The 57671-nt window shown below is 65.0% G+C and carries 45 protein-coding genes and 2 pseudogenes (2 of these 47 only partly in view); 36 read left to right on the top strand and 11 right to left on the bottom strand.

Annotated features, from left to right (window positions below):
- From XpruCFBP8353_RS08200 to hslU, 4 genes are all read left to right on the top strand, one after another.
- A protein-coding gene (locus tag XpruCFBP8353_RS08200; protein WP_162300983.1) for a DUF484 family protein crosses the window boundary here: on the top strand, positions 1-393 show its 3' portion. Its footprint begins 279 nt before the window's first position; only the last 393 of its 672 coding nucleotides appear in the window; the start codon falls outside the window, past its left edge; its stop codon occupies positions 391-393.
- Between the two features lie 193 nt (positions 394-586).
- The gene (xerC, locus tag XpruCFBP8353_RS08195) at positions 587-1504 is read left to right on the top strand and encodes a tyrosine recombinase XerC (protein ID WP_101362789.1); all 918 of its coding nucleotides are present in this window, start codon (positions 587-589) and stop codon (positions 1502-1504) included.
- A 381-nt stretch (positions 1505-1885) separates the two neighbouring features.
- Positions 1886-2437 carry an ATP-dependent protease subunit HslV gene (gene hslV / locus XpruCFBP8353_RS08185; RefSeq protein ID WP_101362787.1) on the top strand — a complete coding sequence of 184 codons (552 nt, stop codon included), beginning with the start codon at positions 1886-1888 and terminating at the stop codon, positions 2435-2437.
- 111 nt (positions 2438-2548) lie between these two features.
- Entirely contained in the window at positions 2549-3916 is a 1368-nt protein-coding gene (hslU, locus tag XpruCFBP8353_RS08180) for an ATP-dependent protease ATPase subunit HslU (RefSeq protein ID WP_101362786.1), read from the top strand.
- Positions 3917-4116: 200 nt separating this feature from the next.
- Here hslU and XpruCFBP8353_RS08175 read toward each other — a convergent pair whose 3' ends face one another.
- The 4 genes from XpruCFBP8353_RS08175 to XpruCFBP8353_RS08160 form a co-directional block, all read right to left on the bottom strand.
- A complete protein-coding gene (locus tag XpruCFBP8353_RS08175; protein ID WP_008571705.1) occupies positions 4117-4572 on the bottom strand; it encodes a nucleoside deaminase in 456 nt (151 codons plus the stop codon).
- The gene (locus tag XpruCFBP8353_RS08170; RefSeq protein WP_101362785.1) at positions 4569-5069 is read right to left on the bottom strand and encodes a GNAT family N-acetyltransferase; all 501 of its coding nucleotides are present in this window, start codon (positions 5067-5069) and stop codon (positions 4569-4571) included. Before XpruCFBP8353_RS08170 ends, XpruCFBP8353_RS08175 begins: the two co-directional genes overlap by 4 nt.
- Before the next feature lie 166 nt (positions 5070-5235).
- On the bottom strand, positions 5236-6327 hold the full coding sequence (locus XpruCFBP8353_RS08165) for an HlyD family secretion protein (protein WP_101362784.1): 1092 nt from the start codon (positions 6325-6327) through the stop codon (positions 5236-5238).
- A complete protein-coding gene (locus tag XpruCFBP8353_RS08160; RefSeq protein WP_101362783.1) occupies positions 6324-7973 on the bottom strand; it encodes an MFS transporter in 1650 nt (549 codons plus the stop codon). The genes XpruCFBP8353_RS08165 and XpruCFBP8353_RS08160 overlap by 4 nt, the downstream gene beginning before the upstream one ends.
- Before the next feature lie 87 nt (positions 7974-8060).
- Between XpruCFBP8353_RS08160 and ubiE the strand changes: the two genes are divergently transcribed.
- The 11 genes from ubiE (at position 8061) to XpruCFBP8353_RS08105 (ending at position 23513) form a co-directional block, all read left to right on the top strand.
- The gene (gene ubiE, locus XpruCFBP8353_RS08155) at positions 8061-8822 is read left to right on the top strand and encodes a bifunctional demethylmenaquinone methyltransferase/2-methoxy-6-polyprenyl-1,4-benzoquinol methylase UbiE (protein WP_046965330.1); all 762 of its coding nucleotides are present in this window, start codon (positions 8061-8063) and stop codon (positions 8820-8822) included.
- A gap of 194 nt (positions 8823-9016) precedes the next feature.
- The gene (locus XpruCFBP8353_RS08150; protein ID WP_162300982.1) at positions 9017-9907 is read left to right on the top strand and encodes a GGDEF domain-containing protein; all 891 of its coding nucleotides are present in this window, start codon (positions 9017-9019) and stop codon (positions 9905-9907) included.
- Between the two features lie 121 nt (positions 9908-10028).
- Positions 10029-12038: a M1 family metallopeptidase gene (locus XpruCFBP8353_RS08145; protein ID WP_101362782.1), complete on the top strand. Its 2010-nt coding sequence runs from the start codon at positions 10029-10031 to the stop codon at positions 12036-12038.
- Between the two features lie 171 nt (positions 12039-12209).
- Positions 12210-12929, top strand: coding sequence for a hypothetical protein (locus tag XpruCFBP8353_RS08140; protein WP_101362781.1), 720 nt, complete (start codon positions 12210-12212; stop codon positions 12927-12929).
- Between the two features lie 347 nt (positions 12930-13276).
- Positions 13277-13906: an HAD family hydrolase gene (locus XpruCFBP8353_RS08135; protein ID WP_101362780.1), complete on the top strand. Its 630-nt coding sequence runs from the start codon at positions 13277-13279 to the stop codon at positions 13904-13906.
- Between the two features lie 492 nt (positions 13907-14398).
- Entirely contained in the window at positions 14399-16426 is a 2028-nt protein-coding gene (locus tag XpruCFBP8353_RS08130; protein WP_341475800.1) for a methanol/ethanol family PQQ-dependent dehydrogenase, read from the top strand.
- Positions 16423-18198, top strand: a complete 1776-nt coding sequence (locus XpruCFBP8353_RS08125) for a quinoprotein dehydrogenase-associated putative ABC transporter substrate-binding protein (RefSeq protein WP_101362778.1) — start codon at positions 16423-16425, stop codon at positions 18196-18198. The genes XpruCFBP8353_RS08130 and XpruCFBP8353_RS08125 overlap by 4 nt, the downstream gene beginning before the upstream one ends.
- A 26-nt stretch (positions 18199-18224) precedes the next feature.
- On the top strand, positions 18225-18932 hold the full coding sequence (locus tag XpruCFBP8353_RS08120; protein WP_101362777.1) for a c-type cytochrome: 708 nt from the start codon (positions 18225-18227) through the stop codon (positions 18930-18932).
- Positions 18929-19975 (top strand): beta-propeller fold lactonase family protein, encoded by a 1047-nt coding sequence (locus XpruCFBP8353_RS08115; RefSeq protein ID WP_101362776.1) that lies wholly within the window; start codon positions 18929-18931, stop codon positions 19973-19975. The genes XpruCFBP8353_RS08120 and XpruCFBP8353_RS08115 overlap by 4 nt, the downstream gene beginning before the upstream one ends.
- 35 nt (positions 19976-20010) lie before the next feature.
- On the top strand, positions 20011-21117 hold the full coding sequence (locus XpruCFBP8353_RS08110; RefSeq protein WP_101362775.1) for an S-(hydroxymethyl)glutathione dehydrogenase/class III alcohol dehydrogenase: 1107 nt from the start codon (positions 20011-20013) through the stop codon (positions 21115-21117).
- Between the two features lie 11 nt (positions 21118-21128).
- Positions 21129-23513, top strand: coding sequence for a TonB-dependent receptor (locus tag XpruCFBP8353_RS08105; protein WP_101362774.1), 2385 nt, complete (start codon positions 21129-21131; stop codon positions 23511-23513).
- Between the two features lie 488 nt (positions 23514-24001).
- Here the strand turns inward: XpruCFBP8353_RS08105 and XpruCFBP8353_RS08100 are convergent, their stop codons facing one another.
- From XpruCFBP8353_RS08100 to XpruCFBP8353_RS08085, 4 genes and pseudogenes are all read right to left on the bottom strand, one after another.
- Positions 24002-25987 (bottom strand): sigma-54-dependent Fis family transcriptional regulator, encoded by a 1986-nt coding sequence (locus tag XpruCFBP8353_RS08100; RefSeq protein ID WP_101363078.1) that lies wholly within the window; start codon positions 25985-25987, stop codon positions 24002-24004.
- Positions 25988-26359: 372 nt separating this feature from the next.
- A pseudogene (locus XpruCFBP8353_RS08095) lies at positions 26360-26605 on the bottom strand (XVIPCD domain-containing protein); the annotation flags it as partial.
- Positions 26601-26999, bottom strand: a pseudogene (locus tag XpruCFBP8353_RS08090) (hypothetical protein); the annotation flags it as partial. The pseudogenes XpruCFBP8353_RS08095 and XpruCFBP8353_RS08090, both read right to left, overlap by 5 nt.
- Positions 27000-27446: 447 nt before the next feature.
- A complete protein-coding gene (locus XpruCFBP8353_RS08085; protein WP_101362773.1) occupies positions 27447-28379 on the bottom strand; it encodes a carbohydrate kinase family protein in 933 nt (310 codons plus the stop codon).
- A gap of 276 nt (positions 28380-28655) precedes the next feature.
- Between XpruCFBP8353_RS08085 and XpruCFBP8353_RS08080 the strand changes: the two genes are divergently transcribed.
- From XpruCFBP8353_RS08080 to XpruCFBP8353_RS08040, 9 genes are all read left to right on the top strand, one after another.
- Complete coding sequence (locus XpruCFBP8353_RS08080; protein ID WP_003482734.1) at positions 28656-29702, top strand: rod shape-determining protein; 1047 nt, start codon at positions 28656-28658, stop codon at positions 29700-29702.
- Between the two features lie 172 nt (positions 29703-29874).
- Positions 29875-31182, top strand: coding sequence for a rod shape-determining protein MreC (mreC, locus tag XpruCFBP8353_RS08075; RefSeq protein WP_101362772.1), 1308 nt, complete (start codon positions 29875-29877; stop codon positions 31180-31182).
- Positions 31179-31664, top strand: coding sequence for a rod shape-determining protein MreD (mreD, locus tag XpruCFBP8353_RS08070; RefSeq protein WP_101362771.1), 486 nt, complete (start codon positions 31179-31181; stop codon positions 31662-31664). Before mreC ends, mreD begins: the two co-directional genes overlap by 4 nt.
- A 3-nt stretch (positions 31665-31667) precedes the next feature.
- The gene (mrdA, locus tag XpruCFBP8353_RS08065; RefSeq protein WP_101362770.1) at positions 31668-33728 is read left to right on the top strand and encodes a penicillin-binding protein 2; all 2061 of its coding nucleotides are present in this window, start codon (positions 31668-31670) and stop codon (positions 33726-33728) included.
- A complete protein-coding gene (gene rodA / locus XpruCFBP8353_RS08060; RefSeq protein ID WP_101362769.1) occupies positions 33725-34843 on the top strand; it encodes a rod shape-determining protein RodA in 1119 nt (372 codons plus the stop codon). The genes mrdA and rodA overlap by 4 nt, the downstream gene beginning before the upstream one ends.
- A 315-nt stretch (positions 34844-35158) precedes the next feature.
- Positions 35159-36556 (top strand): glycoside hydrolase family 28 protein, encoded by a 1398-nt coding sequence (locus XpruCFBP8353_RS08055; protein ID WP_101362768.1) that lies wholly within the window; start codon positions 35159-35161, stop codon positions 36554-36556.
- Between the two features lie 428 nt (positions 36557-36984).
- A complete protein-coding gene (gene mltB, locus XpruCFBP8353_RS08050) occupies positions 36985-38124 on the top strand; it encodes a lytic murein transglycosylase B (RefSeq protein ID WP_101362767.1) in 1140 nt (379 codons plus the stop codon).
- Positions 38121-39524 (top strand): septal ring lytic transglycosylase RlpA family protein, encoded by a 1404-nt coding sequence (locus tag XpruCFBP8353_RS08045; RefSeq protein ID WP_101362766.1) that lies wholly within the window; start codon positions 38121-38123, stop codon positions 39522-39524. Before mltB ends, XpruCFBP8353_RS08045 begins: the two co-directional genes overlap by 4 nt.
- Positions 39525-39940: 416 nt before the next feature.
- On the top strand, positions 39941-41146 hold the full coding sequence (locus XpruCFBP8353_RS08040) for a D-alanyl-D-alanine carboxypeptidase family protein (protein ID WP_101362765.1): 1206 nt from the start codon (positions 39941-39943) through the stop codon (positions 41144-41146).
- A gap of 122 nt (positions 41147-41268) precedes the next feature.
- Here the strand turns inward: XpruCFBP8353_RS08040 and XpruCFBP8353_RS08035 are convergent, their stop codons facing one another.
- Entirely contained in the window at positions 41269-42330 is a 1062-nt protein-coding gene (locus XpruCFBP8353_RS08035; RefSeq protein ID WP_101362764.1) for a lipid A deacylase LpxR family protein, read from the bottom strand.
- A gap of 264 nt (positions 42331-42594) precedes the next feature.
- Here XpruCFBP8353_RS08035 and XpruCFBP8353_RS08030 point away from each other — a divergent pair, with 264 nt between their 5' ends.
- The 4 genes from XpruCFBP8353_RS08030 to XpruCFBP8353_RS08015 all read left to right on the top strand — a co-directional run bounded on the left by XpruCFBP8353_RS08030 (position 42595) and on the right by XpruCFBP8353_RS08015 (position 47163).
- Positions 42595-42873 carry a YbeD family protein gene (locus tag XpruCFBP8353_RS08030; RefSeq protein ID WP_101362763.1) on the top strand — a complete coding sequence of 93 codons (279 nt, stop codon included), beginning with the start codon at positions 42595-42597 and terminating at the stop codon, positions 42871-42873.
- Positions 42861-43559 carry a lipoyl(octanoyl) transferase LipB gene (gene lipB / locus XpruCFBP8353_RS08025; protein WP_101362762.1) on the top strand — a complete coding sequence of 233 codons (699 nt, stop codon included), beginning with the start codon at positions 42861-42863 and terminating at the stop codon, positions 43557-43559. The genes XpruCFBP8353_RS08030 and lipB overlap by 13 nt, the downstream gene beginning before the upstream one ends.
- A 15-nt stretch (positions 43560-43574) precedes the next feature.
- Complete coding sequence (gene lipA, locus XpruCFBP8353_RS08020; RefSeq protein WP_101362761.1) at positions 43575-44588, top strand: lipoyl synthase; 1014 nt, start codon at positions 43575-43577, stop codon at positions 44586-44588.
- Between the two features lie 415 nt (positions 44589-45003).
- Positions 45004-47163: a carboxy terminal-processing peptidase gene (locus tag XpruCFBP8353_RS08015; RefSeq protein WP_207759618.1), complete on the top strand. Its 2160-nt coding sequence runs from the start codon at positions 45004-45006 to the stop codon at positions 47161-47163.
- A gap of 171 nt (positions 47164-47334) precedes the next feature.
- Here the strand turns inward: XpruCFBP8353_RS08015 and XpruCFBP8353_RS08010 are convergent, their stop codons facing one another.
- Entirely contained in the window at positions 47335-48078 is a 744-nt protein-coding gene (locus XpruCFBP8353_RS08010; RefSeq protein ID WP_101362759.1) for a sulfite exporter TauE/SafE family protein, read from the bottom strand.
- 176 nt (positions 48079-48254) lie between these two features.
- Here XpruCFBP8353_RS08010 and XpruCFBP8353_RS08005 point away from each other — a divergent pair, with 176 nt between their 5' ends.
- Positions 48255-49139 (top strand): LysR substrate-binding domain-containing protein, encoded by an 885-nt coding sequence (locus XpruCFBP8353_RS08005; RefSeq protein WP_101362758.1) that lies wholly within the window; start codon positions 48255-48257, stop codon positions 49137-49139.
- Positions 49140-49193: 54 nt separating this feature from the next.
- Here XpruCFBP8353_RS08005 and XpruCFBP8353_RS08000 read toward each other — a convergent pair whose 3' ends face one another.
- On the bottom strand, positions 49194-50060 hold the full coding sequence (locus XpruCFBP8353_RS08000; protein WP_101362757.1) for an endonuclease/exonuclease/phosphatase family protein: 867 nt from the start codon (positions 50058-50060) through the stop codon (positions 49194-49196).
- Positions 50061-50218: 158 nt separating this feature from the next.
- Between XpruCFBP8353_RS08000 and XpruCFBP8353_RS07995 the strand changes: the two genes are divergently transcribed.
- The 7 genes from XpruCFBP8353_RS07995 to XpruCFBP8353_RS07965 all read left to right on the top strand — a co-directional run.
- Positions 50219-51274, top strand: coding sequence for a bifunctional nicotinamide-nucleotide adenylyltransferase/Nudix hydroxylase (locus tag XpruCFBP8353_RS07995; RefSeq protein ID WP_101362756.1), 1056 nt, complete (start codon positions 50219-50221; stop codon positions 51272-51274).
- A gap of 121 nt (positions 51275-51395) precedes the next feature.
- Positions 51396-52799 carry a nicotinate phosphoribosyltransferase gene (locus XpruCFBP8353_RS07990; RefSeq protein WP_101362755.1) on the top strand — a complete coding sequence of 468 codons (1404 nt, stop codon included), beginning with the start codon at positions 51396-51398 and terminating at the stop codon, positions 52797-52799.
- 22 nt (positions 52800-52821) lie between these two features.
- Entirely contained in the window at positions 52822-53922 is a 1101-nt protein-coding gene (locus XpruCFBP8353_RS07985) for a hypothetical protein (protein WP_101362754.1), read from the top strand.
- Positions 53915-54979, top strand: coding sequence for a DNA methyltransferase (locus XpruCFBP8353_RS07980; RefSeq protein ID WP_101362753.1), 1065 nt, complete (start codon positions 53915-53917; stop codon positions 54977-54979). Before XpruCFBP8353_RS07985 ends, XpruCFBP8353_RS07980 begins: the two co-directional genes overlap by 8 nt.
- 74 nt (positions 54980-55053) lie before the next feature.
- Positions 55054-55833 carry a DUF2242 domain-containing protein gene (locus XpruCFBP8353_RS07975; RefSeq protein ID WP_162300981.1) on the top strand — a complete coding sequence of 260 codons (780 nt, stop codon included), beginning with the start codon at positions 55054-55056 and terminating at the stop codon, positions 55831-55833.
- A 124-nt stretch (positions 55834-55957) separates the two neighbouring features.
- Complete coding sequence (locus tag XpruCFBP8353_RS07970; RefSeq protein ID WP_101362751.1) at positions 55958-56338, top strand: glycine zipper 2TM domain-containing protein; 381 nt, start codon at positions 55958-55960, stop codon at positions 56336-56338.
- 238 nt (positions 56339-56576) lie between these two features.
- A protein-coding gene (locus XpruCFBP8353_RS07965) for a hypothetical protein (protein WP_243391087.1) crosses the window boundary here: on the top strand, positions 56577-57671 show its 5' portion. Its footprint extends 183 nt past the window's final position; 1095 of the gene's 1278 nt are visible here — the first part of the coding sequence; its start codon is at positions 56577-56579; its stop codon lies off the right edge, out of view.

The following is a 57671-nucleotide window of genomic DNA, read 5'->3' as shown; positions in this document are numbered from 1 at the left end:
AGTGCGGCTGACACGCTCAAGGCCATGGCGGCTTCGTTGGCGGAAGATTTCAATGGCGAACTGGTGCGCTTGGTAGTGCTCAAACGGGTCGACGCACTGGATGCGGACTGGCTGCAGATCATCGCAACCGACGATGCGCGGCTGGCCCCGTTTCGCGATTGCCTGAGCGATGGCGAGCCCATTTGCGGCCGCCTGCAAGCTGACAAACATGCGCTGCTTTATGGTGCCCAGGCCAGCGACGTGCAATCCACCGCGCTGTTGCCGCTGCCGGGCATCGGCCTGATCGCGGTGGGGAGCAGCGACGCCAACCGGTTCTATCCGGGAATGGGCACGTTGTTCCTGCGCATGATGGGCGAATCGTTGAGCGTGGCATTGCAACGCTTCGACGTGTGAGGCTGGCTATTGCACGCCTCCGGGTCGGCAATACCGCGCCGATGGCGTCGCTGCTTCGGCGGCGAGGAGTGTGAGGTGTTGCCAGCTGTCGAAGAATTTCTGCAACTGCAAGGCGCAACGTCTGCATGCATGTTGCAAGGCTATCTGCGCAAGCGGATGACCGCATCCATGCCACGGTATCGAGAGCGCTGACGTGTCATCGGTCGACGAGTTCCTGACGTATCTGCAGGTCGAGAGGCAGGTGTCGGCGCACACGCTGGACGCGTATCGACGCGATCTTGCCGCGTTGGTGGCCTGGACGGCCGAACACACCACCGAAGACGGCGTACAGCACACTGTCATGCCTCTCGACAGTGCGCAGCTCGATAGCGCGCATTTGCGGCAGTTCGTCGCGGCAGAACACCGACGGGGTCTGTCGCCTAAAAGTCTGCAGCGTCGCTTGTCGGCTTGCCGCAGCTATTACGCCTGGCTGCTCAAGCATGGCCGTATCGCAGCCAGTCCAGCGGCGGCATTGCGCGCACCCAAGGCGCCGCGCAAGTTGCCGCAAGTGCTGGATGCCGACGAAGCCGTGCGTCTGGTGGAAGTTCCGACCGATGCGCCACTGGGTCTGCGCGATCGCTCGCTGCTGGAGTTGTTCTATTCCTCCGGGCTGCGCCTGAGCGAATTATGCGCGTTGCGCTGGCGCGATCTGGATCTGGATAGCGGCCTGGTGATGGTGCTTGGTAAAGGCAGCAAGCAGCGCCTGGTACCGGTGGGCTCGCACGCCATCGCCGCCTTGCGCGAGTGGCGTCGCGATAATGGTGCAAGCGCCGATACACACGTATTTCCGGGGCGCGCGGGCGGTGCGATTTCGCAACGCGCGGTGCAGATCCGCATCAAGCAACTGGCTGTGCGCCAGGGCATGTTCAAGGACGTGCATCCGCATATGCTGCGGCACAGTTTCGCCAGTCATATCCTGGAATCGTCCGGCGATCTGCGTGGCGTGCAGGAGCTGCTGGGCCACTCGGACATCGCAACCACCCAGATCTACACGCACCTGGATTTCCAGCATTTGGCGAAGGTCTACGACGCCGCGCATCCACGTGCAAAGCGCAGGAAAGCTGCCGAATAAGCGCCAAGCAGTAAGACGCAATGGGTAAGCAGAAAGCGTCGTCGTGCCATGCATCACCGAACGGCACGGACGCAGCAGATGATGCGCGCATCCAGCGCAAGAATCGATTTTTGCAAACGCGGACAGCCCCTCTCCCGCCGGAAGACGGGTCGGGTGGGGGGGGCAGGAGCAGCGCACGCGCCGCAGAAATTTTTGCTGGCGATGGCGCTGTATCGAAGCCAAACCCGCGGTTTGCTGCGGCCAGTCGAGCTGAGTGGCCGTGCGCCACAGCGATTGCGGTCTCGCAAGTGAGCGCGGCAGTACCGGCCTGCGGCGCTTGGCCGCAGCGCGCTTGAACCCGGCACGTGCGTCCCCACCTCCTTGGAAACCCCCGGAGGATCCATGGACCCTAGCCAGAACCCCAATATCGTTCACGCCACCACCATCATTTCGGTTCGACGTGGTGGGCATGTCGCCGTCGCTGGCGATGGCCAGGTCACCCTTGGCCATACGGTCATGAAGGGCAATGCGCGCAAGGTGCGCCGGCTCGGGCGCGATGGCCAGGTGCTTGCCGGTTTCGCCGGCGCTGCCGCCGATGCGTTTACCCTGTTCGAGTTGTTCGAAGCCAAGCTCGACAAACACGGGCAGTTGACTCGCGCCGCTGTGGAGCTGGCCAAGGATTGGCGCACCGAGCGCCGCCTGGGCAAGCTCGAAGCGCTGCTGGCCGTGGCCGATAAAGAGACCTCGCTGATCATCAGCGGTACCGGCGATGTGATCGAACCGGAAGACGGCGTCATCGCCATTGGTTCTGGCGGCTCGTACGCCTTGTCGGCCGCACGCGCACTGCTGGCGCATACCGAGCTGGATGCCAAGACCATTGCCACCGAAGCGATCAATATCGCCGGCGACATCTGCATCTATACCAATCGCAACGTGGTGGTTGAGGTGCTGTGAACCGGGAGTGGGGAATCGGGAATCGCAACAGCGGTTTTGTCCCCACTTCGACGACATAGGCTGTTGATCTTTGCTCCCCGCAATTCCCCTTTCCCAATTCTCGATTCCCCAATGCCAAATCCCGATACTTCAACCATGACTCCGCGCGAAATCGTGCAGGAGCTCGACCGTCATATCGTTGGCCAGCACGACGCCAAGCGCGCGGTTGCCATCGCGCTGCGTAATCGCTGGCGTCGGATGCAGTTGCCGGAAGAACTGCGCAACGAGGTGATGCCCAAGAACATCCTGATGATCGGCCCCACGGGTGTGGGCAAGACCGAGATCGCGCGACGCTTGGCCACGTTGGCCAATGCGCCGTTCGTCAAGGTGGAAGCCACGCGCTTTACCGAAGTGGGGTATGTCGGCAAGGACGTCGAGCAGATCATTCGTGATCTGGCTGACACCTCCGTCAAGCTGTATCGCGAGCAGGCCAAGGTGCGCGTGCGCAATCAGGCCGAAGAGCGTGCCGAAGATCGCATCCTGGATGCGCTGTTGCCGCGTCGCGCGGCCGGTATTGGGTTTGACCCGGAAGCGGCGCGCAACGAGCCGTCGTCCCAGGACAACGACACCCGCATCAAGTTCCGCCGCATGCTGCGCAACGGCGAGCTGGACGAGCGCGAGATCGAACTGGAAGTGGCGGTCAACGCCAGCATGGACATCATGACCCCGCCGGGCATGGAAGAAATGGGCCAGCAATTGCGGCAGATGTTTTCCAGTCTGGGCAGCGGCAAGTCGCAGAAGCGCAAGCTCACCATCAAGGCGGCGCGCCCACTGTTGATCGAAGAAGAGGCCGCTAAGCTGGTCAACGAAGACGACGTGCGTACCGCGGCGATCGAAGCGTGCGAGCAGCACGGCATCGTGTTCATCGATGAGATCGACAAGGTGGCCAAGCGCGGCGAAGCCGGCTCCAATGGCGGCGATGTCAGTCGCGAAGGCGTGCAGCGCGATCTGCTGCCGCTGGTGGAAGGCTCCAACGTCTCGACCAAGTACGGCACGGTCAAGACCGACCACATCCTGTTCATTGCCTCGGGCGCGTTTCACCTGGCCAAGCCCAGCGATCTAATCCCTGAATTGCAGGGCCGCTTCCCAATCCGCGTGGAATTGACCGCGCTGACCAAGGCCGATTTCGTGCGCATCCTCACCGAGCCAAAGGCCGCATTGATCAAACAGTACGAAGCCTTGCTGCAGACCGAAGGCGTGTCGTTGACGTTCGCGTCAGATGCGGTGGATCGGCTGGCCGAGATTGCAGCGCAGGTCAACGAGCGCCAGGAAAATATCGGTGCGCGTCGTCTGCACACGGTGCTGGAACGTTTGCTCGATGTGTTGAGCTACGAAGCGCCGGACCGCGATGGGCAGAGCGTTACCGTCGATGCTGCGTACGTGGATGCGCAGCTGGGTGAGCTGGTGCAGGATCCGGACCTGAGCCGCTACATCCTTTGACCGCGTTGCACGGCAACGTGCGCACGGATTGAAAAGACCCGCCATTGGCGGGTCTTTTTGTTTGCAGTGGCACGGCGGACACGGCAGGGTTTGATGCAGATCGGCACTGCGACGCGGGCCAAACAGCAGCGGCCACTGCGACGTGATATTGCCCGATGCCTGTCATCGCGTACGGCTGCCCGCCTGCATTCGTGCTGATCTCAATCCTCGCCAATATCCTCGTTCCACACATCCGGGTTGGCAGAAATATAGCCACCGAGCAGATCGATGCATTCCTGGCTCTGCAGATCGATCACGTTGACGCCATGCTCGCGCAGCCACGCAATACCGCCCTGGAAGGTGACCGATTCGCCGACCACCACCGTGCCGATATTGAACTGGCGCACCAGCCCGCTGCAGTACCAGCACGGCGCCAGCGTGGTGACCATGATGGTGTCCTTGTAGCGGCGCTGGCGGCCGGCCTTGCGGAACGCGTCGGTCTCGCCATGCACGGACGGGTCGTTCTCCTGCACGCGGCGGTTGTGGCCGCAACCGAGCAGGCGCCCGTCGTTGTGATACAGCGCCGCACCGATCGGGATGCCGCCTTCGGCCAGGCCCTGGCGGGCCTCGGTAATGGCGGTGTCGAGCAGTGCGCGGTAGTCGGGGGTAGTGATCATACGAACTCCAGAGGGGACGCGCCGGCAGGGCGCAGCATGTCGAGATGTGGAATGCCGTCTTCCAGATACTGTGCGGAGGCGGGCACAAATCCATGCGCAGCGTAGAACGATTGCAGATGTGCCTGCGCGCCAAGCTGGATTGCGCTACCGGGCCATTGCGTGTGCACCAACCGGACGCCTTCGTGCAGCAGTGCGTGTGCCAGTCCGGCGCCGCGATGTGCAGCAGCGATGACCACGCGGCCGATGCTCGGCTCGGGATAACTCAAGCCGGGCGGTAGCACGCGCAGGTAAGCCGCAAGCTCTGCGTTGGTGGTCATGCCCAGCACATGCAGCACAGCGGGATCGGTGTCTTTGCCATCCAGTTCCGGATAGGCGCATTGCTGCTCCACCACAAACACATCCGTGCGTAGTCGCAGCAGTGCATACAACTGCGCGGTGCTCAGCTGCGCAAACCGCAGGTGCTGCCAGTGCAGGGAAGGGAGGGGTGTGGTGGGCATCACCGCATGATAGCGGCTGCGCCGTCACTGAGCGGGAAGTGCACGCCTGTGGGCAGTGCTGGCCCAAACAACCTACCCCTGCAGGCCAAAGGCGAGCGTGCGCCATGCAACGCCGGCCGCAGTAGTCGCGCCGGCGCTGGTGACCTGCGTCAGGTGTCGGGTGTACTCAGTCGACTGCGCTGTCGGTGTCGACGGCCACCACCACCGACATGCCCGGCCGCAGCCGCGGCGCCAGCGGCTGGCTGGGGTCGACGCTGATGCGCAGCGGAATGCGCTGGGCGATCTTGACGAAGTTGCCGGTAGCGTTATCGGCCGGTAGCACGCTGAACTCCGAGCCTGCAGCCGGCGAGATTTCCTGCACGCGGCCATGCAGGCGTGCGTTGTCCAGCGCGTCTACGGTAAAGCTGGCGCGCTGACCGATGCGGATCTTCGCCATCTGGGTTTCCTTGAAATTGGCCACGACCCATAGCGTGTCCGGCACCAGCGACATCAACTGCGTGCCGTTGGTGACATAGGCGCCTTGGCGCACGCCAAGCTGACCGAGCTGGCCATCGCGCGGGGCCAGGATGTGCGTGTTGTCCAGGTTGATCTGCGCCAGTTGCACGGCCGCTTGCGCATTGGCCACTGTCGCTTCGAGCGCTGCGCGATTGACGGTGACGCTACGTGCATTCTCTTCGGCGGCCTGCACCGCCGCACGCGCCTGGGCGACGCCCGCAGCGGCCTGGGCGCGCGCGGCATAAGCGGTGTCGCGGTCCTGTTCGGACACCAGTTTCTGGTTGGCCAGCTGTTGCGCACGCGCATAGGCCGAGCGGGTGCGATCGCTCAGGGCCTGATTGCTGCTCAGCGCTGCACGCTGTTCGGCGATGGACGCCTGCGCGCTGTGGCGTTGCTGCTCCCAGTTGGCGAGATTGGCTTGCGCGGTCTGCACCTGCGCCTTGGCCTGTTCGAGCTGCTGGGCGTAAATGCGGTTGTCGATGGTGGCCAGCAGTTGGCCTCGTTTGACATGCGCAAAATCCTGCACCGTGACCTGGGTGACATAGCCGCTGACCTGTGGCGCAATGACGGTGATCTGGCCGTGCACCATGGCATTTTCGGTGCGCTCGATTGCGCTGACGAACGGTGGCAGCCGCCATGCGTACAGGACCAGCGCCATGCCGATCAGCGCCAGCCCGCCAAACCCGATCGCGCCGGCGATGCGACGACGGCGGCGACGGTGGGTGCGATCGGAATTGGCAGCGGGATCGGCAGTTGTCTTCATGGGCGCGCAGTGGAAGCGGAAGGGGAAGGTGACACGGGAGGCCGCAGATAGCGTCGCCACACCAGCACGGACAGGATCCACACCCCTGTGGCGATGGCGATACAGCCGATCAGCAGGAACACATCGTTATAGGCCAGCACGTTGGCTTCGCGCGTGGCCACCGTGCCCAGCGTGCGTACGCCCTGGGCCTGACGCAGCACCGGGTCGCCGATGCTGCGGCCATACAGGCTTGCATAGGCCTGCACGCGCGCGGCCACCTGCGGGTCGGTGAGCACAAGGTGTTCTACCAACTGGCTGGAGTGGTATTTCTCGCGCACCACCTGCACGGTGCCCAGTAGTGCACTGCCGAGCAAGCCGCCCATGTTCTGCGCCATGCCAAACAGCACGATGAAACTGATCAGATTGCTCGGCTGGGCGATCACCCGGCCGAGCCCGGCCACCATCGCCGGGCCGATGAAGAAAGTGCTGCCAAAGGCCAGCAGGAACTGGCTGACGTACATCTGCTCGGGGCGGGTGAGGCTGGTGGCATCGGCATCCATGAAGCTGCCGATGCAGATCGCCGCCACCGCAATGATCAGATGCTCGGCCACCCGCGCCGGATTGATCAGCCATGCGCTGGCGGCCACGCCCGCTACCGCTCCCAGCAGCATCAGCGTGAACAGGGTCTCCAGCTGCGTGTTGGCCAGGCCCAGGGTCTGGAAGAAGCCGATTGCGCCGGTGCTCTGTTCGGACAGCACCAGCCGGATCAACAGGATCGCCAGGCCCAGCCGCAGCATGTCTGCGCTGGCCAGCCAGCGTGTGTTGATCATCGGGTGGCGACGGTTGTGCTCGATCCAGGCTGCCGTGCACAGCAGCACGATGGACGCGGCCAGCGCCACGCCCAGCCACGGCGTGCTGGTCCACCACAGCAAGCGGCCGAGCGAAAGCACTGCGGCAAGACCTGCCGCACCTACCGCAAACAAGGGGAATGTGACGAAATCCAGCGGCTCGAACACCCGGTAGCGGTCGCTTGGTGGCAGCTTGAGCGCCAGCACGCAGGCCAGCGCGAAGATCGCCAGCCCGAATTCGAACAGGTACAGGCCTTGCCACTGCCCGAATTCCAGCAGGTCGGTGGAGAACACCCGCGCCAGCGGCAACGCCAGCTGGGTCACGCCCAGGCCCAGCACCACTGCCTTGAGCCGGTATTTCGTTGGAAATGCCTGGATCACGTAATACAGCCCCAGCGAGCTGAGCGCCGCGCCGACCAATCCATGCGCCGCGCGCACGGTGATCGCCGAACTCAGGCTGTGCACGAACAGGTGCGCCAGCGCGATGGCCGCATACAAGGCCAGAAAGATCTCGGTGAAGCGGCGCAGGCCGAATTGCTGGCGAAACTTCACCAGCAACAGGTTGGCCGACATATTGGTCATCACGTAGGCCGCCGGCAGCCAGGCCATTTCGGTGGCGTAGGCGCCCAGGCTGCCTTGCAGATACGGCAGGTTGGCGGTGACCAACGCGTTGCTCAGCCCGCCGGTCAGCGCCACCACCAGGCCGACCAGGCCATACTGAATGCGGCGCCGGGTCGGGTGCAGCGGCGTGGATGCCGACCCCGGCAGGGTCGGTTTTTCGTGGGGCTGCCAGTCGCGTGGGGCGTACTTGTCGGGCACGCAATACTCGCAGGGCCGGTTGCGGAAGAGTTCGCGATTGTGGTCCCGTTGCGGTCATGGTGGCGTCAGCAGTGCGATAATCCGGGCATGAGCGAATCCCCCTATACCTCCGGTACCACCCATTTCGGCTTTCGCGATGTCGCTGCCAAGGACAAGCAGAAGCTGGTCGGCGAAGTGTTCACCTCGGTCGCGCGCAACTACGACCTGATGAACGATCTGATGAGCCTGGGCGTCCACCGCGCATGGAAACGCTACTTCGTGGCGACCGCGCAGGTGAAGCCGGGCGACCGCGTGCTGGATCTGGCCGGCGGCACCGGCGACATAGCCGTGCTGCTCAAGGAGCGCGTGGGCGATGAGGGTGCCGTGGTGCTGGGCGACATCAACGCCGGCATGTTGTCGGTGGGCCGCGACCGGCTGACCAACCGCGGCCTGGTGGCGGGTTTCGACTACGTGCAATGCAACGCCGAAGCGCTGCCGTTCCCGGACCAGAGTTTCGATCTGGTGACCATTTCCTTTGGCCTGCGCAATGTCACCGACAAGGATGCCGCACTGCGCGAGATGTACCGCGTGTTGAAGGTGGGCGGGCAGGCGCGTGTGCTGGAATTTTCCGAAGTCACCGCCGAGTGGTTCAAGCCGATCTACGACTTCCACTCGTTCAAGATCCTGCCCAAGCTGGGCCAGTTGTTCGCACGCGATGCCGATAGCTACCAGTACCTGGCCGAAAGCATCCGCAAGCATCCGCCGCAGGATTCGCTCAAGGGCATGATGGGCGAGGCCGGATTTGCGCGCTGCCACTACAAGAATCTGACCGGCGGCATCGTGGCGATCCACTCCGGCTACAAGATCTGAATCCGATCCACGGTTGATTGCCGACGCGGCGCGTGCATCGCGCGCCGTGTGTCATATCGGGGTTCCCGCTTGTGTTCGCTTGACACGTCCCTGTTCTGGGCATGGGCGGACGCACCAACGAATTTCTGAGACGTTCGTCGCGTTGGCACCACCAATGGTCGGCGACACTAGGCGTTCTTTTGCCGGAGAGTTGGATGCGCTTGTACGCCGGGCTCTCGCGCGTGTTTCCCCGCTCCTTCAGCGCCAAGCTGCTGGCGGTGACCTTTGTTGGCATCCATCTGCCGTTGCTGCTGTTGATCGCATGGCTGGCATCGCAGAGCGAACTGGACGGGCGCCCGCTGTGGTCGGTGGTGATCGTGGCACTGCTGGCCACGCTGGCCGGCACTGCGCTGACATTGGTGGCGTTGTATCGCCTGCTGGCGCCGCTGCGCATCGCCGCCGATGCCCTGGATGCGTATTACGCCGATCAGCGCCTGCCCACGCTTCCGGAACATGGTGATGATGAATTGGGCCGGCTGTTGCGCGGCATCAACCGCAGCCTGCGCGGCATCGATGCCGGCATGCGCGACCTCAAGAAACATGCCTTGTTCGACCCGCTGACCGAAGCGCTGAACCGCCGTGGCTGCGAACAGGCGATGCGCGATTCGGTCATTGCTTCGCAGCGCGAAGGCTGGCCGTTCGTGCTGTTCGTGCTGGACATGGACAACCTCAAGCAGATCAACGACCGCTTGGGCCATCTGGCCGGCGACCGCGTGCTGGTGCGCCTGGTGGAATCGGCCTATGGCTGGCTGGGCGCGCAGGATTGGGTCGGGCGCTGGGGTGGCGACGAATTCCTGATCGGCATCCATGCCAGCGAGGACGACGCCACGCTCAAGCTCAATCAATGGCTGTCGATGCTTGAGCGCGAAGATGCCGACGACGCGCCGCTGCATGTGAGTGCCGGCAGTGCAGTATGCGAACAAGGGCTGGATGCCACCGAACTGTATCGCCGCGCCGATGCGGCGATGTACCGCGCCAAGTTCTCCGGCGGCCGGCGTCTGGTACGCGACGGGCACGACACCCCGCGCGGTCATCCGGTGACTTGATCACGGCAACCCGGTTGCGGCAACACGCGGCGGGCAATCCCGCGTATCGGCCGCCGATGGCACGGGCAGGCTGCGGCGCAGAGCGCTAAAATGCCCAATTCCCCTTGCTGCGGTGCCGTCGATGCGCTTCCCGTTCCTGTCGCTGTCCCTGGCCGTGTCCATCGCGCTGGCCGGCTGTTCCAATGACTCCACGCCGTCGGCATCCACCGCCGCGCCGGCCGCCACTGCCAAGGCCCCCGTGAAAGCAGACGCCCGCAACCACGATGAAAGTTCCTACGCCCAGCCGCAGCTGGTGGTCATCAAGGACCTGGCATTGGACCTGAAGCTGGATTTCGATGCCAAGCAGATCGGTGGCACCGCCACCTACACGCTGGAGTGGAAGGACAAGTCCGCCAAACAATTGGTGCTGGATACGCGCGAGCTCAGCATTGCGCAGGTCCAGGCCGACGATGGCAAGGGCGGCTTGTCGCCGCTGCAATTTGCCTTGGCGCCGGCCGACAAGACCTTCGGCAGCAAGTTCACCATCGAAGCGCCGAATCAGCCGCGCAAGGTGGTCATCACCTATCACACCGCAGCCACTGCCTCTGGCCTGCAGTGGTTGGAACCGTCGATGACCGAAGGCAAGCAACTGCCTTTCATGTTCAGCCAATCGCAGGCGATCCACGCGCGTAGCTGGGTGCCGCTGCAGGACACCCCGGGCGTGCGCTTCACCTATAGCGCGCATGTCACCTCGCGCCCGGACGTGATGGTGCTGATGAGCGCCGACAACGACCCCAAGGCCGTACGCGACGGCGATTACAGCTTCAAGATGCCGGAGCCGATTCCCTCCTATTTGCTGGCCATCGCCGCCGGCGATGTGGTGTTCAAGCCGATCTCTGCACGTTCTGGTGTCTGGGCCGAGCCGGCGATGGCCGACAAGGCCGCCAAGGAATTCGAAGACACCGAAAAGATGATCGGTGCCGCCGAGAAACTCTACGGGCCGTATCGCTGGGGCCGTTACGACATGCTGGTACTGCCGCCGTCGTTCCCGTTCGGTGGCATGGAAAACCCGCGCCTGACCTTCGCCACGCCCACGGTGATTGTCGGCGACAAGTCGCTGGTGTCGTTGGTGGCGCACGAGCTGGCGCATAGCTGGTCCGGCAACCTGGTGACCAATGCGAGCTGGAAGGACATCTGGCTCAACGAAGGCTTCACCACCTACGTGCAGGGCCGCATCACCGAGGCGTTGTACGGCACCGAGATGGCCGAGATGGAGCGCGAGATCGACCAGGGCGATCTGCTGGCCGAAGTGAAGGACATGCCGCCGGCCGACCAGGTGCTGGAGTTGCCGCCGCTGGCCCAGCGCGACCCAGATGACGCATTGAGCCAGGTCGCCTACGTCAAGGGTGCGTGGTTCCTGCAGTTCCTGGAGCAGCGCTTCGGTCGTGAGGTCTTCGACCCGTTCCTGCGCGGCTGGTTCGACGATCACGCGTTCCAGAGTGCGACCACCGACCAGTTCGTCGATTACCTCAACAAGAACCTGCTGGACAAACATCCCAACACGGTGAGCGCAGCCGAAGTGGATGCATGGCTGAAGCAGCCGGGCATTCCGGCGTTTGCGGCCAAGGCGCGCTCGCGCAGCTTCTCGATCGTGGACACCGCACGCATTGCCTGGAGCGGCAGCGGCACCTTGCCGAACAAGCAGGTCACCAGTGAGTGGGGCACGCAGGAATGGGTACACTTCCTCAGCGGCATGGGCGCCACGCTCAAGCCCGAGCAACTCAAGCAGCTGGATGATGCGTACCACTTCACCGGCACGCCCAATGGCGAGATCGCGATGCGCTGGTATCCGCTGGCGATCCGCAGCGGTTACACCGACGCGCGTGCAGCCGCAGGCGAGTTCATCGAACGCGTCGGCCGTCGCAAGCTGGTGCTGCCGATCTATGCCGAATTGTTGAAGACCCCGGACGGCATCGCGTTCGCCGAACAGGCCTTCGAAAAAGCCAAGCCCAGCTATCACCCCATCACCACCGCCTCGGTGGCCGAGATGTTGGCCAAGGCCAAGGCGGCCACGCCTGCTGCTCCTGCGCCCGCACCCGCACCCGCACCGGCACCCGCACCCGCAGAGAAACCGACGCCGACGCAGCAGTAGTTCGTCGCGCAACGCAGAGCCGTCAGTCCGGCGGAAAGTGCACCAAACGGGGAGCCTTGTGCTCCCCGTTTGGTGTCTGAGTATCTGGCGCGAATGCCGGCCGACGTGCATGCAGCCTGCAACGCGAGACTGCTATCTTGCTGCTGTTTCCCACGCCTTTCGGAGTCGACGATGAAGTATCTGCTGAGCGCGGCCTTGTGCGTCGCTGCCTTGAGTGCCTGCACCGACCGCGAGGCGCAACGTCAGGCGCAAGCAACCGCGCAGGCGCAGGCCAAGGAAACCCAGGCCGATGCGCTCGCCAAGCAATACGACGAAGCCGTCAAGGCGCAGAACTGGGACATGGCACGTGCGCACGGTGCGGCCTTGCTCGAAGGGTATGCGGGCACTGCGGCTGCCACGCGGATCGAACCCGGCTATGCCGATATCAAGGCCAAGGGCGAGCAGGCGCGCGAGCTGCGGCGCATGCAGGCGTTGTGGCAATACTCGCAAGTGCCGGCCAAGGGCGGCACGCAGCGCTCGGCGATGATCGATGCCAAACAACGTGTGGACGTGGATGGCAGCGGGCCCAAGCCGGTCAGCCTGGTGTTCCGCGATCACCCGCAGTGGAAGCGTCATAGCTACCTGGTGCTCAAGGCCGGCGATTTCAATTGCTACAGCGGTTGCAAGGTGCAGGTTGTGGCCGATGGCGGCGCACCGCGCGCGATGGCGGCGCACCGTCCGGATACCGACGAAGCCATCGCCATGTTCATCGATGACGACAAAGCGTTGTGGAAGGCGGTGCGCAACGCAACGCGCATCAGCATTACCTTCCCGGTCAAGGCCGGTGGAACGCGCACTGCAGAGTTCGAGGTCGGCGGTCTGGACACCACGCAGATGCCTGGATGGAAGTAGGCATGGCAGCGATGAAACGTTTGCTCAGGCCCACGGCGCGCGGGCAGGCCCAGGGTCGGTGCGCTTGATCGATGATGCAGTGCATCGGTGTGGTGGCGCAGCCATGCATCGGCACTTGGCGCGTAGGGCCGCCAACACAAGTCGCAGGCAGTCGCCAGGTGTGTGGGGACGCGGGCAAGGCGGGAGCGTTCGCGGAGGAGATGCTAGCCGAGCACCCGCCGCGCCCGCCTGGCGGTGCGCGCAGTAATTGTTTTAATCGCTCTTCAGGATTTTGCGGATTGTGCACCGTGTCTTTACCGCACTGCCGCCTGCAGCAGTGAATCGATCACTTTCATGGTTTCGCACGAATGGACAGCATGACAACCACAGCGCTCTCTCCCTCGTTGTCCGACTACGGCCATTGGGTCTTCGACATGGACGGCACGCTGACCGAGGCTGCGCACGACTTCGCCTTGATCCGCCGCGTGCTGGAGATCCCGCCAGAGGCCGACATCCTGCATCACCTGGCAGCGTTGCCGGCCGACGAAGCAGCGACCAAACATGCCTGGTTGCTCGAACACGAGCGCGCACTTGCGCAGGCCGCGCGCGCCGCGCCGGGCGCAGTGGCGCTGGTGCGTGCGTTGCGTGCCGCCGGGTGCCGGCTTGGCATGCTCACCCGCAATGCGCGCGAACTGGCAACCATCACCTTGCAGGCGATCGGCCTAGACGATGCGTTCGCGTGGGACGACATCGTCGGCCGCGACGAAGCTGCTCCCAAACCCGCGCCCGATGGGCTGCACTATTTCGTACAGCGCTGGTCGGTGCAGGGCAGCGCGCTGGTGATGGTCGGCGACCACCACAATGACCTCGCCTGCGGCCGTGCCGTCGGTGCCTGTACCGTCCTGGTCAACACGCCTGGCGACCCCTGGCCTGGCTTTGCCGACTGGCGCCTACACGATTGCACACAGTTGCTCGCGCAGTGGCAGGGCGAACGCTAGGCGCACGTCTTCTCGTTCTTCGCCGGGCTTTTTGCTGTTCGCACAGCACCAACGATCAATAACTCCCGGCATCGCCAGCCACCGCAGTCTTGCTCGCCATTCGCGCATGTCTCCGGCGAAGACAAGCAGCCTGCGTAGCCAGCTTGAGCGCTTGGATTCGCCATACGGCGCTGCGTTTGCTCCGTAACAGCAGCAAGAAAACGCCCTTGCACACCCATCCGACTGGCCGGCGGGTCATCGGCTGCACCACATGTGTCACAGCACGCCCGGCGCAAACTGTGCCAAAACCGTGACAGTGGCAAGTGCTCAGCTCGCCGTCATCACTTCAGACCCTTATTAACTCGACGTGGTGCAACGCACCAGTCCGCTGGCATGCCGTTTGCTCAGTCTCTTCCGACGTTTCCTACGTCTGCGTCGCCATTGGCAGTTACAGCGCCTGCGCCGCGGGATGTTTCAACCGACTGGTTGTTCAAACGAGAGGGGTAGACGCATATGCACCAATCTTCCTGTCGCGGCGTACGCAGCACTGCGCTGCTCATGCTTGCGCTGAGCGCAGTGCTGTCTGGCTGCAAGAAAGACACACCGGCCGAAACTGCAACGCCCGCACCCGCTGCAGCACCTGCCGCGACGCCTGCACCTGCAGCCACGGCCGTGGTCGACACCGACAGCGAGTTCACCGCCAACGCCGGCAACGCGGATAACTGGGGCGGCATTGGGCGCGACTTCGCGCTCACCCGGCATAGCCCGCTGGCCGAAATCAATCGCGACAACGTCAAGAATCTAAAGATGTCGTGGGAGATGAAAACCGACGCCACGCGCGGCCACGAAGGCCAGCCGCTGGTGATCGGCAGCATCATGTACATGGTCAGCGCGTATCCGAACAACGTGTTCGCCATCGACCTGGCGGCGCAGGACGACGGCGGTAAGGTGCTGTGGAAATACACCCCGCAACAGGACGAACGGGCGGTGGCGGTGGCGTGCTGCGACACGGTCAACCGCGGCGCCTCGTATGCCGACGGCAAGCTGGTGTTCGGTAGCCTCAGCGGCGATGTGATCGCACTCGATGCCAAGACCGGCAAGGAAGTGTGGAAGCAGAAACTCGCGCACCCGGACAAGGGTGAAACCATCACCATGGCGCCGATCATCGCTGATGGCAAAGTGGTCGCCGGCATCAGCGGCAACGAGTTCGGTGTGCTCGGGCGCGTGGCCGCCTACAACCTGTCCGATGGCAAGCAGGCGTGGTCCTGCGATGCGGCTGGTACCGACAAGGCGATCTGCCTGGGCCCGGATTTCAACAAGGCCAATCCACAGCATGGTCAGCTGGGCGATCTGGGCGTCAAGACCTTTCCCAACGAAGAATGGAAGCGTGGCGGCGGCTCTGCCTGGGGCTGGTACAGCTACGACCCGAAGTTGAAGCTGGTGTACTACGGCACCGGCAATCCCGGCCTGTGGAGCCCGTCGTATCGTTGCGGCAAGACTTCGCAGGAGGAATGCAACAACGGCGAGCATGACAACAAGTGGTCGATGACCTTGTTCGCCCGCAAGATCGATACCGGCGAGGCGGTGTGGGGTTACCAAAAGACCCCGTTCGACCAATGGGATTACGACGGCATCAACGAGCCGATCCTGGTCGACCTGACCATCGACGGCAAGCAAGTTCCCTCGGTGGTGCAGTTCGATCGTAACGGGTTTGCCTACGTGCTCGATCGTCGCGATGGCACGCTGCTGCGCGCGCACAAGTTCGTGCCGGCCAACTGGGCCGAACGCATCGACATGAAGACCGGTCGACCGGTGAAGGTGGCTGCGCATTCGCCGCTGGAACGTGGCAAGAAGGTGCAGGCATTCCCGTCGGCGATGGGGGGCAAGGACCAGCAGCCGTGTTCGGTGGATCCGGCCAATTCGGCAGTGTTCTTCTGCGGTACCAACAACTGGCACATGGAGCTGGAACCGCAGGAACGCGGCAACACCATGATGGGTCTGCCGTACGTCTTCGCCAACGTGATGATGAAGCCGAACGAGCCAGGCGCATTGGGCATCGTCAAGGCATTCGATGTGGTGGAAGGCAAGTCCAAGTGGGAGATCAAGGAGAAGTTCCCGGTGTGGAGCGGCACCCTGGTCACCGATGGCGGGCTGGTGTTCTACGGCACGCTCGATGGTTGGTTCCGTGCGGTGGACAAGGACACCGGCAAGAAGCTGTGGGAGACCAAGTTGCCGTCCGGCATCATCGGCAACCCGATCGCTTATAAGGCCAACGGCCACCAGTACGTGGCGGTGTTCTCCGGTATCGGCGGTTGGATCGGCTTGCCGGTGGCCGCAGGTCTGGATCCGTCCGATCCGTATGGCGCGCTGGGTGCGGCCGGGTTGGCCTTCGGTGCGGGCTTCGACAAAATCCCGCTCGGCGGCATGGTCCACACCTTCCGTATCGATGGCGCCGGCAAGACCGTGACCGCCAGTGCGACCCCCGCGACTGCGGCCGCAGGCGGCGGCACCGCCAACGCAGTAGCGAAGACGGCACGATGACATCCACGCAAGGCGTTGGACGCGCACCTCGGCAGCTTGCTGCCGGTGTGCGCGGCATCACCCGGCATCTGCATCAGGTGCTGGTGCTGTGTAGTCTCGGACTCGTCGCCGCAGGCTGCACACGCGAGCCGTCTTCACCGACGGCTCGCGCTTCTCATTCGGATGCGGCGTCCACTGCGGCGCCGGCATCCACCGCTTCGCCGGCAACCACGCCGGCAGCGGCATCCGCACCGCCGCCCGCTCCCGACCCGGGCGTGCTGCGTGTGTGCGCAGACCCGGGCAACATGCCGTTGTCCAACAAGGCGGGCGAAGGCTTTCAGAACAAGATTGCGCAGGTGGTGGCCGATGCCATGGGCCGTCGCCTGGAATACGAATGGCGCACCTACTACCAGCGCGGGCTGGCGCGCAGCACCATCACTGCCGGCCGCTGCGATCTGCTGATGGATCTCAACAGCGATTTCGAGCAGGGCCTGACCACGCGCCCGGTGTACCGCTCGACCTACGTGCTGGTCACGCGCAAGGGTCTGACTCTGGTGCCCACATCGCTGGACGATCCGGCGCTGAAAAAACTGCGGCTGGGCGTGTTTCAGAGCTCACCCGCCCGCCAGGCGCTCTACGAACACGGCATCAGTGGCCAGGTGCAGTACCTGTTCTACGACTCGGCCACCGCGCCGGAAGAACATCCAGGCAAGCTGGTGGAGCGTGTGGCCGCCAACGAACTGGATGCAGCCGAATCCTGGGGCCCAGTGGCCGGTTACTACGCCGCGCGCAGTAGCCTGGGCGTGGTGCCGTTGAACACCATCGACGATGCGGTGCTGGAATATTCGATGGCGTGGGCCGTATCGCGCAAGAACGCCGCACTGCGCGATGCATTTAACACCGCGCTGCAGGACAACGCCGCCAAGATCGCCGAGATCCTGCGCAGCTATCACGTGCCGCTGGTGCGCTGCAGCGACTGCATCGTGGCTGGCGATCTGGCATCGCACGGGCCGTATGTCACGCCGACGCCTACCTCCGCTGCGCCCAGCCCGGCGGCCTCGTCGCAAGAATTGGCGCAGCTGCAACTGCGCATCGCCGACGGTGCCGACCCGAACCAGGAACTGGCGCATGCGCTGGATGCCGGCGACGCCGTGCGTGCTGCATGGCTGCTGCGCCATGGCGCCGATGCCAATCACGCCAACCTGCTCGGCGAGCCGCCGTTGCATCAGGCCATCCGCAATCAGGAGCCGGATCTGGTCGGCCTATTGTTGGATGCCGGCGCAGGCCTGGACGCGCGCGACGCCAGCGGCTGGACTGCGCTGATGAAAGCCGCCTGGGCTAATGACGCGGACAGCGTCAGCAGGCTGCTTGCAAAGCGCGCCCCGGTAGACACCGTCGCCAGCGATGGCTGGAGCGCACTGGATCTTGCGGTGTCGTATGCCGACGTGGACGTGGTGCAGGCGCTGTTGGAGAAGGGCGCGAATGTGAGGCGTGCCAATCCCACTGGATTTACGCCGGTGATGTTTGCCGTCGCACGCGACGACCCGGCGATTCTGGATGCCGTGCTGGCACGCGGCGCCGAGGTCAACCACGCCAATCAGGCGGGCGTCACGGCGTTGATGTTGGCTGCAGCGGCCGGGCGCGAAGCGGTCGCCAAACGCCTGCTGGCTGCAGGTGCCGATCCGTCTGCGCGCAACCGCGACGGCAAGACCGCCGCAGAGCTGGCGCAGGCACGGGGCGATGCCGCACTGACGACGCTGCTCACCGAGGCCAGGCGCCCAGCCCGCAAATGATTGCGTCACCCGTCGCGTGCACAGGGGTGCGCGGCGTTCCCTCCGATCAAAAAGGTTCGTTCATGCGCACGCCCACCAAACGTTATCTCGATCATTCTGTCCGCGCACCGCTGTGCGCTTTGATGTTCAGCGTCGTACTGGCCGCCTGCGGCAAGGACGCGCCGCCTGCTCCGGCCGCCGATGCGCCGCCTGCTCCGGCCGCCGATGCGCCGCCTGCTCCGGCCGCCGATGCACCGCCTCCACCGGCCGCCAGCGCGCCTGCGTCTGCGCCAGCCGCCGACAACACAGCGCCTGCACCCGCACCTGCGGCCGCAGCGATGCCCAATGTGGCGGCCGGGCCTGCCCCGGATCCAGCGACTCCAGTCGCACCACCGGCCACGATCGTGCCGATTCCGAAAGGCCCCGAGGTCAAGGTCACGCCGGAGTTAGTGGCCGAAGGCAAGAAGATCTATTTTTCGGCCGGCTGCAATGCCTGCCACGGCGGTACTGGCGGCGGTGGCATGTGCCCGCCGCTGACCAACGACATCTGGGTGTATGGCAGCGACGACGACACCTTGCGCACGCTGATCAGCGAAGGCACCGCCGCCATGATTACCCATGGCAAGACCCGCATCGGGCATGAAAAGGTGGTCGGGCAGATGCCGCCGTTTGGACCGGTGCTCAAGCCCGGCGATACCGAAAAGTTGCTCGCCTTCATCCACTCGATCAACAAGACCGCAGGCAAGGCGCAATGAGGCCAGCGCCTGCTCGCTGGCCGTGCGTGCTTGCAGCAGCGATGTTGGGCACACTGTTGCTGTCAGGCTGCCAGCGCGACACTGCCACACCGACAGCGACCACCGTACCCGCGGCGACAGGCAGTGCAACACCGGCGCCGGCAACGCCGCCGGTGGTTGCGTATGTGCCCAATCAGCGCAGCGGCACGGTGTCGGTGATCGATACGCACACCGATACCGTGGTGCGCACGCTCAGCGCGCAGGGCCAGCTTGGCAAACGCCTGCAGCAGCTCTTGCCCGGCCCGCAGGGGCATCTGTACCTGATCGACGCCGAGCATCACCGGCTGGTCGAACTCGATACCGAAAAAGATGCGGTGTTGCGCAGCGTCGACATCGGCGAGAACGCCGAAGGCGTCGCGTTGTCGCCGGACGGCAAGCAGTTCGCGGTGTGCGTGGAAGGCCAGAATCAGGTGACCCTGATCGATGCGGCGCAATTCACCGTGCAGCAGGTGATCGCCACGCGCGGGCAGGCGCCGGAGCATTGCGCCTACACCCCGGATGGCAAGTGGTTGCTCACCAGCAACGAGGGCTCCAACGACATGGACATGATTGATTTGGCGGCCCGTCGATCGCGCGGCGTGGTGGCCACCAGCGGGCATCCGCGCGGCATGGCATTCGCACCTGATGGGCACAGCGTGTACATCGCGCAGGAAACCGCCAACGTGGTGGACGTGATCGACCTGCAAACGCGTCAGCGTCGCGCCAGTCTGCCGGCCGGCGTGCGTACTGCCGGTGTGGCCGTGTCGGCCGATGGCACGCGGCTATATGCCTCCAATGGCGGCGCCGGCACGGTCAGCGTGATCGACCTCAACACCGCGCGCAGCCTGGCGGACATTCCGGTCGGGCAGCGCCCGTGGAATCCGGCACTGACGCCGGCCGGCGACAAGCTCTATGTCGCCAACGGGCGCTCCAACACCGTGAGCGTGATCGATACAGCCAGTTTGCGCGAACTCAAACAGATCCCCGTCGGCGAACTGCCGTGGGGCGTGATCATCGCGCGCTAGGCGGCCGGCATGCCGACGCGCGTCAGGGAGGCCGGATGAAGACACGCGCTGCGGTGGCCTGGGGTCCGCACCAGCCGTTGACCATCGAAGAAGTGGACCTGCAGCCGCCGCGTCCCGGCGAGGTGCTGGTGCGCCTGGTTGCCACCGGCATCTGTCACGGCGATGCGCATGTGCTGGCGCATGGCCATGCCGTCAGCTTTCCGGCAATCCTGGGGCAGGAGGGCGCCGGTGTTGTCGAAGACGTCGGCATCGGCGTCACCAGCGTGCGGCCCGGCGATCATGTGATTCCGCTGTACATGCCCGAATGCGGCGTGTGCAAGTTCTGCCGTTCCGGTCGCACGAATTTGTGTCAAGCCATTCGCAGCAGTCAGGAGCGTGGCCTGATGCCCGATGGCAGCAGCCGGTTTTCGTTGCGCGGGCAGCCGATCCTGCATCACATGGGCACCAGCACGTTTTCCGAATACACCGTGCTTCCGGAGATCGCGGTCGCACGTATCCACCCGGATGCGCCGTTGGAGCAGGTCTGCCTGCTCGGCTGCACGGTCACTACCGGCGTCGGTGCGGTGCTCAACAGCACACATGTGCGGCCAGGCGATTGCGTGGCGGTGTTCGGGCTCGGCGGCATCGGTTTGTCGGTGGTGCAGGGCGCGGTGCTGGCACGGGCCGGCCGTATCATCGCGGTGGATATCGACCCCGCCAAGTTCGCACTGGCACGCACGCTGGGCGCCACCGATTGTCTGGATCCGCGCGACTACGGTGCGCCGATCCAGCAGGTGATCGTGGACCTGACCGACGGTGGCGCCGACCACAGTTTTGAATGCGTCGGCGATGTCGGCGCGATGCGGGCGGCGCTGGAGTGCTGCCACAAGGGCTGGGGCGAAAGCGTCATTCTGGGCGTGGCCGATGACGCGCAGGAAATCAGCACGCGCCCGTTTCAATTGGTGACCGGGCGGGTGTGGCGCGGCAGCGCCTTCGGCGGCGTCAAAGGGCGCAGCGAATTGCCCGGCTACGTCGAGCGTTATCTGCAGGGCGACATCCAACTGGCGCCGTTGATCACGCGCACCCTGGCTTTGGACGACATCAACCAGGCGTTGGCGGACCTGCGTGCGGCGCGTGGCATCAAATCAATCGTGGTGTACTGACGGAGGCGCAAATGGCAGCAGAAAGGGGCAGGACAGCAAGGCTGCACCGTCATGCGCTGGCAGGCGCATGCACCATCGCCTTGCTCGCACACAGCGCACTGGCTGCTGCAGCCGACGCACCGCAAATCACCTGGCTGGACCGTGTGGAGGTGACCGCCACGCCGATCCCCGGCACCACCATCGATGCGGCGCAATTGCCGTACATGGTGCAATCGGCGAGCAACGCCGAGCTATCACGCGGCCGCAGCAACAACCTGAGCGATCTACTGCAGCGGCGTTTCGTCGGCGTGGACGGCAATGATGTGCAAGGCAGCGCCTTCCAGAACGATCTCACCTTCCATGGCTTTCGCGCCTCTGCGCTGCCGGGCGCGTCGCAAGGCGTGTCGGTCTATCTGGATGGCGTGCGCGTCAACGAACCGTTCGCCGATATCGTCAGTTGGGACATGCTGCCCGAATCGGCCATCACCGCCGTGACGCTGATGCCTGGTTCCAACCCGCTGTTCGGGCCCAACACGTTGGGCGGGACAGTAGTGCTGTCCACCGCATCCGGACTGACCGCACCCGGAGTGCACGTCGAAGTAAGCATCGGCAGTGGCGCGCGCAGGCGGCTGGATGCCAGTTACGGCATCGCTGACGCGGACGGCTGGCATGGCTTTGTTGCGGTGACCGGGTTAGATGAAAACGGCTGGCGGGATGCCTCCGAAGGCCGGCTTGGCACCGTGTTTGGCAAAGTCGGTAAGCAAGGCGAGCAGACCGACTGGAGCCTGTCGTTGCTGCATGGGCGCAGCCGTCTGATCGGCAATGGTCTGCTGCCGGATACACGCTACACCGACGAAGGTCCGGAGCCAGGCCTGTATCGCGCCGATCGGCGTTCGGTGTACACCTCGCCCGATCTCACCCGCAATCGCAACACGTTGTTGACCGCCCAGTTGGATCATCGTTTCGATGAAGACACCGCGTTGCACGCCCTGGCTTACTCGCGCGTAGGGCGCCGCGACACCGTCAATGGCGATATCGGCGAAGAATACGAAGCGTTCGTCGAAGAATGCGCGTCCGGGTATGCCGCCGATGGCAGCGCGCTGGATGCCGATTGCGATGTCGCCCGCACCGATGCCGATGTGCTGCACACCGGCGCGCTCAACACCACCCAGATGCGTCAGCAAGCACAAGGCGTGGCGCTCAACCTGAGCAGGCAGTGGGGCGCGCATGCGCTCACGACCGGCGTCACCTTCGATCGCGGCCATGTGCGTTATCAGCAATTCACCGGCGACGGGTGGGTGCAGCCCGACCGCTCGGTCGTTGCCGATCCCGCTGTCGAACGCGCGTTCTTTTCCGGCGTGCGCGGGAGCACCGAGACGCTGGGCGTGTTCCTTGCCGATACCTGGGCGCTGGACGATGCCACCCATCTCACCGCGGCAGTGCGCTGGAATCACGTGGTGGTGGACAACGTGCTTTCCACGGCCGACGACGGCGATCGCCCGCGCGAGCGCTTTGTTTATGCCAAGGCCAACCCATCGCTGGGTTTGACTCATCGGCTCGCGTCTGGTGTGACGCTGTACGGCTCGGTCGCGCAGAACAGCCGTGCACCGACCGCCATCGAACTGGGCTGCGCCGACCCCACCCAGCCGTGCCGGTTGCCGACCGGCTTGCAGGCCGATCCGCGCCTTGAGCAGATCATCTCGCGGACCTACGAATTGGGTGCGCGCTGGACACCGTCTGCCGACAGCAATGCCACATTGTCGGTGTACCGCGCCGACAATCGTAACGACATTCTGTTCTTACGCGCACCGGACACGCAGCTGGGCTACTTCGACAATGTCGGCCGCACGCGCTATCAGGGCATGGATGCGGCACTGCATCTGCGCAGCGGCGACTGGCAATGGTCGGCCGGATATAGCTACCTGGATGCGACGTATCGCAGCGATGGCGAACTGCTCTCCGGCGAGCGGGTGATCGCACTACGGCCCGGGTTGCGTATTGCGGCGTTGCCGCGTCACAACCTCAAACTCGGTGCGCAATGGCAGCGCGATGCGCTGACCTTGGGCGCTGGCGTGCGCGCGGTATCTGGGCGCATCGCCAGCGGCAACGAAGACGGCCAGGTCGACAACGCCGAAGCCGGCGAGCCGGCACCTGAGCGGATCAACATCGGAACCGCTGGTTATGCACTCGTCGATTTGTATGGGCGCTGGACGCTCAGCGAGCGGTTGTCGTTGTTCGCGCGCGTCGACAACGTCTTCAACCGCCGCTATGCAACTTACGCGGCTGTGGCCGAAGACGTGTTTCCCGATGGCGAACTCGCACGCCCGCAGGACGCGCCAGTGGAGACCGGCCCCGCGCGGTTTCTCGCACCGGGCGCACCACGGCAGTATCTGATCGGGCTACGTTGGGCGCTTTGAGACCGGGATCAGGGATTCGGGATTTGGGTAGCAGCGAACCCTAGCCCCAGGACTTTGCCGCTCGTGGCGTTGTCGGGACGCTGGTAAGTCGCGCTGGTCTCGTGCGCGGTGTGCTCACCGCTCCGGGACAACGCCGCACATCCGCCCCTGGGGGGCGATGGCGGCATTCATGCCGTCATCGGTCCCACAAGCGGGGAGGGCACCGTACCAGAACCTTGGTCGGTGGTCTTATGGAAGCGGCTCGTGATGTGCAGGCGGCAAAGTAGCCGGCGCATGTCATCTGTTGCTCGCGCTGACACGTCGACCATCGCGACTTGTGCTTGCCCGCTCGCTATCGCTGCACGTACGAGTGGCACATGTGCGCCGCGCACAAGCGGCGACCGCATGAAGACAGAAAGTCGCTGTGTTATTGCTGCATGTACACCTGGCAAGAACTGCATTGGCTTGAAGGAATTCCCATTGCCCAGTCCCGCATCACTGCCCTCAGATCACCCAGTCTCCAAGCTGTGCTTGCGCAGCTTGCGGTACAGGGTGTTACGGCTGATGCCCAGGGCGTCGGCGGTGCGGCTGACATTCCAGCGGTGGCGTTCGAGTTGTTGCTGCAGCACCAGCCGCTCGGCCTGATCCAATGCGACGCGGCCAGGCATATCGTCGGCCGCGACCGCACGCCCATCGACCAGGCAGGGCGCGCTGCCGGCGTCGACGATTTCCTGCGGCAGATTCGATATGCGAATCACTCCGTCACTGCACAGCACGGCGGCCGTGCGCAGCACGTTGCGCAGTTGGCGCAGGTTGCCCGGCCAGGCGTAGCTGAGCAGCTTGTGCAGCGCGTCTTCGCTGATGCGCACGCTGTGCTCGCTGTTTTCCTCGCGCAGCAGGGTACGAATCAGTTCGGCCTTGTCGCTGCGCTCGCGTAGCGGCGGCAGGTGCAGCACCACGCCGTTGAGGCGGTAGTACAGATCTTCGCGGAACTCGCCAGCGGCCACCATTTGCATCAGGTCGCGATGGCTGGCGCTGATCACGTGCAGTTCCAGCGGCATCGCCCGGTCGCTGCCCAGCGGGGTCACGCTCTGTTCTTCCAGCACGCGCAGCAGCCGCGTCTGCAGCGGCAGCGGCATGTCGCCGATCTCGTCCAGGAACAAGTTGCCGCCGCTGGCTTGCAGCAGCTTGCCGTGGCGGCCTTCGCGTGCGGCATCGGTGAACGCGCCGCGCGCGTAGCCGAACAGTTCGCTCTCGATCAGCGCCTCGGGGATCGCCGCGCAATTCACCGCCACGAACGGCCGTGCCGCCCATAGCGAGCCGCGGTGCACCGCCTTGGCGAATTCCTCCTTGCCGGTGCCGGTGGCGCCACACAGCAGGATCGACACACGATGCGCGGCCAGCTTCAGCGCGTTGTCCAGGTTGTGGCGCATGCGCGGATCGGAGCCGATGTGTTCGGGTGAGTAGGCCGCCTCGCCATTGTCGGCGTTGGTGACGTGCGCGCCGCTAGCAACAGTGTTGCGGCGCGGCGGCTGCGCCAGGGCGAAGAAGCGGCGTCCGTGGCAGGCGCAGCGGATCGACCACAGCGTGCTGGCATCGTTGCGCGCACGCTGCTCCACGGTGTCGAAGTCCAGCTGCATCACCTGCGAGATGTCGCGCCCGACCAACAGGCTGCGCTCGCCCTTGCCGAGCTGTTCCAGCGCCGCTTCGTTGACGGCCAGCACGCAGCCGTCGGCGCCGATGGCCATCAGCGCTTCGTGCAACAGGCCGGCGAACTCCGGGCGGCTATGGAAGCGCAGGATCCACGCATGCCGGTACTGCTCCAGAAAATACGAACGCGCGATCTGCGCCGCCGACATGCGCACCAGCGCGCTGGTGTGGCGCTGCACCAGTTTGGTGTCGCGCGCGTCCGGCGTGGACGCATCCAGCACCGCCAGCAATTGCCCGTGTGGGTCGAGGATCGGCGCACCGCTGCACGATAGCGGCAGATGCCGGGCCAGGTAATGCTCGCCGCGGTGCACGCCGAGCGCGCTGCGCTCCACGGCGCAGGTGCCGATGCCGTTGGTGCCCTGGTAGCGCTCGGCCCAGCTGGCGCCGCAGAACAATCCGGTCTCGCGGAATTCGCGCAGCAGTGCCGGGTCCTGCACGCTGTGCAGGAGGGTCGCCTCGGCGTCGGCAAAGACCACCGCGTAGCCGCCGCCGGCGATCTGCTCGTAGAGGTTCTCCATCTCCACCTTGGCGATGCGCAGCACTTCGTCGAGCCGCTGCTGGCGCTCGCGCAGCCCGCTGCCATCGTGGACCATCGGCGAAGGGGGGGCATCCGGACTGAGCCCATATTCGTCCAGGCAGCGCTGCCACGAGCGCGCCAGCGCCGGCGGCAACGGTTCGATCTGGCGGAAGCGGCGCATCCGCGTCAGCAGCGCCGATTCCGCCTCGGTAGCGGACGAGGGCCCAGCCGTGGCCTGCAGGAGGTTGGCGACAGTCACTTCCGACACGTGGCGCATCCTCGGTCCCTACCCGGGACTAGAGCGGCAGTGACGCACAAACCGGGGCGAGGCTCAAACCGCGGTGCAGCAAAAACCGGATTGGAAATGCGCTGAATCAGATCACCAGCGAGGCCGCAGGACGAATGACGCCGCCCGGCACGGCTGCGGCATGCACCGACGCGGCGGTGAATCGCGCGTCTGCCGTCACTACGCCATCGCTGGACCACCGCGGTTGGGCAGGTCCATGCCGCGTTCCAGCTCGGCTTGCCTGGCTTGTTGCAGCTCCTTGCCGATCGCCAGGTTTGCCGCCTGCAGCTTCTGGTCCGATTGCTCTACCGGAGTGTTGAGCGCTTGCTCAACGTTCACCGCGGCGCGCTTGTGCGCGCCGCCCAGGTCCTTGTTGCCGTCGCCTGGACGCAGCAGGCGCTCGACCTGCGTTCGGTCGTGAGCGTGCACGAAGCTCACGCCGTCATCGGAAGCCAGGAACTTGTTGAGGTTGCCGCGCACCGTTTCGTCCAGCGCGCGATTGTTGTCCGCCTTGATGGCCTTGCCGTCGCGCTGCAGGTCGGTGGTCGTTTGGGCCTTTTCGCTTTCCGACAGCGTCAGGCTCGGCGTCTGCTTTGCGATAGGGCGCCAGTGTCTCCAGGCACCCGGCATCGTCGCCTAGCCTGTGCTGGGTGATGGCGTACTCGTTGCGAATCGCACCTTCATCGCTGAAGCTGGAAGTCGCCAGGCAATTGCGGTAAAGCGGCGCCAGCGTCGCCTCGGCTTTCACATAGTCCTTTTGATCGTAGAGCGACTGGAACGCTTTGCGCGTGCGCTGCACGGCTGCCGGTTCGCAAGTCGCCGCCAGCGGCAGGTAATCGCCTTCGAAGCTGCCGTTGCCGCCGCAATACTCCCGACACGCGTTTTCGCTGCCGCTCGCGGCGCGGATCGCGGCGCCTGCCCCAGCCTTGGCGATTTCCGGGGTGCAGGTGCCCGGATGATCGCCGTCGTCTACCGCCGCCTGGGTGCCGCGCAACTTGCCATTGAAGCTGCAACTGGCATCGGCGTTGAGCGTTTCCAGCGAGAAGCTGGAGGCATCTTGCGTCTCGGGCTCTATCGTGAGCTGCCCCCAGCCGCGCTCTGTGGCGTAGTGGCCTGGCGAAGGCCGCTGCGGCGCTGCCGTGGTGTTCGCGGGCGCAGCGGGCGACGTGATGGCGCGAGCGTGCTCGGTCTCGGTGGGGATTGAAGCAGAGGGGGAGGACGGCTGCCCGGCGTTGCCGCATCCGCACAAGGCGGCGGTGCATAGCGCCAGGCAAAGGCGGACGGCGTTGTTCGCCGAGGTCAGGCTTCCGCTGGACGGAACACGCACATGTCCCATGGCATCCTGCATTGACGCCAACACGACGAGCCTATTCCCGCGCCAACGCCTCCGCAAGCGAAGGCAGGGTGCCCGCTCGGCGCGGCGGGCATCATCCGGCCGCCGTTACAGCGCGTAGCCGAACTGCTGCTTGAACTGGTCGTTGAACTCGGCGAAGTCGAAGCGCTGGTTCTGGGTGCCGGGGTGCTCCACCTTCAGCGCGCCCATCAGGTTGCCCATGCGGCCGATGGTCAGCCAGTCGTAGCCGCCCTGGATGCCATAGATCAGGCCGGCGCGGAAGGCATCGCCGCAGCCGGTCGGGTCGACCACGCGGCGCTCGTGCGCCGGTGGAATGTCGTAGGTCTTTTCCGGGGTATGCACCAGCGCGCCCTTCGGGCCCTGGGTGGTGATGTAGGCCTGCACGCGCGAGACGATGTCCTTTTCGTCCCAGCCGGTGCGTTCCTGCAACAGGTTGGACTCGTAGTCGTTGACCACCACGTACTGGGCCTGCTCGATGAACTGGCGCAGTTCCGGGCCGTTGAACAGCGGCATCGCCTGGCCGGGATCGAAGATGAAGGGGATGCCGGCAGCAGCGAACTCTTCCGCGTTCTGGATCATGCCTTCGCGCCCGTCGGGGCCCACCAGGCCCAGGGTCACGCCCGGCACGTCCTTCACGTGATTCTCGTAGCTGCGCATCATCGCGCCCGGGTGGAACGCGGTGATCTGGTTGTTGTCGTGGTCGGTGGTGATGAAAGCCTGCGGGGTGAACAGGTCCTCGATGATCTTCACCCGCGACAGATCGATGCCCAGCGTTTCGAAGTGTTCGCGGTAGGGGCCGAAGTCCTGGCCCACCGTGCCCATCGGAATCGGCGCGCCACCGAGCAGGTGCAGGTTGTAGGCGATGTTGCCGGCGCAGCCGCCGAACTCGCGGCGCATGCGCGGCACCAGGAACGACACATTCAGGATGTGCACCTTGTCCGGCAGGATGTGGTTCTTGAACTGGTCCGGAAACACCATGATGGTGTCGTAGGCGAGGGAACCACAGATCAGTGCGGACATCGAGTCAGGCCTTTGCGTTAGGAAAACCCGCCAATTGCCGGGCATGGCAGCGGGACGACGCGAGCGCCGCGGCGCAAAGGGTAACGGCTGCGACCGATCAGGGCCAGAACCGCATGCCATGTCCGGCGTGACCGGCACATGAAAACAGATGCGCATTCTCCGATTTTTCCTTGCCCGCACCGGGGTGGATTGCTAGGCTAGCGGACTTCGTTTTCTGCCCAAAATTTCGCCAGTCTGGCGGCGGGCACGCGACTTACCCCAGGAACAATTCCCTCGATGTTCAAGAAACTGCGCGGCATGTTCTCCAACGACCTGTCCATCGATCTGGGCACGGCCAATACGCTGATCTACGTGCGCGGACAGGGCATCGTGCTGAACGAGCCGTCGGTGGTTGCGGTGCGTCAGGACCGCGCAATCGGCGGCACGCGCTCGGTGGCCGCCGTCGGCGCGGAGGCCAAGCAGATGCTCGGCCGTACCCCCGGCCACATCACCACGATCCGCCCGATGAAGGACGGGGTTATCGCCGACTTTACCTACACCGAGGCGATGCTGAAGCACTTCATCAAGAAGGTGCACAAGTCGCGCTTCCTGCGCCCCAGCCCGCGCGTGCTGGTGTGCGTGCCGGCCGGTTCCACCCAGGTCGAGCGCCGCGCCATCAAGGAATCGGCGGAAGAGGCCGGTGCGCGCGATGTCTATTTGATCGAAGAGCCGATGGCCGCTGCGATCGGTGCCGGTATGCCGGTGACCGAGGCGCGCGGTTCGATGGTCATCGACATCGGCGGCGGCACCACCGAAGTGGCGGTCATCTCGCTCAACGGCATCGTCTACTCGCAGTCGGTGCGCGTGGGCGGCGACCGTTTCGACGAGTCGATCACCAACTACGTGCGCCGTAACCACGGCATGCTGATCGGCGAAGCCACGGCCGAGCGCATCAAGCTGCAGATCGGCTGCGCCTATCCGCAGGACGAGGTGCAGGAGATGGAAATCTCCGGCCGTAACCTCGCCGAGGGCGTGCCGAAGATGATCAAGATCAACTCCAACGAAGTGCTGGAAGCGCTGCACGAGCCGTTGTCGGGCATTGTCTCGGCGGTGAAGCTGGCGCTGGAGCAGACCCCGCCGGAACTGTGCGCCGACGTCGCCGAGCGCGGCATCGTGCTCACCGGCGGCGGCGCGCTGCTGCGCGACCTGGATCGCCTGATCTCCGAAGAAACCGGCCTGCACGTGCAGGTGGCCGACGACCCGCTCACCTGCGTGGCCCGCGGCGGCGGCCGTGCGCTGGAACTGGTGGACATGCACGGCAATGAGTTCTTCGCGCCGGAGTGATGCGTTCGGGAATCGGGAATCGGAAATGGGGAATCGTGAGAGCGGTTCCTGACGACGGCCCTGAGTGGTTGCATCGCGGTCCCGCCAATGTGAGTTTTCGCCTTAGCCGTCGCGTGGGCAGCCATCTGCTCCCCGATTCCCCATTCCCGACTCCCCATTCCCGGCCCTGACAGTGCCCTCCTACGCCGGTCCTCCCGTCGCCTCCCGTCCGGGCGAAGTCACCTCCACGCTGCGCTTGCTGGTCTATCTGGTGCTGGCGATCGTCTTGATCGCGCTCGATAGCCGCGGCAGTTGGCTGAGCCAGGTGCGCATGCAGGCCAATCTGCTGATCCAGCCGATCTGGGCCGTGGCCGGGCTGCCGGGGCGCATCGGCTCGCAGGTGCGCGACAACGCCGCAACGCATGCGCAGTTGGTGGAAGAGACCCGGGATTTGCGCAATCAACTGCTGGTCGCCAACGCGCGCCTGACCCGGTTGCAGACTGCTGCGCTGGATAATGCGCAGCTGCGCGAATTGCTTAACGTGGCCGAGCGCCGCGGCCTGGATGTGCAGCTGGCGCCGATCCTGAACATCGATCTGGACCCCACCCGGCAACGCCTGTTGCTGGACGCCGGCAGCCGCGACGGCGTGCTGCTGGGCCAGGCGGTGATCGATGCCGGCGGGCTGATGGGGCAGGTGATCGAAGTCACCCCGCTGCATTCCACCGTGCTGTTGCTCACCGACCCCGACCATGCAGTGCCGGTCAGCGTCGCGCGCAACGGCGTGCGGCTGATTGTCTACGGCCGCGGCGACCGCCTGGAATTGCGCGACATTCCACTCAGTGCCGGCGTGCAGGTGGGCGACGAAATCGTCACCTCGGGCCTGGGCGGCCGCTTCCCGGCCGGCTTTCCGGTCGGCAAGGTCTCCGAATTGCACCCGGACGACACCCACGCCTTCCTGGTCGGTGAACTGACCCCCGCCGCCAAGCTCGACCGCGGCCGCGATGTGCTGTTGCTGCGCGCGGGCAAGCCGTTGCGGGTGGTGCCGGGAATCGGCAACGGCAGCAACGGCAATGGCGCGCCTGCCGCCACCACCGCGCCAGCGAACGTGCCGTTGACCGCAACGCCGCGCACACCGGCGGGTGGCGTTTCCAGCGCGGCGACCGATCCGGCACGCCCCACGACAGGTGCGGCATCGGGCGCCGGCGGCGCCACGCCGCGTACCCAGTCCGCGCCGACACAGGCAACGACTGGCGTACAGCCGGCCAGCGCGCCAGCATCCAGCCGCCCGGCCAGCACGCCCACCCGTTCTCCTGCATCGAACGAATCCAGCATCCAGAATCCCGATGCCCGCCGGGCTTCACCGCAGGGCTCACGGGCGTCAGGGAGTGCCGCATTCGGAACAGGTAACCGCAGCGCCTCACCGCCGCAGGACACCGCTCCTACCGATTCCCAAATCCCGATTCCCGATTCCCGTCCGGCTCCGCAGGAGACGGATCAATGACCCGCATGCGCAACACCTGGATTCTGCCGGCGAGCATCTTCATTGCGCTGGTACTGGGTCTGCTGCCGTTGCCGATGGTGGTGCAGCCGCTGCGGCCCTACTGGCTGGCGCTGGTGCTGGCGTATTGGGTGATCGAGGAGCCGGATCGGGTCGGACTGGGCCTGGCCTTCGTGGCTGGCGTGCTGGCTGACCTGCTGTATGGCGGGCTGCTCGGCGAGCAGGCGCTGCGGCTGGTGATCATGACCTTCATCCTGCAGCGCTTCCGCGCGCGGATGCGTTTCTTCCCGATGTCGCAGCAGGCGCTGGCCATTGGCGGACTGCTGCTCAACGACCGCATCGTGTCCTCGGCGGTGCATCTGGCGATCGGCGAGCCGACCCTGCCGTGGAGTTACTGGTGGGCGCCACTGCTGGGCATGGCGCTGTGGCCGCCGCTGTTCGTGGTGCTGGATGCGGTGCGGCTGGGCAAGCGGAGCAAGAAGTAAGCCATGCACGGGCGCCGCCATCCGAAGAATCCGCATGCGGAGGCCGAACAGTTCCGCCGCCGCGCGGTGCTGGGCTTTGTGATGGTGGTGATCTGTCTGGTCGGCCTGGGCGGCTGGTATTTCAAGCTGCAGGTGCTCGACCACGAGGTTTACGCCACGCGCTCGGAGGCCAACCGCATCAAGCCCAGGCCGGTAGTGCCCGGGCGCGGCATGATCTACGACCGCACCGGCCGGCTGCTGGCCGAAAACGTGCCGGCCTTCCGCCTGGACGTGACCCCCGACAAGGTCACCGACATGAATGCCATGCTGGACGCGCTGGGCAAGGTGATCCCGATCTCGCCGGAGGATCTGGAGCGCTTCAATCGCGAGCGGCACGCACGGCGCAGCTTCCTGCCGGTGACGCTCAAGCTGCGCATGAGCGATGAAGAGATGGCGCGGTTTGCGGTGGAGCGCTGGCGCTTCCCCGGTGTGGAGCTGGAGCCGTATCTGACCCGGCGTTATCCCTACGGCCCGTTGTTCGCGCACATCATCGGCTACGTGGGGCGTATCGACGAAAAAGACCTGGCAGTGCTGGGCGAGGGCAATGCCGCGCTCACCCATATGGGCAAATCCGGGCTGGAGCGCTATTACGAGCAGGATCTGCGCGGGCAGGTCGGTTACGAGCAGGTCGAAACCAATGTGCAGGGGCGGGCCATCCGCACCGTTGGCCGGGTCGCGCCGCAATCGGGTGCGGACCTGCGCCTATCGGTAGACGCCGATCTGCAGCGTGCGATGGTGGCCGCGTTCGGCGAACACGAAGGCGCTGCCATTGCGATGGACCCGCGCACCGGCGAGATCCTGGGCATGGTCAGCCTGCCCAGCTACGACCCCAACCTGTTCGTCAACGGCATCTCGCATACCGATTTCAAGATGCTCAACGACAACCCGTCGCGGCCGCAGTTCAACCGGCTGGTGCTGGGTGGTGTGGCGCCGGGCTCCACGCTCAAGCCGTTGATCGCGCTGGCGGGCCTGGACAGCGGCCTGCGCCGACCCGAGGACCGGGTGCTGTCCACCGGCATGTTCTACCTGCCCGGTGTCAGCCGCGGCTGGGGCGATTCGCACCGCGGCGGCCATGGCTGGACCGACCTGCGCAAGTCCATCGCCCAATCGGTCAATACCTATTACTACCGCCTGGCGGTGGATATGGGCATCGAGCGCTTCGACCACTACCTGGGCGAATACGGCTTCGGCCAGCCCACCGGCGTGGATCTGCTAGGCGAAATCGGCGGCATCCTGCCATCGCCGGCCTACAAGTACAAAACCCGCAAGGAGCGCTGGTATCCCGGCGACACGGTCAACATTGCCATTGGTCAGGGCGACTGGAAGGTGACGCCGCTGCAACTGGTGCGCGGCGTCTCGGCGATCGCCAGTGGCCTGTTGCTGCGCCCGCATCTGGTGCTGGAAGAACGCACCGGCTTTGATCACCCCTGGGAGCCGATGATCCAGCCGCCGGGCAAGCCCATCAGCACGAATGCGGCGCATCTGCAGGTAGTGCGCGAAGGCATGATGGACACCATGCGGCCCGGCGGCACCGGCTATGCCATCACGCCTGGTGCGCCGTACCAGATGGCCGGCAAGACCGGTACCGCACAGGTGGTCAGCCGCAAGGGCGTGGCGGCGGTGGACCCGCGCAGCTTGCCGTTGCATCTGCGCCACCGCGGCCTGTTCGTTGGCTTCGCGCCGGCCGATAACCCGGTCATCGCGGTCGCGGTCGCGGTGGAGGGTGGCGGCTTCGGCACCAGCTCGGCGGCGCCGATTGCACGCAAGATTTTTGATGCCTGGTTGCTGGGCAAGATGCCTGCGGGCCTGGAGCCGCTGGACAGCGAGCTCGGCATGACCGCGGTGGGCGTCAATCAGTTCGAAGCCGGCGTCACCGATGCGCGCGCAGCCGGCGATGCCGCTGCCGCTACGCTGGATGAGCTGCCGGTGGTCATCGGCCAGACCGCCGTTGCGCTGGACCCCAACAGGCCCGCGCAGCCGGTGGTGCCGGATGTGCCGGACGCAGTGCAGGAGACCGACCATTGAGCGACATCCTGCGCTGGTTGGTGGACATGGCCGCGCGCTTTACGCGCAGCCTGGACTGGGTGCTGTGTCTGGCGCTGGGCGGGCTGATGGCGATCGGTCTGTCGGTGCTCAAGAGCGCCGGCGGCACTGCCAACGGCGAGCACCTGATGCTGGCGCAAGGTATCCGCTTCATCATCGGCATGGCGGCGATGTGGGGCATTTCGCGCATGTCGGTGCTACGCATGCGTGCCTGGACACCGTGGGTGTATGGCTTGTCGATGCTGCCGCTGCTGGCGGTCTTCGCGCTGGGCACCGGTAAATACGGCCGGCAGTGGCTGGATCTGAAAGTGTTCTACCTGCAGCCAGCCGAGCTGCTCAAGATCAGCCTGCCGATGATGGCCGCCTGGTATCTGCATCGCATGCCGCTGCCGCCGCGCATTTCCACCGTGCTGGTGACCTGCGTGATCATCGGCGTGCCCACCGCGCTGATCATGTTGCAGCCGGACTTCGGTACCGGCGTGTTGATCGCGGCCAGCGGCGTGTTCGTACTGCTGCTCGCCGGCTTGCCGTGGTGGTGGGTGGCGGTTGGGGTGGGCGGTGTGTCTGCGGCTGCGCCGGTGGCGTGGTTCTGGCTGCTGCGGCCATACCAGAAGGACCGCATCATGATGTTCCTCAACCCCGAGAACGACGCGCTCGGCGCGGGCTGGAACATCATCCAGTCCAAGATCGCGATTGGCTCGGGCGGGTTGAACGGCAAGGGCTGGGGCCTGGGCTCGCAATCGCATCTGAACTTCATTCCCGAACAGACCACCGACTTTGCGTTTTCGGTGCTCAGCGAAGAATTCGGTTGGATCGGTGTTGCCACCGTGCTGACGTTGTATCTCATCGTCATTGGCCGCTGCCTATGGATCGCCTCGCAGGCGCGCGACACCTATTCGCGCCTGGTTGCCGGCGCCACCGGCCTGGCGTTTTTCGTCTATGTGGTGGTCAACGGCGGCATGATCTCCGGCCTGTTGCCAGTGGTGGGTGTGCCGATGCCGCTGATGAGTTACGGCGGCACCTCGGCGGTGTCGTTGCTGGCCGGGCTGGGGTTGGTCATGGCAGTGAAGTCGCACCGACCGGTGCATGGATATTGAGGCTCGCGTGGTCGCATCGGTGCGTTGCACCGCCGCAGGTAACGCGCCAGCGGCATGCGTGGCAGTGCAACCCTGATCGATGCGACACGCGTGTGTCAGCGCGCCGGCCAAGCATCGATAACCCCGCGTTTTGCGCGCTGTAGTGCAATGACGACATAGCGATGCAGCTGACTTCGTGCGCGCGGCGTTTGGTTCGCTCGCGTTCTGCACGCGCGGGGCGTGCTCCGTAGAGTCCGCCACGCCCCTGCAGTGATGGCGGCCGCGTCGCGTTGCCTGTGCAGGTGCGCGCCATTCCTCTTTCGGGTGCCTCTTTCCATGAACTTGCCAACCGCCGCCATCGGCGGTCTCTGTCTGCTGCTGTCCGCGCAGGCCAGTGCCGTCACCTTCGCCACCGGCGATACCCGCGCTGTCGCGCAACCTTCCATTCCAGCCACGTGTTCGCCGTCCTTGAAGGCTGGGCTGACGCCGACCGGGCGTCAATTCGATGATGCGACCGAGCGCTCGCCGCCCGATACCAGGGCCATCCAGGCCGCGCTCGATGCCTGCGAAAACGGCAGCGTGCTGCTGACCGGCGGCAGCGGCAATGCATTCCTGACCGGCCCGCTGACCATTCCTAGCGGCGTCACGCTGTTGGTCGACCAGGGCGTCACCTTGTACGGCTCGCGCAATCCGGCCGACTACGGCAGCGGCTGCGGCGTGGCAGGTTCCAAGAGCGGCGGCTGCGCGCCGCTGATCAGCGTCAAGGGAGCCAAGTCGGGCGTGATGGGCATCCGCACCGGCGGGCGTCAGGGCACCATCGATGGCCGCGGCGATCTGACCATGCTGGGCAAGCGCACCACCTGGTGGCAGTTCGGCGAAAACGCCAAGGCGGCCGGCCAGGTACAGAACAGCCCGGACCTGATCAAGGTGCAGAACTCCACGGCGTTTACGCTGTACGACATCAACTTGATCAACGCGGCGTACTTCCATTTCTTCGCGCATATGGTCGATGGCCTGACCATCTGGGGCGTACGGGTGAAATCGCCGGCCACCAGCCCCAACACCGATGGCCTGGACCTGGACAGCGTGACCAACGCCAGTCTGGTCGACAACGATGTGATGGGCGGAGACGATTGCGTGGCGATCAAGACCATCGCCTCCACGTCCGGCAACATCACCGTGCGCGACAACCGTTGCTACGGCACCCACGGCATCTCGATCGGCAGCGAAGTGATGTTCGGGGTCAACAATGTGCTGGTCGACAACAACGTCATCACCGCCACCGACGATGCCGGCAACCACAGTACCGACAACAACGGGTTGCGCATCAAGACCAGTATCGTCAAGGGCGGCCCGGTCAGCCTGATCACCTACCGCAACACCTGCCTGTTCGGCGTGACCAGCCCGCTGGTGATCAACCCGTTCTATGCGTCCGGTACCGGCGGGACCAAGCCCAGCTTCAAGGAGATCGTCGTCAACGGTTTGCGCACCACCGCCGATGCCGGGCTCAAGGGCAAGGGTTGGATCCTGAAGGGCTTTGATGCGCAGACGCCGTTGGACCTGGTGCTGGCCAATCTTGCGACAGGCAACAAGTCCGTCAGTGCCAGCGACGCACAGATCGGGCTGGTCAACAGTGATCTGACGCCTACCGGTACCGGTGTCACTACTGGCCCGGTGCAAGTGAGTGGTGCCATCCCGGCCTGCTCGACGGCACCGCATTTCCCGGCACTGTGACCGATCCGGCGCAGCCGGTCCTCGCGCTGCGCCCGATCTTCTGTTCTCCCCCGCGACGCTGCAGCGCCGAGAGGTGCTGCAGTGTCTGGCACCTTGGCATCGATCGGTCCAACCGACGGGTTGAGCCATCGAGCCGTCCTGAGGCATCGGCGCCGTGGGTCGCGCTTGCAGACTGCGATCCCATGCCGGCGGCGATTGCCGCCGCCCCGCCCGCCAGACGTGTCCCGCTACGCCTGACCCCCCGCGATACCCCGGCCCCTTTCCGCCGGTCCCGCCCCTGCGGGCCCGGGGTTTTCTTGCCGTGTCTGCCCGAGGCAGTGGCCCGTTCGCATCGAGCGATGCTGCGGCACGTCTTGACTTCGGCTAAAGCTCTTTCGTTTCATGGTCTTATTGCCAGAAGTTCATCCGATGTCTGTTACCCTCGGCCGATGATTCGACGCACACTGACCTGTCTGCTCACCCTCGGCCTTGTCGCCTGCGCGACTCAGCCCAGCCCTCCGTCCCCGCCGCCGGCTGCCAGCGCACCGCCGGCCAAGCCGCCGGTGGCTCCGGGCGCGCCTGCAAGCGCCGCCGCCGAAGCCCCCGCGCTGCCGCCGGTCGATCTGACCCCGGTGCCCTTCGAGACCGCCCGCGCCAACTTCGTACGCGACACTGCGGCCAAGTACGGCATCGATGCCGCGCAGATCGACGCGGTGCTGGCGCAGGCGCAGTTCAAGGACGCGATCGTCACTGCGATGTCGCGCCCGGCCGAACGGGTCAAGCCGTGGAACGAATACCGGCCGATGTTCATCACCCAGGCGCGCATAGACGCCGGCCGCAAGTTTCTCGCCGAACACCGCGCCGAGCTGAGCAAGGTCGAAGCTGCCACCGGTGTGCCGGCACAGGTGATCGTCGCCATCATCGGGGTGGAAACCAGCTATGGCACCAATGCTGGCAAGTACCGCGTGCTGGATGCGCTGTACACGCTCGCATTCCGCTATCCGCGCAGTGGCGACCCCGCCAAGCTCGAACGCGAAGTGCGCCGCGAACTGTTTTTCCGCGATGAACTGGGCCAGTTGTTCGCGCTCGGCAAGGAAGAACGACTTGACGTCACCAGCCTGATCGGCAGCTACGCCGGCGCGATGGGCATGGGGCAATTCATGCCGTCCAGCTATCGCCAGTTCGGCGTCGACGGCGATGCCGACGGCAAGCGCAATCTGTTCACCGACTACAACGACGTGTTCGCCTCGATCGCCAATTACTTCGTCAAGAAGGGCGGCTGGGTGCGCGACGGACAGGTCGCGGTACCGGCCACGCTGGCCGCCGGCCACGACGAATTCAATCCTACCGACTGGTCTCCGGTCTACACGCTGGCCGACTTGTCGGCGCGCGGGTACCACCCGAGCGCACCGGTGGTAGTGGGCAGTACCGCCACCCCGATCAGCCTGGACGACGCCAACGGCAAGCAGTATTGGCTGGGCTTCCAGAACTTCTACGCAATTACCCGTTACAACATTTCCAAGATGTACGCGATGGCCGTGTTCCAGCTGTCCGAGGCCATCGCCGGCAAGGAGTTACCCCCGGCATGAACAGCATTGCAGGCCCCAAGTGGCTGATTCCGATGGCACTGATGCTCGGCCTGGCGGCCTGCAGCAGCGCACCGAAGAAGACCGCCGGTAGCAACGGCAGCGGCGCGATCAAGGGCGTCAAGGTCGACGGCAAGGGGCCGGCGTATGTCGCCACCGGCTGCCCGTCCACCTCGCCATACGCGCCTGCCAAAGAAGACCCGTCCACGCGCGGCGATTACACCGCTGGCGGCTTGTACAAGCCCGGTGTGAAAGACACCACGCCCGATCATGTGCCCAATGTGGCCTGCATTCCCGAACCGCTGGTCACCAACGAGCCGCGCTCGGCGGTGGGCAATCGCTCGCCGTACGAAGTGCTGGGCAAGCGCTATGTGGTGATGGACAACCCCGGCGACTATGTCGAACGCGGCACTGCCTCGTACTACGGCAATAAGTTCCATGGCCGGCTGACCTCCAACAAGGAGGTTTACGACATGTACGCCTTCACTGCCGCGCACAAGACCTTGCCGCTGCCCAGCTTTGCGCTGGTCACCAATACCGACACCGGCCAGTCGGTGGTGGTGCGCGTCAACGACCGTGGCCCGTTCCACGATGGCCGCGTGATCGATCTGAGCTACGCCGCGGCGGTGAAGCTGGGTATCACCGGCAAGGGCACCGGCAATGTCGAAGTGCGTGGCTTGACCGAAGCGGACAACGGCAATCTGCTCGCCAAGCGCCGTAGTGGCCAGGTACCAGTGAATACCGCCGTTGCCACCGCACGGCCGGCTGCCAGCGCCAGTCAGATCGATGGCCTGGTGCAGCGTCTGCCCACCCGCACCGTGCCGCCGCGTGCCGTCGCGGCAGGTGCCGGTGCCACGGCTGCCACTTCCGCCGACGCACCCACTGCCAGCACGGCGGTCATTCCGGCCGGCGAGCGTTGGCGCTACCGCGTCGCCGATTCGCGCCAGCCTGGCAATGCCGACAACTTCGATGCCTGGATGAAGGCACAGGGCGTGCGGGTGGCCACCGGCAAGCCGACCGCTGCGGTCCCGCGTCCGACGTCGCCGGCGCCTGCTGTCGCGGCGACACCGGTCGCGGTTGCGGCGGTCAAGCCGTCTGAGACCACTGCTTCGCGTCCGCTCAAGGCCGAGCCAGCGCCCGCCAAGGCCTCCAGCGTGGCCGAAGCCGCACTCGGCGATATCCTGCTGCAGGTCGCCAGTTTCGCCAGCCGCGAAAACGCCAATCGCGCACTGTCGCAATTGGCCTCGGCGGGGATTGCCGGTGCAAGCGTCAGCGACATCGTCAGCGGCGGGCGCACCTTGTGGCGGCTGCGCGTGAATGCACGCGACCACGCCAACGCATCGGAGATCGCCCAGCGCATCGCCGGCCTCGGTTTCGGCCGCCCGCAGATCGTGGCCAATTAGCCGTAGGCGAGTCGGTGACCGCGTTGGCGAATCAAGCGCGCGCATCAGTCGCGCGCGCGCTGGCTGCGTCGGCTGTACCGGAACCGCTAGGCCGATCCCGATGGGGTGGCAGCCATTGCATAGATGCAACGCCGGTGCGGCCCAGGCCGGAATTGCCACGCCTCGCGCACGTCGTTACCCATCGCGCTGTGTGCGTCCAGCGACCCACTGAGTGCCGCAGTCGCCTGGTCCAACGCGCTGTCAGCGACGCCCATGCGGTGCGTGGCACCTCCGGCAGCTCGCTCAGGCCCCCCCAAGCAGGCCGCCATCGCTGAACTGCGCAAGCGCATGCAACCTGCGGCGCGTCGCCCTGATCGCCGTGGCGCCTTACAATTTCGCATTGCCCAGCTTTCGGGTTCGTCAGGAGTCGTTCTTCAATGAAATTCCGCTTCGCCGCCGCTGCCGTGGCCACGTTCGCCTTCGGCCTGGTCTGCGCCCAGACACCTGCGCCGCAGCCGACTCCGGCCGTGGCTGCCGCCCCGGCCGCCTTGCCGGTGCCACCGGCGCCCGCACCGGCCGTGTCCAAGTCCTGGATCCTGATGGACTACGCTACCGGGCAGGTACTGGCCGGTGAAAACATCCACCAGGAACTGGCGCCCGCCAGCATCACCAAGGTGATGACGTCTTATGTGGTTGCCGCCGAGATCAAGAACGGCAAGGTCAAGCGCGACGACCAGGTCATGATGAGCGAGCGCGCCTGGCGCGAGGGCGGCGCCGGTACCGATGGCAGCTACAGCGGCTTCCCGGTCAACCAGACTGCGCGTCTGGAAGACATGGAAAAGGGCATGGCGATCCAGTCCGGCAACGACGCCGCCATCGCGCTGGCCGAGCATGTGGCCGGTAGCGAAGAAGCCTTCGCCTCGCTGATGAACAGCTACGCTGCCAAGATCGGCATGAAGAACTCGTACTTCGTCAACGCGCACGGGTTGAGCGCCGAGGGCCATCACTCCACCGCCTACGATCTGGCCATGCTGGGCCGCGCGATGGTGCGCGATTACCCGGAAACCTACGCCTACAACAAGATCAAGGAATTCCAGGTCGGCTCGATCAAGCAGAGCAACCGCAACCGGCTGCTGTGGCGCGACCCGGCGGTGGACGGCATCAAGACCGGCCACACCTCCGAGGCCGGCTACTGCCTACTGAGTTCGGCCAAGCGTGGTGATCAGCGCCTGATCGCCGTGGTCATGGGCGACAGCTCCGAAGAACAGCGCGCCACCGATAGCCTGGCTCTGCTCAACTGGGGCTTCCGTTTCTTCGAAACCCACAGCCTGTACGCGCCCGGTAAGGTCGTCACCAAGCAGAAGGTGTGGAAGGGCCAGCAGGACGAAGTGCAGCTCGGCGTGGCACAGCCGCTGCTGGTGAGCCTGCAGCGCGGCCGTTACAACGACCTCAAGCCCAGCATGGAAGTGCCGAAGAATCTGCAGGCACCGATCAAGCAGGGCCAGCAAGTCGGCACCGTGAAGGTCAGCCTGGACGGCAAGGTCATCGCCCAGGCCCCGCTGGTCGCCATCAACGCGGTCGAAGAGGGCGGCTTCTTCAAGCGCCTCTGGGACGCGTTCTGGATGTGGTGGGAATCGGAGTAAGAAAAATGCCGGCGAAAGCCGGCATTTTTTTGAATCGACAATGGGAAATTGGGAATCGGTAAATGCAGGAGCACAGCGTTTGCTCTTGCGATTCCCGATTCCCCACTCCCGATTCCCAGCCCTCAAAGCATCCGACTGATCGTGAAACTGCCATACACCGGCGTCTCGCGTTGGGTGTCGAATTCGCGGGTGCGGTGGTAGCGGGCGAGGGCGAATTTCCAGCGGCCGTACATCACCGCCAAGCCGTAGCCCACCTCGCCGACGAACGGGCGCTTGTCCACGCTGTGGCTATTACGGAACGTATTGCCGTCCAGCGTGATATCGCGGATCACCCAGCGTGCGTCGGTGGTCACGAACAGGTGGCCCGACCAGCCGCTGGCGCGTCTCAGTCTGCTGGGAGCCGTGTTTTCGCCCGCCGGGCGGGTGGGCGTGCTGCCGAAGTCGTCCGGCAGCTTCCAGCCGAAGCGGGCTTCGCCACCGGCATTGAGATGCGTGGCCATGTTGCCGACCGCGCCACCCCAATGCGAAATGAAATCCCAGCCGAACCCCTCGGCATTGCCGCTCGCATCTGCTGGCCAGCGGCGCATGCGCTCGTGCACCAGGTTAATGAGCGGCTCGTTGTGCAGCTGGTTGTCCCAGCCCTGAAATTTTTCGTCCCCAAGCGCATCGTGGATCGCATCCTGCGCCTCTTTCGCCAATGCCCACGGGCCGACGACGCCGAGTTGCAGCTGCGTGGTGCGTAGGTGCGCATCGTTGCGCGCGTTGTAGCCAAAGCTCGCCAGCAGGATGCCCGCATACGGGCGGTCCTCCGGAATCACGTCGCGACGGGTGTAATCGGTGGGCGTAAAGATCGCCTGGCCGATCGAGAACACCATGTTCTGCTGGTCGAACTCGCCTGGATGCAGCCGCTCCAGATAGCTGTTGACCCAGCGTGCGGTGCGCGGCAGGCACGGGTCGTCGGTGTAGTCGACCAGGTTGGGCGACACCAACGTCAGCACCGCGCCGTTGGAATAGCCCTGGTCCTGATCTTCGCCACCGAACAAGTCGTTGTCGACCCGGAAATTCACCGCAGGCGGCGTACGCCCAAGCCGGCTGGAATCGCACTGATCCGCCGCCAGGGCCGACGGTGACAGCCAGGAAAGAGAGAGCAGCAAGGCAGCTGACAACGGGCGGAGTTGAAGCATGGAGGGCCTGGGGAGGATGGCTGGATTTAGAAAGGTGCCTGCGTCTTCTGCTGCGCCATGTGAAGTGCGTCGCTGCGACTGCAATCTCTTCTGCTTCAGCTCGTTACTGCGTCGCCATCGGCATATAACTGTGTTCGATCCAGCAGCGTTGCATCACATTGTGGGAGGTCGCTGACGCTTGCATGGCGACGGTGCGGACGAGCTAGGCGGACTGATCGGTTGCAAAGGCTTGGGTTTGCCCATCTCCGGCCCGATAATGGGCGGATGGACATCAGTACCGACAACCCCGATCACGGCTTTCAGTTTCCAGGCACCTTCGAGCTCAGCGCCATGGGCGCGGCCGAGCGCGGGCTGGAGACGGAACTTCCGCGTCTGCTCGCCGCCACCGGCGTGGAGCTGTTGCAGGAAAGCATCAGCTGGAAGCATTCGTCCAGCGGCAAATATGTCTCGGTCAAGATCGGCTTTCGCGCCGACAGCCGCGAGCAATTCGACGCCGCGCACCAGGCGCTGCGCGACCATCCGGAAGTGAAGTGGACGCTGTAGCGGCCGAGCCCGTGAGCAGCTCTGCTGTCGGCCCGCCTGCGCAGTTGCGCGACCTCGGTCAGCAGGATTACGCCCCGGTGTGGCGTGCAATGCAGCGTTTCACCGATGCACGTGATGAGCGCACCGCGGACGAAGTCTGGGTCGTGGAGCATGCGCCGGTGTTTACGCTGGGCCAGGCCGGCAAACCCGAGCATGTGCTGGCACCGGGCGACATTCCGGTGTTGCAGGTCGATCGTGGCGGGCAAGTCACGTATCACGGCCCCGGCCAGCTGGTGGTCTATCCGCTGCTGGATCTGCGGCGGCTCAGGATCGGCGTGCGCGATTACGTGTGCAAGATCGAGCAGGCGCTGATCGATACGCTGGATGAGTGGAATATCGTGGCCGAACGCCGCGCAGGCGCGCCGGGTGTGTACGTCGGCGGCGCCAAGATCGCCGCACTCGGCATTCGCGTGCGCCGTGGCTGCACCTTCCACGGATTGTCGTTCAACGTGGCGATGGACCTGGAACCATTCCACCGCATCAACCCCTGCGGCTACCAAGGCCTGCAGGTGACCTCGGTGCTAGACTTGGGCGGCCCCTCCGGGATGGACGCCGTCAAGGCGGTGCTGCTCGATCAGCTGGCGTGCCAATTCGGCCTCGTGCTGCAGCCCACTTCCGCATTGCCCGACCTTTCGCTTCCGGCCTGAGCGCCCCGTATCGTCATGACCCAGCCTATCGCCCGTTCCATTCCCTTGCAGGTCGTCTCCGGCGACACCGCCGCGCCTGCGCCGCTGCAGACCGGCGTCAAGCAGATCGGTGGCGACAAGATCAACCGCTCGCCGGTGCAGTTCGTCGATGCGCCGGTGCTGCGCAAGCCGTCGTGGATCCGCGTGCGGATTCCGTCCGGCAACGCGGTGCAGAACCTCAAGGCCAAGCTGCGCGAAAACCGCCTGGTCACGGTGTGCGAAGAGGCCAGTTGCCCGAACATCCACGAATGCTTCAGCCACGGCACCGCGACCTTCATGATTTTGGGCGAGGTGTGCACGCGGCGTTGCTCGTTCTGCGACGTGGCGCATGGCCGGCCAAAGCCGCCTGACGCGAGCGAGCCGGCCAGCCTGGCCACCACCGTGGCCGATATGGGCCTGAAGTACGTGGTGGTGACCAGTGTGGACCGCGATGATCTGCGCGACGGCGGTGCGCAGCATTTCGTCGACTGCATTTCGGCGATCCGGGCCAGTTCGCCCAATACCCGCATTGAAATCCTGACCCCGGATTTCCGCGGCAAGGGCCGCATGGACCGCGCGCTGGAAATTCTGGCGCTGAGCCCGCCGGACGTGTTCAACCACAACATCGAAACCGTCCCGGATCTGTATCCGAACGTGCGCCCCGGTGCGGATTACCAGTGGTCGCTGACGCTGCTGCAGCGCTTCAAGGCGCAGCATCCGTCCATTGCCACCAAGTCCGGCATCATGCTCGGCCTGGGCGAAACGATGGAACAGGTGCAGGCCACGCTGCGCGACCTGCGCGCGCACGATGTGGACATGATCACCATTGGCCAGTATCTGCAGCCGACGTCGCACCATCACCCGGTGATGCGCTACTGGACGCCGGAGGAATACAAGGCGCTGGAAGACTACGGCAACGCACTGGGCTTCAGTCATGTCGCCTCCGGTCCGATGGTGCGGTCGTCGTACCACGCCGACCGGCAGGCCGCTGGCGCTGGTGTCGCTGCTTGAGTGCGCGGCAGGCGGTCGGATGACCGCCCCGGCGAGTGTGCGATCGGTATTTTGATCGGCCCCGCTTTGCGGCATTGCCCGTCGGCACGCTGGCGCAGCAGGCCCCGCGTGCTGTCGGTAGGCGAGTCGTCGCCCCGTGACGTGTCGGCGGCCGGTCACAGCGCAATTCCGGTTAAGCACCCCTTGCGGCCCTGCGCACTGCGCGGGGCCGCATCGTCTCTCGCCCATGCGGCATGCCGCTGCAGGGTACGGTCTCGTTCACAATCCGCTACAGGCCCGGCGCTAGGCTGATTCAGCCAGTGGATGACAACGCCAGCAACTTTCGGCACTGTCATGCTGTCTGATCCGATCACCGCCTTCCTTTCATCGGCCCTGTGCCGAGAGCCATTCGATGACCTACAACGTTTCTGCGTCCATGAAGGCCGGCCTGCTGGCGCTGGTGTTGACCACTCCGATGGCATTGCTCGCGCGCGCCGATACCGCGTTGCCTGCCGCCGCCACGCCCGACCAGGCGACGGCCACCAAGCTCGTCTACGGCCTGCTCTCCGATAGCCGCTATGCCTACCGGCCGCGCGCGCTGGACGAGGCAATGTCCAAGGACGTGTTCAAGCGCTATCTGGAAACGCTGGACGGCGGCAAACAGTTCTTCACCCAGGCCGATATCGACAGCTTCGCCCCGTTGCAGGCCGGCGTCGGCGATGCGCTGCGCGGTGGCAATCTGGAGCCGGCCTTCCAGGTGTTCTCGGTCTACAAGAAGCGTGTCGATCAACGCGTCAAATACGCGCGCGACTTGCTCAAGCAGGACTTCGATTTCAGCGGTAACGACAAGTTCGAGTACGACCGCAAGGACGTGCCGTGGGCTGCGGATGACAAGCAGCTGGACGTGTTGTGGCGCCAGTCGGTGATGAACGATTGGCTGCGCCTGAAGCTGGCCGGCAAGAAGCCCGACGACATCCGCAAGACGCTGGATAAGCGCTACGTGGCGCTGGCCGATTCGGTCAAGCAGCTCAAGGGCGAAGACGTGTTCCAGTTCTTCGTCAATGCCTATACCAACGCCGTCGACCCGCACACCGATTACTTCACCCCGCGTACTGCCGAGACGTTCAACCAGCAGATGTCGCTGTCGCTGGAAGGCATCGGCGCGCAGTTGCAGAAGCAGGACGACATGGTGGTGATCCGCGAGGTGATCCCGGGTGGTCCGGCGGCGGTGGATGGCACGCTCAAGCCGGGCGATCGCATCGTTGGCGTGGGTCAGGCCAAGACTGGCGCGATCGAAGATGTGATCGGCTGGCGTATCGATGACGTCGTGGCCAAGATCCGCGGCAGCAAGGACACCCAGGTGCGCCTGGAGTACATCCCGGCCGAGTCGGGTATCGACGGCAAGCACCGCACTGTCACCCTGACCCGCCAGAAGGTGCGTCTGGCCGAACAGGCTGCCAAGGGCGAAACCATTACCTTGCCGGCCACGGGTACCGAGCCGCAGCGCCGCATCGGCATCATCAAGCTGCCGGGCTTCTACCAAGATTTCGAAGGCCGTCGTCGCAATGCAACCGACTACGCCTCGGCGACCCGCGACGTCGCCAAGCTGCTGGCCGGCTTCAAGACCGACAAGGTCGACGGCGTGGTGCTGGACTTGCGCAACAACGGCGGCGGCTCGCTCGATGAGGCGATCGAACTCACCGGCTTGTTCATCGAGCAGGGTCCGGTGGTGCAGGTGCGCGAATCCGGCGGCCGCGTCACCGTCAATGGCGACAGCGACCCCAAGGTTGCCTGGGACGGCCCGCTGGGCGTGTTGATCAACCGCGGCTCGGCATCAGCATCGGAAATTTTTGCCGGTGCGATCCAGGATTACGGTCGTGGTCTGGTGATCGGCGAAACCAGCTTCGGCAAGGGCACCGTGCAGAACATCGTCGACCTGGATCGCTGGCCGGCTGCCGAGGGGCAGCGCTATGGTCAGGTCAAGCTGACCATAGCGCAGTTCTTCCGCGTCAGCGGCTCCAGCACCCAGCACAAGGGCGTTGTGCCGGACATCGCATTCCCGGCCAGCGTGGATGCCACCGAGTTCGGTGAGAGCACCTACGACAATGCATTGCCGTGGACGCGCATCGCCGCTGCGCCGCATACCCAGTACGGCAATTTTGCGCCGCTGCTGCCCAAGTTGCAGGCCCTGCACACTGCACGCATCGCGACCGACAAGGAATTCCAGTGGTGGGAAGAAGACGTCAAGCAGTTCCGAGATGAAAAGGCCAAGAAGTACATCTCGTTGAACGAAGCCGAGCGCGTTGCCGAGCGCCAAAAGCAGGATCAGCAGCGCAAGGATCGCCAGCAGATTCGCAAGCAACTCGGGTTGCCGCTGGATCCGCTTGCCGAAGACAGCGACGACGGCCTGACCGGTAACGAGCGCGACATCGTCAAGGACACCGCACGCGAGAAGGCTGCCGAAAAGCGTCCGGATCCGTTGCTGCATGAATCGGCCGCGATCCTGGCCGACGCGCTTGGCTTGCTGTCGCAGGACAAGCCGTTGTCGGCCCAGGTGCTGCCGAAGTCGACCGCGCCGGGACGTTGGGCGGACTGATCGTTCGCCGAGCAGCTGGCGACAAGATCAGCTTGAAGTACAAAACGCCACCGCATCGCGGTGGCGTTTTTTGTTGGCCGACCCTTTCATAGGGGCGACTGCGTGAGCGGTTTGACTGATGATCGATAGTCCGGCTGCCGCGCCTGCGTGTCGTGCGACTCCCCGTTGCGCTTACGCCAGTGCCTGCCAGACGCCTTGCAGGCCGAGCACTAGCAAGGTGGTGAAAAAGAAGCGTCGAAACGTCTCGGCGGAAATGCGATTGCGCACCCAGGCACCCAGCCACATACCGATGGCGGTGGGTAGCAGCGCCCACAATGACGGAGCGATCGCCGCGCGGGGGAGCGCGCCATGCCAGGCCAGGGCACTGGCCAGCGCCAGCGTCGCCACGCCGAAACACCAGCCCAGAGAGCGGATCAACCGCTCGCGCGGTAGTTGCAGGGCGGTGAGGTAGGGCAGGGATGGCAGCACGAACACGCCGGTGGCGCCACTCAGCAGACCGGTGGCCAGCCCGGCCAGTGGCCCTGCCCACGGTTCGTGACGCGCCTGCATCGTCCAGTGGCGGCGGGCCAGCCCAAGCAAGGCATACAACGCCAGCAGCGCGCCCAACCCGGCGCGGACCAGGCTGGGGTCGGCGCCTGTCAGCACCCCTGCACTCAGCCAGGTGCCCAGCGTCACGGTTGCCAGCAATGGCCACAGACGTCGCAACAGGGTCGCCGTGTCCGGTCCCCAGGCTTGCTGCACATTCGTCACAAGCGAAGGCAGAGTCAGTAAGGTCGCTGCCTCGGCAGGCGTCAGCCACAGACCCAGCAGCCCCATCGCAACGGTCGGCAAGCCCATCCCGGCCACGCCCTTGACCCAGCCAGCCAGCAAAAAGACGCCTGCGATCAGACGCCAGTGGGTGTGCAATGTCTCCATGCAGCCAAGGATCCGGGCTTGTTCCGCAGCGGACAATGCGTGATTGTTTGAGGCAGCCTTCGGCAGCGCCGAAGGCTAAGGCGGGATGCCGCGCGTGCTGAGGCCCCTGGCCTGGCTGGCCTGTCTTGTCGGCGGCGAGCGCATGTCGATGACATGCACGTGCTTGTGGAGCGCTCATGCATCTGGAATTTGTCGATTTACGGTTGTTCATCGCGGTGGTCGAGACGGGCAGCATCACCGCCGGTGCGCAACGCGCGGCGTTGTCGCTGGCTGCTGCCAGTGCGCGGATGCGTGCGCTGGAGCTGCAGGTGGGCGCCGTACTGCTGGAACGCGGGCGCCGCGGGGTCAGCCTGACTCCGGCCGGCGGCGTGTTGCTGCGGCACGCACGGCAATTGCAGCGGCAGGCCGAGGCGCTGCAGCTGGAGCTGGGCGGCTACGGGGGCGGTGGGCAGGTGACGCTGCGGCTGGCGGCCAATACCGCGGCGCTGTCGGCTTGGTTGCCCGAACGGTTGGCGGATTTTCTCATCGCACATCCGCAGCTGGATCTGGCATTGACCGAGCAGGGTAGCGACGAAGCTGCCGATGCGGTGCGCGAGGAACGCGCCGACATTGCCGTGGTCGCAGGCCATGCCGATCTCAGTGGGCTGCAGGTGCTGCCGTTCAGTGAGGATCGGCTGGTGCTGGTGATGGCTGCAGCGCATCCACTGGCCGGCGCCGCGACGCTGCAATTGAGCGAGCTCGCGGGAATGGACACGCTGGGGCTGGCCGGCGACAGCGCCTTGCAACGGTATCTGCGCGTGCACATGAACCGCGCCGGCGTGCAGGTGCGCATGCGTGCAAAGGTACAAGGCATCGACGTGTTGTGCCGCATGCTCGCGCAAGGCATGGGCGTGGCGATTCTTCCGCACGCCGCGGTGCAGCGCTCATGCGTGCGCGATCAGCTGGCCACGGTGCCCCTGGATGCAGCCTGGGCACCGCGGCAGCTTTCGATCGTGCTGCGTCACCAGCCTGCTCCGTCGACCATGCTGCAAGCGCTGGTGGATTGGCTGCAGCGCGACTGAGCTGCGTAGCGTCAGAGCGGCCGGCATCGTGACAGCGTTACGTCGCCGGCGCGATCAACGCGGCCAGGCGAATTCGGCCAGTACCGGATAGTGGTCGGACGGCAATACACCGCCGGGACGATGATCCAGCGTGGAAAAACGTGTCGGTGTCAGACCGCGGAACAGGATCCAGTCGATGCGACGGGTCGGTTGCGTGGTGAAGTCCTGAAAGGTTTTTTCCGGGCCTTGCGGCTCGGAGACGCGGGCGCGTGCATCTCCAAGCGTGGTGGTGAGCACGCGGTAAGTGCCCTGGTCAGGATCGCTGTTGAAGTCGCCGGTCAGCACCACCGGGATGTCGGCCGGCAGTGTGGCGATGTGCGACAGGATCAGGCGCGCGCTGTGCTCGCGTGCGGCCTCGTCCTGGTCACGGTGGGCGAAGTGCGTGTTGAGCAGATAGAAGCGGCGCTTGTCGCTGCGGCGCTCGAACAGGGCCCAGGTCACCATGCGCGGCAGGTCGGTGTTCCAGCTGCTGCTGCCGGGGACCTGTGGCGTTTCCGACAGCCAGAAATCGCCCGATTCCACCACCGACAACGCGCGGCTGTCGTAGAACACGCCCATGTGCTCGTCGCTGTCATCGCCACGGCGGCCCTTGCCGAACCAGCGGTAATCAGGCAGGTGCGAGGCCAGGTACTGCGCCTGCTCCTGCACCAGTTCCTGGGTGCCGAACACATCGGGATGGGTCTGTTTGATCAGCGCAACCATCGATGCCCGCCGCACCGTCCAGCGTCTGTCGCCATCGGTGTCCACCGGCACGCGCACGTTGAACGACATCACCCGCAACGGCGCCGGCGCGGACGCGGCAACGGCCGGCAGCGCCATGCATAGCGTGAGGATGGCGGCGAAAAAATACCCTGACGCAGCGCGTAGCGATAAGCGTGGCATGTCGTGGATCTCCAGAAGACAAGCGGCAAGTCTAGCCAGTACGTATGACCGCTGTGGGTGCATTGCGCAGGCGCTTGACGCCGTCGCACATCGGCGTAGCATTTGCACCAAGCCGGCGGAGAGACCGCCAGCTGACCACTCAACCGTGAGGGATTCTCATGGCAACACCGTACGACTATCTCGTGTTTATCGGGCGCTTCGAGCCCTTTCACAACGGCCACGCCGCCGTCGCCCGCCATGCGCTGGGCAAGGCGAGAAAGCTCATCATGCTGATCGGCTCGGCCGACACGCCCCGCACCATTCGCAATCCGTGGACCGTCGCCGAACGTGCGGTGATGATCGAATCTGCGTTGCCCGACGAAACTGCGCGGCTGATCGTGCGCCCGCTCCGCGACCATCTCTACAACGAAAGCCTGTGGATCGCCGAAGTGCAGCGTCAGGTTGCCGAGGCAGTACAAGCCGATGGCGGCAATCTGGATGCGAACATTGGCCTGATCGGCATGGACAAGGACGCCAGCAGCTATTACCTGCGTGAGTTTCCGCAGTGGCCGCTGGAAGATGTGCAACACACGGCGACGCTGTCGGCCACCGAATTGCGCCGCTATCTGTTCGAAGCCGGCGATATCGGGTTCCACGGTGGCTTGTTGATGCTGCGCGGCAATGTGCCGGCGCCGGTGTACGACATGCTGGAAGCGTTCCGGCGTAATTCGCCCAGCTACGCGCAGCTGGTGGCCGAATACCGCTTCATCGAGCAATACCGCGCCGCGTGGAAAGACGCACCCTATCCGCCGACATTCGTGACCACCGATGCGGTCGTGGTGCATTCGGGCCATGTGCTGCTGGTGCGGCGTCGCGCCGAGCCGGGCAAGGGCTTGTGGGCCTTGCCGGGTGGATTTGTCGGCCAGGACGAAGGTCTGCTGGATTGCTGCCTGCGCGAGCTGCGCGAGGAAACGCGGCTCAAGTTGCCGGTGCCTGTGCTCAAGGGATCGTTGCGTGGGCGGCAGGTGTTCGATCACCCCGAACGTAGCCAACGCGGACGCACGATTACCCATGCGTTTCATTTCGAATTTCCAGCCGGCCAATTGCCTGCGGTACGCGGTGGCGACGACGCCGATAAAGCGCGCTGGATCCCGATCGCTGAAGTGATGGCGATGGGGCCACGCCTGTACGAAGACCACCTGCATATTCTTGAATTCTTCCTGGGCCGTGGCTGAGAGCGCAAACGCCTGCGTGTTGCCGTAAAGCGACGTGGCCGCACGCAGTGTGACCGTTTGAACCGTGACCTCCCGCCGGCGGACAGACCGCTGGTTCATTCGACGCGAAGGAGCTTCCGTCATGCATTACCTCGATAACCTGCTGCTCAATACCGATAGCTACAAGGCCAGCCACTGGCTGCAATATCCGCCTGGCACCGATGCCTCGTTTTTCTACGTCGAATCGCGCGGTGGCCTGTACGATCAGACCGTCTTCTTCGGCCTGCAATCGATCCTGAAAGAAGCCATCAACCGGCCGGTGACGCACGCCGACATCGACGATGCGAAGGAGTTGCTGGCCGCGCACGGCGAGCCGTTCAACGAAGCCGGCTGGCGCGACATCGTCGACCGGCTTGGCGGGCAGTTGCCGATCCGCATCCGCGCCGTGCCCGAAGGCGCGGTAGTGCCAACGCATAACGTGCTGATGACGATCGAGTCCACCGACGCTAAGGCGTTTTGGGTGCCGTCGTATCTGGAAACCTTGTTATTGCGTGTGTGGTACCCGGTGACGGTGGCCACCGTGAGCTGGCAGGTGAAGCAGATCGTGCGCGACTACCTGGAGCGCACCAGCGACGATCCGGAGGGGCAGTTGCCTTTCAAGCTGCACGACTTTGGCGCGCGTGGTGTGTCCAGTCTTGGCTCGGCTGCATTGGGCGGTGCCGCCCATCTGGTGAATTTTCTTGGCACCGATACGTTGTCGGCGTTGCTGCTGGCGCGTGCGCACTACCACACGCCAGTGGCGGGATATTCGATTCCCGCTGCCGAGCACAGCACCATCACCAGTTGGGGCCGCGAGCGCGAGGTGGATGCGTATCGCAACATGCTGACGCAATTCGCGCGCCCGGGTTCGATCGTGGCGGTGGTGTCCGACAGCTACGACATCTACCGCGCCATTGCCGAGCATTGGGGCACCACCTTGCGCGAGGAAGTGATCGCTTCCGGCGCAACGGTGGTGATTCGTCCGGACTCCGGCGACCCGGTGGATGTGGTCGAGCAGTGCCTGCTGTTGCTGGACGAGGCGTTCGGTCACCAGGTCAATGGCAAAGGCTACAAGGTGCTCAACCATGTGCGGGTGATCCAGGGCGATGGCATCAACCCCAACTCGCTGCGTGCGATCCTGGAACGCATCACCGCGGCTGGCTATGCCGCCGACAATGTCGCGTTCGGGATGGGTGGTGCGTTGCTGCAAAAGGTGGACCGCGACACGCAGAAGTTCGCGTTGAAGTGTTCGGCGGTACGCGTGGATGGGCAGTGGATCGATGTCTACAAGGACCCGATTACCGACCAGGGCAAGCAGAGCAAGCGCGGCCGGCTGACCCTGCTGCGCAAACGCGACGATGGCAGCTACCGCAGCGCCTTGCTCGATGAGGTGGGCACCCATGCCGACAGCGAAGATGCGTTGGTGACGGTGTGGGAAAACGGCGTGTCGCAACAGGAGTGGACGCTGGAGCAGGTGCGCGCGCGTGCCAACGCCGCACGTCGCTGACGCGCGGCGCGCGGGGTTCGCCATGCACGCTTCCATCGACGACATCTCCTTGTTGCCTGCGTCACCGCTGTTGGCGCGTCTGCGCGCCGCAGCGCCCAGTCTGCAGCGGCGCGTGCCGCTGCAGGACGAGGCCAGCCGCTGGCATGCAGTGCACATCGGTGCGCGCACCTATCGCGCGGCGTTGCCGATTACCTTTACCCCATATGCCTCGGTGCGGCCGTGTTCGGCGCGCTGTGGGTTCTGTTCGGAGAATCTGCGGCAGCATAGCGGTGGTCGTGCGGCAGCGACGTTGCAACCTGGGCCTGCGTATTTCCAGCAGTTGAGCGCTGCGTTGCAGCTGCTGCGGGATGTGCCGCTGTCGTATTCGTTGTCCGGTCTGGAAATGACCGACGATGCGGCGTGGTTGCAGAGCTTGCTGCAGACCTTGGCAACAACACCGAACGGCCCGTGTGTCGAGCAACGCGTGCTGTACAGCAATGGCGCCGGGTTGGCGCGCGCACACGGTGCGCAGTTGATCGATGCGCTGGTCGCCTTCGGGCTGTCGTGGGTCGAACTGTCGCGTCACCATCGGTTGCAGGAGGGCAACGACGCGATCATGCGTTTCCGCCCTGATGAGCCGATCGCCGATGCGGCGATCTTCGTACAGACAGCACAGCGGCTCGCAGCGCGGCTGCCGCTGCGATTGGTGTGCATCGTGCAGCGCGGTGGCGTGGACAACGCCGAGGCCATTGCGCAGTACATCGCATGGGCGCGCAGCTGTGGTGCCAGCCAGGTGATCTTTCGCGAGTTGTCGCGGCTGGACGATGCGTACCGCAGCAACGGCACGCTGCGCTATATCCACGAGCACCGCGTCGGCGTTGACACCTTGCTGGCCGAGTGCATGCAGCAGCCCTGGTGGTCGCGCTGGCAACCCGATAGCCTGACCGAAGGCTATTACTTCTGGAATGTGCGGCTGCGCGATCAGACGGGCCTGCAGGTGGTCTTCGAAAGCGCCGACTACGCCGCGATGCACACGCGCCACGCCACCGGCGATCTGTACAAGCTGGTGTTCTTCGCCAACGGCCGTCTATGTGCGGGCTGGGATCCGGATGCCGATGTGCTGTGGGACCCTGCCGATGGATGAGTTCGATCAGCGCAGTTGGTGGACGCCGGCCCCGGACGATGCCGCCTGGGCGCTGCCCGACGATCTGCGCGCGGCCGACCCGCTACGCGGGCGCGATTGTGGCTGGGTCAACCAGATGCGTCCGTTCGTGCGTCATTTCAGCCAGCCTGGCGAGCAGGTGTTCGATCCGTTCTGCGGCTTCGGCAGCACCTTGTTGGCAGCCGCGCTGGAAGGCCGCAACGCGCATGGCATGGAGATCGATCCGGCACGTGCGCAGTTGGCGCGCACGCGCTTGCAGCGGCATGCGGTGGAGGCACCGGTCGTGGTCGCCAGTCTGGCGGACACCGCGCCGGCTGCGCGGATCGACCTGTGCCTGACCAATGTGCCGTATTTCGGCTGCCACTGGCAGGGCGAAGAGTTACCCGGCCAGCTCTACGCCAGTGGCGATTACGCCGGCTATCTGACCGGCATGCGTGCGGTCTTTCATGCGCTGCGCAAGCAGATGCGGCCTGATGGCGTAGGCGTGGCGATGGTGCAGAACGTGGTGGTCGGCGGCCGCGTGATTCCGCAGGCGTGGGACGTGGGCCGGATCCTGGCCAGCCTGTTCACGCTGCGCGAGGAGCGGGTGCTGTGCTATCGGCGTCCGGCCACAGCGCTGGTGCATGCCAATGCCGAGAGCAATCGCGGCCACGAATACGCGCTGATCTTCCAGCACAGCCGTGCCCGGCTGGATCTGCAGCAGGCTGCGCAGCTGCTGCAGGCGGTGCACGCGCAGGGCCTGCCGGTGGTCGTGCATGGCAGCTACGCGCGCTGGCTGGAGTCACCGACCCTGGTGCCGGAGGGCCCGGCCGATCTGGACCTGATGCTGCGCGCCGAACAAGCGCTGTGGGACCTTCTTGCGCATTGGCTGCAGCAGCAGGGCTTCGCGCTGAGCTTGTGGGGCGAGCCGTGCCGTGCCCCGGTGGCGCTGGCGGCGGTGCGTGCGCACCACTACCTGCGAGCCGAGCGCATCGGCGCCGATGGCCGCCGTCTGCAGGTGGACCTGCAATTGCCAGCGGATGAACCGCCGTTGCCCTGACCCGGCAACGCGACGCCGCGCGCACATGGGTTGCCGCTATGCTCTGTGCCGGTTTTGGATGCCGGAATCTCCCTATGTCTTGTTCTTCCCTGATCGCGCGCGGCGCACTGCTTGGCGCGCTGGTAACCCTGGCTGGCTGCGGTGGCAGCAAGGGCGACACGATGTTGATGCGCGAGTCGTTCAATTCCGATGACACCTATTCGCGCAGCGTGGCGGCCAGTTCGCCGCAAGCCTGCGAGGCGGCGCGGCGTGTGCTGTTGAGTCAGGGCTACGCTGTGACACGCGCAGATGCCGCCGCGGTGGAGGGCAGTAAGAACTTCCAGCTCAAGGAAGCCGACCAAAGCGAGCAGCTCAATTTGCGCATTTCCTGCGCCACTCAGGACGGCGGCAAGGCGCAGGTGTTCGTTAGCGCGCTGCAGGACCGTTACGCGCTGAAGAAGAGCTCCACCTCGGCCAGCGTGGGCGTTGGCGTGCTGGGCTCGTTATCGCTGCCGGTCGGTAGCAGCGGCGATTCGCTGGTGCGCGTGTCCAGCACCACGGTGCAGGATGCGGCCTTCTACAAGCGCTTTTTCGAACGCTTGAACTCGTATCTGCCCAAGGTCACCGAGGCGGTGCCTGCCGCCGCGAGTGCAGCGCCCGCACCTGCATCTGCACATGCGGCCATACCAGCGCCGGCAGCCGCAGTTCCCGCGACACCTGCAGCGACGACACCGCCGCCTGCATCACCTGCTCCCGCTCCAGCGGCTCCCTCAACGGTTGCACAGCCGCCGGTTGCGCCATTGCCGGTTGAAGCGCAGGACCCGCCGCCAGCACCGGCGAAGGTGCCGCAAACCGAGCCCACTACGCAGCCGTGATGGGGTGTTCACGCTCCGCGCCAAAGTCTGAATAGCCAGGTGCGCGCTTCACATTGTGTTCTCGACCCAGCGGCCAGAGTGCGCCCATGACTCGCCGAGCGGGCGAGAAACGTGGAGAACAACGATGAAATTGCGCACCTCCCTGCTGGGTATGTCCCTGATTGGCCTGATGGCAACGAGCACCTTCGCCCAGGCGCAAAGCTATTCGCATCAGCAGCGCTATACGGAAGCAGACGAAGGCCGCAGGTTCAACGATGGCACCCGCGTTCGCTGCCGCAATGTCGAAGTGCAAAAGAACTCGACTGACCCGAACCGCATTGGCGGCACGCTGGCTGGTGCTGCGATTGGTGGCTTGCTGGGTAACCAGGTCGGCGGCGGCAACGGCAAGAAGCTGGCGACCGTAGCGGGTGCGGTGGCGGGTGGTGCAGCCGGCCGCACCATCCAGGGTAATCGCCAGCAGGCCAATGGCAATCGTCAGGTCGAGCGCGTCTGCGAACGTCGTTGAGCCTGGCGAAGTGACTGATCTGAATGCGAGCCCCGGCCATGCCGGGGCTTTCTACGTCTGAGGGTTGCGGCACCGTGCCGACGATTGATTGCGCATGTCATCGATGAGTTCTGCCCACGCGCAAAGCGGTTCATTGTTGCTGCGGCCAACATCTGCTCCGAGGTCGATGTCGACATCGATGTGGCGGGCGGGCAGGCGCAGAGTTGCTGCGGTGATGTGTGCAAGTGCCCTTGTCGTGATGCAGCCGCTGCAGGTGGCGGGTGCTGCGCCGAGCGAGACCGCAAACGCCGCCAACGCAGATTGCGTGGAAGCACTGCTGCGACGGCTGGGCTGGACCATCCGTCGCGCCGCGGTGAGCGTACCGGTGATACAGCGCGGCGAGCCGTGTACGCGTGGCTCGCTTGCGCAGGCGCAAGCCACGGGTGATCTGCAGCTGACGCTTCCGGCCGCCTGGAACACGCACCAGCGCGGCACAGCGCTCACTGCCGTGCTGGACGATGCGGCGACGCACTGCGCCTATGCGTTCGAACTCGGTGCAGCCACCCGTCGCGCGGTAACGCAATTGCAGAACAACACGCACTACCGCTTCTCGGCGGTGCAGCTGGGGTGGATCGGATTTGGCTGGCGTGGCGCAGCGGCGCAGGGCTGGAGTGGTTTTCGCAGTTTCGGTCGCGGGTATCAGCCGCGCGGCAGCAATGCGCAGGCACTGGATGCGTTCTACCGCGGTCAGGTGCGCTCCGAATGCGGCGTGGGCCGGCAAGTCGCTCAGCTCGCCACACAGCGCGAGCTGTTCGGCGATGCCGGGTTCAATGAGTCGTTTACGCCTGGCGAACTCTCGATCGGCACATTTCTAACCTTGCACGACACCGACAGCATTCTGCTCGGTGCGCATGCCGGCGAATTTTTCGCCGACGGCAAGGCGGTGAAAACCTCGCAACTGGGGCGGCAAGCGTTTGTCGGTGCGCCGGGGTTCATCGCGCACGTATTGGACAAGTCCTATCTGGATGACATCCACAATCAGGCCGAAAATTTCGTGGTGGTGGACGTGGGCGATGCAGCCGCGCAAGCGCTGGCGCAGCACGGCGGTTTTGCATATTACGACGCGCGCAACCGGCAGATCTGGGAGCTGGCCCAACAGCTGCGCGGGCCTGGCAAGCGTCGCTTCGAGCGGTTGCTTTACGAACGCGATGCAGGGTTGCGCGCCAGGCTCGACCCGCAACAGCAGACCCAGCTGCAACAGCTGCAGACGCTGCTGGACGACCCGTTTTATCAAGGCTTTTTAGTCTATGTGCACCCCAAGGGCATCAAGCCGATCGGCTATCACGTTGCGCGC

The organism is Xanthomonas prunicola (assembly GCF_002846205.1).
Classification (GTDB): domain Bacteria; phylum Pseudomonadota; class Gammaproteobacteria; order Xanthomonadales; family Xanthomonadaceae; genus Xanthomonas; species Xanthomonas prunicola.
Note: the sequence above shows the minus strand (reverse complement) of the source record. Positions and strands in the feature narration are given on the sequence as shown.

What these genes read in the sequence shown, in the direction of transcription:
- hslV (WP_101362787.1), top strand. Translation starts at nt 1,886, where the DNA reads ATGGACCCTAGCCAGAACCCCAATATCGTTCACGCCACCACCATCATT.
- hslU (WP_101362786.1), top strand. Translation starts at nt 2,549, where the DNA reads ATGCCAAATCCCGATACTTCAACCATGACTCCGCGCGAAATCGTGCAG.
- XpruCFBP8353_RS08175 (WP_008571705.1), bottom strand. Translation starts at nt 4,572, where the DNA reads ATGATCACTACCCCCGACTACCGCGCACTGCTCGACACCGCCATTACC.
- XpruCFBP8353_RS08170 (WP_101362785.1), bottom strand. Translation starts at nt 5,069, where the DNA reads ATGCCCACCACACCCCTCCCTTCCCTGCACTGGCAGCACCTGCGGTTT.
- XpruCFBP8353_RS08165 (WP_101362784.1), bottom strand. Translation starts at nt 6,327, where the DNA reads ATGAAGACAACTGCCGATCCCGCTGCCAATTCCGATCGCACCCACCGT.
- ubiE (WP_046965330.1), top strand. Translation starts at nt 8,061, where the DNA reads ATGAGCGAATCCCCCTATACCTCCGGTACCACCCATTTCGGCTTTCGC.
- XpruCFBP8353_RS08150 (WP_162300982.1), top strand. Translation starts at nt 9,017, where the DNA reads ATGCGCTTGTACGCCGGGCTCTCGCGCGTGTTTCCCCGCTCCTTCAGC.
- XpruCFBP8353_RS08145 (WP_101362782.1), top strand. Translation starts at nt 10,029, where the DNA reads ATGCGCTTCCCGTTCCTGTCGCTGTCCCTGGCCGTGTCCATCGCGCTG.
- XpruCFBP8353_RS08140 (WP_101362781.1), top strand. Translation starts at nt 12,210, where the DNA reads ATGAAGTATCTGCTGAGCGCGGCCTTGTGCGTCGCTGCCTTGAGTGCC.
- XpruCFBP8353_RS08135 (WP_101362780.1), top strand. Translation starts at nt 13,277, where the DNA reads ATGGACAGCATGACAACCACAGCGCTCTCTCCCTCGTTGTCCGACTAC.
- XpruCFBP8353_RS08130 (WP_341475800.1), top strand. Translation starts at nt 14,399, where the DNA reads ATGCACCAATCTTCCTGTCGCGGCGTACGCAGCACTGCGCTGCTCATG.
- XpruCFBP8353_RS08125 (WP_101362778.1), top strand. Translation starts at nt 16,423, where the DNA reads ATGACATCCACGCAAGGCGTTGGACGCGCACCTCGGCAGCTTGCTGCC.
- XpruCFBP8353_RS08115 (WP_101362776.1), top strand. Translation starts at nt 18,929, where the DNA reads ATGAGGCCAGCGCCTGCTCGCTGGCCGTGCGTGCTTGCAGCAGCGATG.
- XpruCFBP8353_RS08110 (WP_101362775.1), top strand. Translation starts at nt 20,011, where the DNA reads ATGAAGACACGCGCTGCGGTGGCCTGGGGTCCGCACCAGCCGTTGACC.
- XpruCFBP8353_RS08105 (WP_101362774.1), top strand. Translation starts at nt 21,129, where the DNA reads ATGGCAGCAGAAAGGGGCAGGACAGCAAGGCTGCACCGTCATGCGCTG.
- XpruCFBP8353_RS08085 (WP_101362773.1), bottom strand. Translation starts at nt 28,379, where the DNA reads ATGTCCGCACTGATCTGTGGTTCCCTCGCCTACGACACCATCATGGTG.
- XpruCFBP8353_RS08080 (WP_003482734.1), top strand. Translation starts at nt 28,656, where the DNA reads ATGTTCAAGAAACTGCGCGGCATGTTCTCCAACGACCTGTCCATCGAT.
- mreD (WP_101362771.1), top strand. Translation starts at nt 31,179, where the DNA reads ATGACCCGCATGCGCAACACCTGGATTCTGCCGGCGAGCATCTTCATT.
- mrdA (WP_101362770.1), top strand. Translation starts at nt 31,668, where the DNA reads ATGCACGGGCGCCGCCATCCGAAGAATCCGCATGCGGAGGCCGAACAG.
- XpruCFBP8353_RS08055 (WP_101362768.1), top strand. Translation starts at nt 35,159, where the DNA reads ATGAACTTGCCAACCGCCGCCATCGGCGGTCTCTGTCTGCTGCTGTCC.
- mltB (WP_101362767.1), top strand. Translation starts at nt 36,985, where the DNA reads ATGATTCGACGCACACTGACCTGTCTGCTCACCCTCGGCCTTGTCGCC.
- XpruCFBP8353_RS08045 (WP_101362766.1), top strand. Translation starts at nt 38,121, where the DNA reads ATGAACAGCATTGCAGGCCCCAAGTGGCTGATTCCGATGGCACTGATG.
- XpruCFBP8353_RS08040 (WP_101362765.1), top strand. Translation starts at nt 39,941, where the DNA reads ATGAAATTCCGCTTCGCCGCCGCTGCCGTGGCCACGTTCGCCTTCGGC.
- XpruCFBP8353_RS08035 (WP_101362764.1), bottom strand. Translation starts at nt 42,330, where the DNA reads ATGCTTCAACTCCGCCCGTTGTCAGCTGCCTTGCTGCTCTCTCTTTCC.
- XpruCFBP8353_RS08030 (WP_101362763.1), top strand. Translation starts at nt 42,595, where the DNA reads ATGGACATCAGTACCGACAACCCCGATCACGGCTTTCAGTTTCCAGGC.
- lipA (WP_101362761.1), top strand. Translation starts at nt 43,575, where the DNA reads ATGACCCAGCCTATCGCCCGTTCCATTCCCTTGCAGGTCGTCTCCGGC.
- XpruCFBP8353_RS08015 (WP_207759618.1), top strand. Translation starts at nt 45,004, where the DNA reads ATGAAGGCCGGCCTGCTGGCGCTGGTGTTGACCACTCCGATGGCATTG.
- XpruCFBP8353_RS08010 (WP_101362759.1), bottom strand. Translation starts at nt 48,078, where the DNA reads ATGGAGACATTGCACACCCACTGGCGTCTGATCGCAGGCGTCTTTTTG.
- XpruCFBP8353_RS08005 (WP_101362758.1), top strand. Translation starts at nt 48,255, where the DNA reads ATGCATCTGGAATTTGTCGATTTACGGTTGTTCATCGCGGTGGTCGAG.
- XpruCFBP8353_RS08000 (WP_101362757.1), bottom strand. Translation starts at nt 50,060, where the DNA reads ATGCCACGCTTATCGCTACGCGCTGCGTCAGGGTATTTTTTCGCCGCC.
- XpruCFBP8353_RS07995 (WP_101362756.1), top strand. Translation starts at nt 50,219, where the DNA reads ATGGCAACACCGTACGACTATCTCGTGTTTATCGGGCGCTTCGAGCCC.
- XpruCFBP8353_RS07990 (WP_101362755.1), top strand. Translation starts at nt 51,396, where the DNA reads ATGCATTACCTCGATAACCTGCTGCTCAATACCGATAGCTACAAGGCC.
- XpruCFBP8353_RS07985 (WP_101362754.1), top strand. Translation starts at nt 52,822, where the DNA reads ATGCACGCTTCCATCGACGACATCTCCTTGTTGCCTGCGTCACCGCTG.
- XpruCFBP8353_RS07980 (WP_101362753.1), top strand. Translation starts at nt 53,915, where the DNA reads ATGGATGAGTTCGATCAGCGCAGTTGGTGGACGCCGGCCCCGGACGAT.
- XpruCFBP8353_RS07975 (WP_162300981.1), top strand. Translation starts at nt 55,054, where the DNA reads ATGTCTTGTTCTTCCCTGATCGCGCGCGGCGCACTGCTTGGCGCGCTG.
- XpruCFBP8353_RS07970 (WP_101362751.1), top strand. Translation starts at nt 55,958, where the DNA reads ATGAAATTGCGCACCTCCCTGCTGGGTATGTCCCTGATTGGCCTGATG.